Source organism: Paenibacillus rhizolycopersici, assembly GCF_014947195.2.
GTDB lineage: Bacteria > Bacillota > Bacilli > Paenibacillales > Paenibacillaceae > Fontibacillus > Fontibacillus rhizolycopersici.
Map to the genome: position 1 here is coordinate 57672 of NZ_JADCNN020000009.1, position 55719 is coordinate 113390.

At 49.1% G+C, this 55719-nt stretch carries 62 protein-coding genes, 2 pseudogenes and 1 other annotated feature (1 of these 65 cut by a window edge); of the genes and pseudogenes, 17 read left to right on the plus strand and 47 right to left on the minus strand.

What is annotated here, in order from left to right:
* The first annotated feature begins 500 nt into the window (after positions 1-500).
* Both IM700_RS11670 and IM700_RS11675 read left to right on the plus strand, forming a co-directional pair.
* Positions 501-1064 carry a TetR/AcrR family transcriptional regulator gene (locus tag IM700_RS11670; RefSeq protein WP_193416249.1) on the plus strand — a complete coding sequence of 188 codons (564 nt, stop codon included), beginning with the start codon at positions 501-503 and terminating at the stop codon, positions 1062-1064.
* 140 nt (positions 1065-1204) lie between these two features.
* A complete protein-coding gene (locus tag IM700_RS11675; protein ID WP_204801148.1) occupies positions 1205-1534 on the plus strand; it encodes an antibiotic biosynthesis monooxygenase family protein in 330 nt (109 codons plus the stop codon).
* Between the two features lie 607 nt (positions 1535-2141).
* Here the strand turns inward: IM700_RS11675 and xerS (IM700_RS11680) are convergent.
* From xerS (IM700_RS11680) to IM700_RS11755, 16 genes and pseudogenes are all read right to left on the minus strand, one after another.
* Entirely contained in the window at positions 2142-3212 is a 1071-nt protein-coding gene (gene xerS, locus IM700_RS11680; protein ID WP_193416248.1) for a tyrosine recombinase XerS, read from the minus strand.
* Positions 3213-3418: 206 nt separating this feature from the next.
* Positions 3419-3553 (minus strand): annotated as a pseudogene (locus IM700_RS23180) (four-helix bundle copper-binding protein); the annotation flags it as partial.
* A 283-nt stretch (positions 3554-3836) separates the two neighbouring features.
* Positions 3837-4121, minus strand: coding sequence for an FAD/FMN-containing dehydrogenase (locus tag IM700_RS11690; RefSeq protein WP_193416247.1), 285 nt, complete (start codon positions 4119-4121; stop codon positions 3837-3839).
* Between the two features lie 82 nt (positions 4122-4203).
* Positions 4204-4401: a hypothetical protein gene (locus IM700_RS11695; RefSeq protein WP_193416246.1), complete on the minus strand. Its 198-nt coding sequence runs from the start codon at positions 4399-4401 to the stop codon at positions 4204-4206.
* Between the two features lies 1 nt (position 4402).
* Complete coding sequence (locus IM700_RS11700) at positions 4403-5806, minus strand: sensor histidine kinase (RefSeq protein WP_193416245.1); 1404 nt, start codon at positions 5804-5806, stop codon at positions 4403-4405.
* The gene (locus tag IM700_RS11705) at positions 5793-6509 is read right to left on the minus strand and encodes a response regulator transcription factor (protein ID WP_193416244.1); all 717 of its coding nucleotides are present in this window, start codon (positions 6507-6509) and stop codon (positions 5793-5795) included. The genes IM700_RS11700 and IM700_RS11705 overlap by 14 nt, the downstream gene beginning before the upstream one ends.
* 30 nt (positions 6510-6539) lie before the next feature.
* Positions 6540-6728, minus strand: a pseudogene (locus IM700_RS11710) (prolipoprotein diacylglyceryl transferase family protein); the annotation flags it as partial.
* Between the two features lie 15 nt (positions 6729-6743).
* Positions 6744-6869 carry a hypothetical protein gene (locus IM700_RS23380; RefSeq protein WP_272491446.1) on the minus strand — a complete coding sequence of 42 codons (126 nt, stop codon included), beginning with the start codon at positions 6867-6869 and terminating at the stop codon, positions 6744-6746.
* A gap of 48 nt (positions 6870-6917) precedes the next feature.
* Positions 6918-7100, minus strand: coding sequence for a DUF2933 domain-containing protein (locus IM700_RS11720; RefSeq protein WP_193416241.1), 183 nt, complete (start codon positions 7098-7100; stop codon positions 6918-6920).
* Between the two features lie 160 nt (positions 7101-7260).
* Positions 7261-8478, minus strand: a complete 1218-nt coding sequence (locus IM700_RS11725) for a cell wall-binding repeat-containing protein (protein ID WP_193416240.1) — start codon at positions 8476-8478, stop codon at positions 7261-7263.
* Positions 8479-8648: 170 nt separating this feature from the next.
* On the minus strand, positions 8649-8969 hold the full coding sequence (locus IM700_RS11730; RefSeq protein ID WP_336244897.1) for a DUF302 domain-containing protein: 321 nt from the start codon (positions 8967-8969) through the stop codon (positions 8649-8651).
* 473 nt (positions 8970-9442) lie between these two features.
* Positions 9443-9997 carry a TlpA family protein disulfide reductase gene (locus IM700_RS11735; protein ID WP_193416239.1) on the minus strand — a complete coding sequence of 185 codons (555 nt, stop codon included), beginning with the start codon at positions 9995-9997 and terminating at the stop codon, positions 9443-9445.
* A 15-nt stretch (positions 9998-10012) separates the two neighbouring features.
* On the minus strand, positions 10013-10738 hold the full coding sequence (locus IM700_RS11740; RefSeq protein ID WP_193416238.1) for a cytochrome c biogenesis protein CcdA: 726 nt from the start codon (positions 10736-10738) through the stop codon (positions 10013-10015).
* Positions 10739-11404 (minus strand): hypothetical protein, encoded by a 666-nt coding sequence (locus IM700_RS11745; RefSeq protein WP_193416237.1) that lies wholly within the window; start codon positions 11402-11404, stop codon positions 10739-10741.
* 135 nt (positions 11405-11539) lie between these two features.
* Positions 11540-11911: a rhodanese-like domain-containing protein gene (locus IM700_RS11750; protein WP_336244898.1), complete on the minus strand. Its 372-nt coding sequence runs from the start codon at positions 11909-11911 to the stop codon at positions 11540-11542.
* Positions 11912-11932: 21 nt separating this feature from the next.
* Positions 11933-12241 (minus strand): rhodanese-like domain-containing protein, encoded by a 309-nt coding sequence (locus IM700_RS11755; protein WP_193416236.1) that lies wholly within the window; start codon positions 12239-12241, stop codon positions 11933-11935.
* Between the two features lie 397 nt (positions 12242-12638).
* On the opposite strand from IM700_RS11755, the gene IM700_RS11760 reads away from it, so the two are divergent.
* The gene (locus tag IM700_RS11760) at positions 12639-13010 is read left to right on the plus strand and encodes an ArsR/SmtB family transcription factor (RefSeq protein ID WP_193416235.1); all 372 of its coding nucleotides are present in this window, start codon (positions 12639-12641) and stop codon (positions 13008-13010) included.
* Positions 13011-13069: 59 nt separating this feature from the next.
* Here IM700_RS11760 and IM700_RS11765 read toward each other — a convergent pair whose 3' ends face one another.
* Both IM700_RS11765 and IM700_RS11770 read right to left on the minus strand, forming a co-directional pair.
* Positions 13070-15265, minus strand: coding sequence for a heavy metal translocating P-type ATPase (locus IM700_RS11765; protein WP_193416234.1), 2196 nt, complete (start codon positions 15263-15265; stop codon positions 13070-13072).
* Positions 15266-15449: 184 nt separating this feature from the next.
* On the minus strand, positions 15450-16103 hold the full coding sequence (locus IM700_RS11770) for a hypothetical protein (protein ID WP_193416233.1): 654 nt from the start codon (positions 16101-16103) through the stop codon (positions 15450-15452).
* 179 nt (positions 16104-16282) lie between these two features.
* Between IM700_RS11770 and IM700_RS23185 the strand changes: the two genes are divergently transcribed.
* The gene (locus tag IM700_RS23185) at positions 16283-16420 is read left to right on the plus strand and encodes a DUF6254 family protein (RefSeq protein WP_239483829.1); all 138 of its coding nucleotides are present in this window, start codon (positions 16283-16285) and stop codon (positions 16418-16420) included.
* A 120-nt stretch (positions 16421-16540) separates the two neighbouring features.
* On the opposite strand, the gene IM700_RS11775 is transcribed toward IM700_RS23185, so the two are convergent.
* Entirely contained in the window at positions 16541-18715 is a 2175-nt protein-coding gene (locus tag IM700_RS11775) for a 5'-nucleotidase C-terminal domain-containing protein (RefSeq protein ID WP_193416232.1), read from the minus strand.
* A 202-nt stretch (positions 18716-18917) separates the two neighbouring features.
* On the opposite strand from IM700_RS11775, the gene IM700_RS11780 reads away from it, so the two are divergent.
* Positions 18918-19097, plus strand: a complete 180-nt coding sequence (locus IM700_RS11780; RefSeq protein WP_068785695.1) for a small acid-soluble spore protein H — start codon at positions 18918-18920, stop codon at positions 19095-19097.
* A gap of 65 nt (positions 19098-19162) precedes the next feature.
* On the opposite strand, the gene IM700_RS11785 is transcribed toward IM700_RS11780, so the two are convergent.
* The 5 genes from IM700_RS11785 to IM700_RS11805 form a co-directional block, all read right to left on the minus strand.
* Positions 19163-20722 carry a 2-isopropylmalate synthase gene (locus IM700_RS11785; RefSeq protein ID WP_193416231.1) on the minus strand — a complete coding sequence of 520 codons (1560 nt, stop codon included), beginning with the start codon at positions 20720-20722 and terminating at the stop codon, positions 19163-19165.
* Between the two features lie 114 nt (positions 20723-20836).
* Positions 20837-21068 (minus strand) — a binding site (T-box leader).
* Positions 21069-21141: 73 nt separating this feature from the next.
* Positions 21142-23103 (minus strand): elongation factor G, encoded by a 1962-nt coding sequence (locus tag IM700_RS11790; RefSeq protein WP_193416230.1) that lies wholly within the window; start codon positions 23101-23103, stop codon positions 21142-21144.
* A gap of 18 nt (positions 23104-23121) precedes the next feature.
* Positions 23122-24480 (minus strand): PFL family protein, encoded by a 1359-nt coding sequence (locus IM700_RS11795; protein WP_193416229.1) that lies wholly within the window; start codon positions 24478-24480, stop codon positions 23122-23124.
* Positions 24481-24499: 19 nt separating this feature from the next.
* Positions 24500-24769 carry an ACT domain-containing protein gene (locus IM700_RS11800; protein ID WP_155605949.1) on the minus strand — a complete coding sequence of 90 codons (270 nt, stop codon included), beginning with the start codon at positions 24767-24769 and terminating at the stop codon, positions 24500-24502.
* An 88-nt stretch (positions 24770-24857) separates the two neighbouring features.
* On the minus strand, positions 24858-25367 hold the full coding sequence (locus IM700_RS11805) for a MerR family transcriptional regulator (RefSeq protein ID WP_155605948.1): 510 nt from the start codon (positions 25365-25367) through the stop codon (positions 24858-24860).
* Between the two features lie 177 nt (positions 25368-25544).
* Here IM700_RS11805 and IM700_RS11810 point away from each other — a divergent pair, with 177 nt between their 5' ends.
* Positions 25545-26396 carry an SDR family NAD(P)-dependent oxidoreductase gene (locus IM700_RS11810; RefSeq protein WP_193416228.1) on the plus strand — a complete coding sequence of 284 codons (852 nt, stop codon included), beginning with the start codon at positions 25545-25547 and terminating at the stop codon, positions 26394-26396.
* Between the two features lie 58 nt (positions 26397-26454).
* Here IM700_RS11810 and IM700_RS11815 read toward each other — a convergent pair whose 3' ends face one another.
* From IM700_RS11815 to IM700_RS11835, 5 genes are all read right to left on the minus strand, one after another.
* Positions 26455-27024, minus strand: a complete 570-nt coding sequence (locus IM700_RS11815) for a GNAT family N-acetyltransferase (protein ID WP_155605946.1) — start codon at positions 27022-27024, stop codon at positions 26455-26457.
* A 98-nt stretch (positions 27025-27122) separates the two neighbouring features.
* The gene (locus IM700_RS11820) at positions 27123-27989 is read right to left on the minus strand and encodes a VOC family protein (RefSeq protein WP_193416227.1); all 867 of its coding nucleotides are present in this window, start codon (positions 27987-27989) and stop codon (positions 27123-27125) included.
* A 181-nt stretch (positions 27990-28170) separates the two neighbouring features.
* A complete protein-coding gene (locus tag IM700_RS11825; RefSeq protein ID WP_193416226.1) occupies positions 28171-28605 on the minus strand; it encodes an Rrf2 family transcriptional regulator in 435 nt (144 codons plus the stop codon).
* Positions 28606-28712: 107 nt separating this feature from the next.
* Complete coding sequence (locus tag IM700_RS11830) at positions 28713-29498, minus strand: TIGR00266 family protein (protein WP_193416225.1); 786 nt, start codon at positions 29496-29498, stop codon at positions 28713-28715.
* 49 nt (positions 29499-29547) lie between these two features.
* Positions 29548-30036, minus strand: coding sequence for a cysteine hydrolase family protein (locus IM700_RS11835; protein WP_193416224.1), 489 nt, complete (start codon positions 30034-30036; stop codon positions 29548-29550).
* Between the two features lie 179 nt (positions 30037-30215).
* Here IM700_RS11835 and IM700_RS11840 point away from each other — a divergent pair, with 179 nt between their 5' ends.
* A complete protein-coding gene (locus IM700_RS11840; RefSeq protein WP_155605941.1) occupies positions 30216-30605 on the plus strand; it encodes a MerR family transcriptional regulator in 390 nt (129 codons plus the stop codon).
* The gene (locus IM700_RS11845; RefSeq protein WP_155605940.1) at positions 30586-30924 is read left to right on the plus strand and encodes a thioredoxin family protein; all 339 of its coding nucleotides are present in this window, start codon (positions 30586-30588) and stop codon (positions 30922-30924) included. Before IM700_RS11840 ends, IM700_RS11845 begins: the two co-directional genes overlap by 20 nt.
* A 77-nt stretch (positions 30925-31001) precedes the next feature.
* Here IM700_RS11845 and IM700_RS11850 read toward each other — a convergent pair whose 3' ends face one another.
* Entirely contained in the window at positions 31002-31385 is a 384-nt protein-coding gene (locus IM700_RS11850) for a MerR family transcriptional regulator (protein ID WP_155605939.1), read from the minus strand.
* Between the two features lie 223 nt (positions 31386-31608).
* Here IM700_RS11850 and IM700_RS11855 point away from each other — a divergent pair, with 223 nt between their 5' ends.
* Complete coding sequence (locus IM700_RS11855) at positions 31609-32547, plus strand: aldo/keto reductase (protein ID WP_193416223.1); 939 nt, start codon at positions 31609-31611, stop codon at positions 32545-32547.
* A gap of 74 nt (positions 32548-32621) precedes the next feature.
* Here the strand turns inward: IM700_RS11855 and IM700_RS11860 are convergent, their stop codons facing one another.
* The 3 genes from IM700_RS11860 to IM700_RS11870 all read right to left on the minus strand — a co-directional run bounded on the left by IM700_RS11860 (position 32622) and on the right by IM700_RS11870 (position 34664).
* Entirely contained in the window at positions 32622-33089 is a 468-nt protein-coding gene (locus tag IM700_RS11860; protein ID WP_193416222.1) for a hypothetical protein, read from the minus strand.
* Positions 33090-33256: 167 nt separating this feature from the next.
* Positions 33257-34342, minus strand: coding sequence for an AI-2E family transporter (locus IM700_RS11865; RefSeq protein ID WP_193416221.1), 1086 nt, complete (start codon positions 34340-34342; stop codon positions 33257-33259).
* 49 nt (positions 34343-34391) lie between these two features.
* Positions 34392-34664, minus strand: coding sequence for a hypothetical protein (locus IM700_RS11870; RefSeq protein WP_193416220.1), 273 nt, complete (start codon positions 34662-34664; stop codon positions 34392-34394).
* Positions 34665-34842: 178 nt separating this feature from the next.
* Between IM700_RS11870 and IM700_RS11875 the strand changes: the two genes are divergently transcribed.
* Both IM700_RS11875 and IM700_RS11880 read left to right on the plus strand, forming a co-directional pair.
* Positions 34843-36132, plus strand: coding sequence for a TrkH family potassium uptake protein (locus IM700_RS11875; protein WP_193416312.1), 1290 nt, complete (start codon positions 34843-34845; stop codon positions 36130-36132).
* 85 nt (positions 36133-36217) lie between these two features.
* The gene (locus IM700_RS11880) at positions 36218-37450 is read left to right on the plus strand and encodes an aminopeptidase (RefSeq protein ID WP_193416219.1); all 1233 of its coding nucleotides are present in this window, start codon (positions 36218-36220) and stop codon (positions 37448-37450) included.
* A 72-nt stretch (positions 37451-37522) separates the two neighbouring features.
* Here IM700_RS11880 and IM700_RS11885 read toward each other — a convergent pair whose 3' ends face one another.
* On the minus strand, positions 37523-38731 hold the full coding sequence (locus IM700_RS11885; protein ID WP_193416218.1) for an MFS transporter: 1209 nt from the start codon (positions 38729-38731) through the stop codon (positions 37523-37525).
* A 214-nt stretch (positions 38732-38945) separates the two neighbouring features.
* Between IM700_RS11885 and IM700_RS11890 the strand changes: the two genes are divergently transcribed.
* Positions 38946-39533, plus strand: coding sequence for an RNA polymerase sigma factor (locus tag IM700_RS11890; protein WP_193416217.1), 588 nt, complete (start codon positions 38946-38948; stop codon positions 39531-39533).
* Between the two features lie 25 nt (positions 39534-39558).
* Here IM700_RS11890 and IM700_RS11895 read toward each other — a convergent pair whose 3' ends face one another.
* The 3 genes from IM700_RS11895 to IM700_RS11905 form a co-directional block, all read right to left on the minus strand.
* Positions 39559-40839, minus strand: coding sequence for a hemolysin family protein (locus IM700_RS11895; RefSeq protein WP_193416216.1), 1281 nt, complete (start codon positions 40837-40839; stop codon positions 39559-39561).
* A gap of 313 nt (positions 40840-41152) precedes the next feature.
* Positions 41153-41599: a spore coat protein GerQ gene (gene gerQ, locus IM700_RS11900; RefSeq protein ID WP_155605932.1), complete on the minus strand. Its 447-nt coding sequence runs from the start codon at positions 41597-41599 to the stop codon at positions 41153-41155.
* Positions 41600-41642: 43 nt separating this feature from the next.
* Positions 41643-42065 carry a cell wall hydrolase gene (locus IM700_RS11905; RefSeq protein ID WP_155605931.1) on the minus strand — a complete coding sequence of 141 codons (423 nt, stop codon included), beginning with the start codon at positions 42063-42065 and terminating at the stop codon, positions 41643-41645.
* Positions 42066-42331: 266 nt separating this feature from the next.
* Here IM700_RS11905 and IM700_RS11910 point away from each other — a divergent pair, with 266 nt between their 5' ends.
* Positions 42332-43651: an FAD-dependent oxidoreductase gene (locus IM700_RS11910; protein ID WP_193416215.1), complete on the plus strand. Its 1320-nt coding sequence runs from the start codon at positions 42332-42334 to the stop codon at positions 43649-43651.
* Between the two features lie 151 nt (positions 43652-43802).
* Here IM700_RS11910 and IM700_RS11915 read toward each other — a convergent pair whose 3' ends face one another.
* From IM700_RS11915 to IM700_RS11930, 4 genes are all read right to left on the minus strand, one after another.
* Entirely contained in the window at positions 43803-44222 is a 420-nt protein-coding gene (locus IM700_RS11915; protein WP_193416214.1) for a DUF2500 domain-containing protein, read from the minus strand.
* Positions 44223-44429: 207 nt separating this feature from the next.
* Positions 44430-44627, minus strand: coding sequence for a hypothetical protein (locus tag IM700_RS11920; RefSeq protein WP_193416213.1), 198 nt, complete (start codon positions 44625-44627; stop codon positions 44430-44432).
* A gap of 206 nt (positions 44628-44833) precedes the next feature.
* Positions 44834-46120 carry a WD40/YVTN/BNR-like repeat-containing protein gene (locus IM700_RS11925; RefSeq protein ID WP_239483831.1) on the minus strand — a complete coding sequence of 429 codons (1287 nt, stop codon included), beginning with the start codon at positions 46118-46120 and terminating at the stop codon, positions 44834-44836.
* 66 nt (positions 46121-46186) lie between these two features.
* Positions 46187-47101 carry a polysaccharide deacetylase family protein gene (locus IM700_RS11930; RefSeq protein ID WP_239483832.1) on the minus strand — a complete coding sequence of 305 codons (915 nt, stop codon included), beginning with the start codon at positions 47099-47101 and terminating at the stop codon, positions 46187-46189.
* A 430-nt stretch (positions 47102-47531) separates the two neighbouring features.
* Between IM700_RS11930 and IM700_RS11935 the strand changes: the two genes are divergently transcribed.
* The gene (locus IM700_RS11935) at positions 47532-48458 is read left to right on the plus strand and encodes an L-lactate dehydrogenase (protein WP_155605926.1); all 927 of its coding nucleotides are present in this window, start codon (positions 47532-47534) and stop codon (positions 48456-48458) included.
* 152 nt (positions 48459-48610) lie between these two features.
* Here the strand turns inward: IM700_RS11935 and IM700_RS11940 are convergent, their stop codons facing one another.
* Both IM700_RS11940 and IM700_RS11945 read right to left on the minus strand, forming a co-directional pair.
* Entirely contained in the window at positions 48611-49855 is a 1245-nt protein-coding gene (locus IM700_RS11940) for an MFS transporter (protein ID WP_193416212.1), read from the minus strand.
* Positions 49856-49873: 18 nt separating this feature from the next.
* Positions 49874-50329 carry a CBS domain-containing protein gene (locus IM700_RS11945; protein ID WP_155605924.1) on the minus strand — a complete coding sequence of 152 codons (456 nt, stop codon included), beginning with the start codon at positions 50327-50329 and terminating at the stop codon, positions 49874-49876.
* 164 nt (positions 50330-50493) lie between these two features.
* On the opposite strand from IM700_RS11945, the gene IM700_RS11950 reads away from it, so the two are divergent.
* The 3 genes from IM700_RS11950 to xerS (IM700_RS11960) are packed head-to-tail and all read left to right on the plus strand — an operon-like array spanning position 50494 to position 52758.
* Positions 50494-50931, plus strand: coding sequence for a MarR family winged helix-turn-helix transcriptional regulator (locus IM700_RS11950; protein ID WP_155605923.1), 438 nt, complete (start codon positions 50494-50496; stop codon positions 50929-50931).
* 57 nt (positions 50932-50988) lie between these two features.
* The gene (locus tag IM700_RS11955) at positions 50989-51645 is read left to right on the plus strand and encodes a spermidine synthase (RefSeq protein ID WP_193416211.1); all 657 of its coding nucleotides are present in this window, start codon (positions 50989-50991) and stop codon (positions 51643-51645) included.
* 30 nt (positions 51646-51675) lie between these two features.
* Positions 51676-52758, plus strand: coding sequence for a tyrosine recombinase XerS (gene xerS, locus IM700_RS11960; RefSeq protein ID WP_193416210.1), 1083 nt, complete (start codon positions 51676-51678; stop codon positions 52756-52758).
* Positions 52759-52840: 82 nt separating this feature from the next.
* Here xerS (IM700_RS11960) and mobB read toward each other — a convergent pair whose 3' ends face one another.
* The 4 genes in view from mobB to IM700_RS11980 are tightly spaced (at most 44 nt apart) and all read right to left on the minus strand, a layout consistent with a single transcriptional unit that may run on beyond the window.
* Positions 52841-53329 (minus strand): molybdopterin-guanine dinucleotide biosynthesis protein B, encoded by a 489-nt coding sequence (mobB, locus tag IM700_RS11965; RefSeq protein ID WP_193416209.1) that lies wholly within the window; start codon positions 53327-53329, stop codon positions 52841-52843.
* A gap of 44 nt (positions 53330-53373) precedes the next feature.
* Positions 53374-54642 (minus strand): molybdopterin molybdotransferase MoeA, encoded by a 1269-nt coding sequence (locus tag IM700_RS11970; RefSeq protein WP_193416208.1) that lies wholly within the window; start codon positions 54640-54642, stop codon positions 53374-53376.
* Positions 54639-54983: a prenylated flavin chaperone LpdD gene (lpdD, locus tag IM700_RS11975; protein WP_155605919.1), complete on the minus strand. Its 345-nt coding sequence runs from the start codon at positions 54981-54983 to the stop codon at positions 54639-54641. The genes IM700_RS11970 and lpdD overlap by 4 nt, the downstream gene beginning before the upstream one ends.
* Positions 54984-55020: 37 nt before the next feature.
* Positions 55021-55719 carry the 3' portion of a dihydroorotate dehydrogenase gene (locus IM700_RS11980; protein WP_193416207.1) on the minus strand. The gene runs 234 nt beyond the window's last position, so 699 of the gene's 933 nt are visible here — the last part of the coding sequence; its start codon lies beyond the right edge, outside the window; the stop codon is at positions 55021-55023.

The following is a 55719-nucleotide window of genomic DNA, read 5'->3' on the forward strand; positions in this document are numbered from 1 at the left end:
GCAAAACGGAACGCATGTTGACCAATCAAACGTCCATTGTTAAGAGGCTATCAATGATTTGGAAGCAGGTACTGTCACTTTTCGCGATGGGTTTACGAGCCAAGCAGCCTTCGGACTTCATTAATATCAGCGAAAATCCCGAGATATGGGGTCTGAAAATTCAATGTTCCCAAGCAGTTGTCAGCGAGCTTTCAGTGCAGTGTAAGCGAAAAAGCGATGACGCGACAGAAACCGTATTGGATTATTATAGGACTCTTTTAGAAGAGTTACGCAAATTTGCCATAGGTGCACAACGAAAAGACAAAAATTATGTTCAACACAGAAGGGAGCTTCACTGGATTGCCGTGCAAGCCGAACGTGATGCAGTACAGAAGTTATTTGAAAATGGGGATATTAACCGCGAATTTGCTTCTTATTTACGAAAAATGATCCGAAATCGCGAATCGACACTGTACGAAATCGAGGAAATGAGTTTACAATAAAGTTTAAGAGGTGGGGATATGAGCAAAAAGCAAGATATTATGACGGCCACACTCGACTTGATTCACGAAGAGGGGCTGCAGTCTGTAACTTTTTCTAAATTATTCAAACGTGCGAACGTCGGATCGGGCACGATCTATAACTATTTCACAAACAAAGAAGACTTAGTAAATGAGGTATACAGAGATTCACGTTTAAAAATGGGTGAATTTCTTATTCAAGGTTATGATCCTAATGCAAGCCTTTACGAACGATTTAAGTGTCTTCAAATGAATCGATTGAAATTCGGTATGCATTTTCCAAAGAATTTTTTATTTATCGACAGTTATTCCTTTTCTCCTTATATATCACCTGAACTGCGCAATCAGGATGATGATTATCATTCCAGTAAAATCATTCAGGATTTGATCGTCGATGGTCAAAGACAGGGCATAATCAAAGAAATGGATTCACATCTTTGCCATCAGCTGATCCACGGTATCATTTCTTCGATTTTGAAAGGATACTTTGTAAATAAATACCCATTAAACGAACTGCAAATTCAACAAATAATCGAGGCATCATGGAAAGCAATCCTCATTTAAAAGAGACCACTGTACATAAATATGTACAGTGGTCTCTTTTGTTAGTTGGCCACAGACTCTTGGACGAATGTTGTTCATGCATATTTCAATCCTTAAAGGATCAACCTATATTATCTTTGTAATGTAGGAGGGAAATAAACATGACACAAATTAATGCAAATGAATCAATTCTGACTTTCATTAATGTATTCAAAGTAGAGCCAGAAAACCAACAGCGTGTTATCGAGCTGTTGACTGCGGCAACAGAAGGTTCCGTTAACTCTGCGCCTGGATTTATTTCTTGTGCATTACACAAAAGCATTGACGGCACGAAAGTCACGATGTACGCGCAATGGAAAAGCTTGGAGCATTACGAAGCGATGCGTAACGATCCAAGACCGTTGCCATTTTTTAAAGAAGCTTTGACAATCGCAACATTTGACCCAGGCATGTACGAAGTAGTAAAAACGTTCGATTTTACAGAAGCTTAATTCAGTAAGGACATTGAGGCCGGTTATGGGTCAAGTATGAGCAAATTTACTAATACTTGACCGTGACCATAAACATATTTGGAGAGGATTTAAAGATATTATGCGTAATAGAAGGATACTGAGGGTTGTGTGGGCAGTGCGAAACGCAGATTAATTGCTTTTTTACTGCAAGAAAGGGAACAGAAAGGGAACTTATAAAAAACTAAGCAAAAATTGAGCTATATGGTGTTTGACACTAAACTTGTCGGATGGCAAGAATATTATCTCTTAACAGGCCGCGAATCAATGGAGTAATGGAATGGGATAAATCCATGCCCAACGTGGGTAGAGTTACTGCTTCTCAACATGGTCGGCAAGTTCCTCGATATGAAACGCTTATTTGTTCTTTAATTAGCAGCGGAGCAAGCAGAGGGTTATGGGGAGAATGTCCCGACAATTGTGTCATTTATGTCTGGACATTTGTGTCGTTAGACAAGTAATTCAAGAACAACTAGGGCTGAAAATCGGTTTGATTACATATGTACAAAATACGGGTTTTGTGAAAAAGTCGATGCTGAAAGACCGCTGGAACCACTTCGGTTGTTTCCGGCGGTCTGTTGCTTCTGTTCTACTTGTCCATATTATTAACTGCTTTGCGCATTTCCTCATCGGTTAAGTGCGTGTAGATCATCGTCGTCTGAATGGACGAATGGCCCAATTGATTCCTCAGACGCGGCACGTCATTGTTCTCCTGATGATAACGCGTTGCGAAGGAATGCCGTAGCGAGTGAACCGTTAAGGCCGGTTTACCGTAAGCCGTTGCGTATTTCTCGATTAGTTTCTCGATTGATCTAGGCGTTAACCGCCGGTTTTTGCCTTTGCGTCCGATTGGCGCTGCCAAAAATAAGTACGTTTCTGACTTCTCTGGTTTATACCGAGCTTCGCGAACTTTGATATAATTATCCAAATCCGCTTTTGCTTGTTCGCTGAAATACACGTATTGTTCTTTGTTGCCTTTGCGGATGACCCGTACCAAACCTTTGTTCATGTCGAGATCTTCCAGGTTGATGCCGGCGACTTCCGATAAACGTAATCCGGATCCAAGAATCAATGAAACTATCGCCGTATCACGCTCGCGATTAAATTCGTGAAACTGATATAGCCGCTTGTTGTCGCGGTTTTGCGCCCCGAAATCGTAAGCCACAAACTGCCGGAATAGTTCAAAATCATCCGCTCGTAGGATTTTGCCTTCAATCCGATTAGCGATCGTTTCCTGGGTTTCTTTCATGGCATTAAATTCTATCTTGGCCATCACATTACGTTCGAGATAAGGCTTGAGCTCAACGGTTTCGGCTTTGTTTTGCAAATAATCGAATAACGACTTAAGCGCAGACAGCTTCCGGTTGATCGTCAACTTCGAGTTGCTTAGTTGATATTCCAGGAACGTCAAAAAACTTTCGATTTCACGAACAGTCAGTTTCTCAAGGACAGACAATTCAACTTCTTTGCGGCTGGAAGCGGCAAAACGTTCAGCCACGAGCCAATCAAAAAAGATAATATAATCGTGGCAGTAATTTAATAGTGTAGTGTGCGAGAGCTTGCGTTTGCGTGTGTCTATGTATTCAGCAACATACCAGGGTAAATCTGTTAATTTCTCATCGATGCGGCTCATATAATGCGATTTCGTAATTTTATCCATTTGAACACGCACCTCCTGATTCTAGAATAATCCATATATATAATTTCGTCAAATTATTATTTTACGTAATAATGAAATCGAGTATGAATTGCATCCAATCATAACTATAATAATTTGTACTTCTATCCACCCACGTTTGGATGGTTTCGCATTAAAACCAGACGAAAACCCTAAAACCCGTTTCTGTTGGGCTTTAGGGTTCTTAATTATGCAGCCATCTTACGGCAGGCTTCGGCACATCTAAAACATGCTTCCGCACATTGTTGGCAATGCTCAGGTTCATGCTTTTTACATTCGTTTCCGCACGCTTCACAAACCTCCACACAGACTTTACAGATCTCATCTGTTTACCATTAAGAATGTTTATTCAAGTCAATGGATCCGATAACAGTAATCCGGACAGTGAGATCGATGCTTATGTAACATAAGTCAGAAAAAAGATGAGCCCCCTGCCCTGCTTCTGTTTCATAAACCAGGTAATCCTGTTTCTCCAGATGGGCCTTAATTACGTGAAGAAGGTTTAGTTCATCATCGACAATTCATGTTTTGGTTTGTCCCATACGAATCCTTTCAAAAAAAAGACAAGACCTCACGCAACTCGCGAGGCCTGTCAGGATTTTAGCATTAGAAGTTCATCATACTGTTGCCCCATTGTGTGTTGTTCATCATACCCGTCGAGGTGTTGCCGCCATTACTACCATGGCAGCTATTATACATCCCTCGGATTTGTTCCTCAGAGAGATCCGGGTGCATTTGTTTCGCATACGGCAACATTTGTTCAAAGGTGCTTGGGTTCCTTGCTTTACCGCTATCGTCGGTACCGTTATCGGTAGTAGCCGCATATGCACCTGCTGTTCCAATTCCCATCACCAAAGCCATCGTTGCAATCCCAATCCATAGTTTTTTCATTAGTATCTCCTCCTTATGATAACTCATTTGTACATTGTGAAGAAGTTATAAGGATCAATTCCTTAGTTATTCAGGGTCAGCATCAAGGTTTCTTCTTTTGCGTCAACCAATAGATGATACCCATAATCGCAGCTACTCCCATCATGGCTAAGCAAGCCTTACCAATGGAAAACCCCATTTGAAAAAAGGATATACCGCGGAAAGAGGAAGCCGAAATGACTAAGCATGACAGTCCCATAGCCACGAACAGAATTACGATAAACCAATCCGTCTTCTTCATATTAGTCCCCCGGGTAACCTGGTACGAATCGGAGTTCAAATCTAGTTCCTTGGCCCAATTTGCTCGAAACTAGGAGTTCTCCTCCTTGCAATTCCACTAACTTTTTAGCGATGGGCAAACCGAGTCCTGTCCCCCCGTGCTGTCGCGATCTGGATTTCTCGACTCGATAAAAGCGCTCAAAAATGTAAGGAATCTCGTCTTCGGGAATTCCAATCCCCGTATCTTCTACTGCTAAATAAACATAGGTGTTGTTTTGATCCAGCTCTAGAGTGATACTGCCTTTCTCCGTGTAACGCACGGCATTTTCCAACAGGTTCAGAAGAACTTGCTCCATCCTCAGACCATCTCCGTAAATGAGAGCAACATGAGTGTTAATTTTAGTACGAAGAGTTAAACTCTTTTTACAGGCTCTAAGCATAATCTTTTGAACAACGTTGTCCGCGATTTCCGTTAAGTCAATCCATTCCAGGGATAAGCTGACTTTACCTTCTTCCATCTTAGCCAAATCAAATAGATCATCAACAAGGTGCTGCAAACGAACCGCCTCTTCATGAATAATACCTAGATATTGGTCCTTCTCTTCCTCAGATTCATAGAGACCCTTCTTGAGAACTTGCGCATATCCTTCCAGGTAGGTGATCGGAGTTCGAAGGTCATGGGATATGTTCGCGAAAAATTCCTGCCGCGTATCTCTATACCGCTGAAGTTCGGTTGCCAAATGATTGATCGAATCCGCCAATATACCAATCTCATCATCACGTCGAATCGTTAATCGCGTTTCTAGATGACCTGCGGCAATGTTCCGAGTGGCCACTTGCATTTGTAGCAGCGGGCGGGATAGGATTTTGGCGATGATCCATGTGATTCCAAGTGCCAACAGAAAGGCACCCAGGCCAGAGAGGACCAATACGCCGCGAACGGCCGAAATGGATTCATCCATATGCCGGGTCGAAGAAAGGACATACACCGCAGCCTTAATATTAACGCCTGTGGTATCCAATACGGGTCTGGCAGCCACGAAGTAACGTTCTCCATTAACATCGGTATGTTCACGTTTTACGGATTTTCCGGTAAATAATAGTTTCAGGTCCTTGGATTTAATGAAAGTTCGGTCCGATTTTTCATAGGGCCCGGAATTTGCCAATACCTCTCCTTGTTCAGAAACAAACAAAATACTAACGTTTGAAAAATCGGCAAACTTGAGCAGAGTCTCTTCAGACAACATCTCAGGCGATTGGCTCATCGCTGTGAAGTGAGTCGTGAGTTCATCTACCTCTGTTCTCATTTCAGAGTTATAGAAATTTGTGAACATTCGATCAATCGTGAATCCTAAAGAGAGAATCACGACAACAAAAGCGGCGAGAATCATGAAACCAAGCCTGAAGCCGATTTTATTCCTTTTCATTTGACATACTCGCTCCGTTGAACTTATATCCTACGCCCCACACGGTCTGAATCGGATTGTAACCGAGTCCCGCCTTTTGTGTCTTCTCCCGGATATTCTTGATGTGCGTATCTACGACGCGAATTTCCCCCTCGTATTCGGTCCCCCAGATCAGATTTACCAACTCTTCGCGGCTGAACGCACGTTGTACGCTTCTCGCGAGCGAGATGAATAAATCAAACTCTTTCTGTGTGAATTCAACAGGATGATCATGAATGAATACTTCTCTACCCTCTGGTAATATTCTCAAATGGCGGAACTCGATAACAGGCTCTGGCTGCTTAATGGATTGCGTAATCGTCGAACGGCGGATTAAAGAATAGACACGGGCAAGTAACTCCTCCGGTTCAAATGGCTTCGTCAAATAATCATCCGCACCAATGCCTAGCCCATAAACTTTGTCTTTTGTCTCCGAACGCGCGGTGAGCATCAGAATGGCTACATGATCTCTCTCCCGGATTTTTTTGCAGACTTGCCACCCGTCCATATCCGGCAGCATCAAATCCAGCAGAATAATGTCGAAATGATGGTTGGCCGCTATCTCCAAGGCTTCATTCCCGTTAGTAGCTTCTTTGACCTCAAACCCTTCTCGCGTTAAATAGATCCGCAATAGATTGCGCATATTCCATTCATCGTCTACAACAAGAACCTGTAGTTTGGGCATGCTGTCACCGCCTTTACCGGTTGATTCAATTTACATAGGCATTGCTTTAGCCTCATGATTTCGTGTAAAGAAGAAATAGATCATTAAAGTTGCAGAGATCAGGAAGATACCTGCACTGGTCCACTGTCCAGCCATCCATTCCAAGGCATAGCGTGATGAGTCTCCGCGCAGAAATTCGAGTGAAAACCGGACCAGCGCATACATCATAGTATAACTTAAAAATAGTGTCGTTTCTTACTCATCATCGGCATCAGCAGGAAATGCGACAATGGGCATATGAGCAGCAATAGCAAGAATGGGATGATATTTCCCGTTTGCATGATGATTTCCGTCATGGTTATGATTACCGCAGCAACTCATGTTAGTTCCTCCTTAATCAAATTTGAAGCCCGGATTGGTTTACCGGGTTCATTTTTGAATTTCATGCTTCATTTGCTCAATTTGCACTTTTAGTTCGTCAAGCTGAGCTTGCATCGCTTGGCTATTTGGTGAATGGTCCGAATGAGAACCATGACCATGACCCTTCATTCCAAACATCATAAATACCATCATTAACGGACAAGCCAACAACAGCAGCCAGGACAAATCCATTTGTATTCCTCCCTTATAAATAATTCATTTGATACATCCAATTGTATAGAGCGATTGTGTGGAAAGCGTGTAGAAAGCATGCGAAATATATGGACTTTTAAAATAAAGAAAAACACGGCTCATAGAACCGCGTTTTTCCATGTAAAAAGATATAAATCGGTTAGTGACCGCCATGTCCTCCCCCTGAAGTCTTGGCCACGATTTCCAGCATCGAGTCGATTTCCCCCTGGGCAGCTTCACTAATCGTGGACACCGTCCCAGTAAGCCATGCGTGGTTATAGGGACCTTCCGTCGGGGACTTCTCGAACTTCGGTTGCACAGACATGACATAGGACATTACAATTTCAGGCATTGAATTTTTGTAGGTCCATAGTAATGGAGCATGTTTGCCTAAATGGGAAAATGGAGCTGCAGCTATGGCCCAATTCGGTGAATCACTGTTTACAAATGATAAGTTATGTCCCGGTGTTGTGATTCCCCATCCAAAGCCGGATTTTGGATCTTTATACTTGGCATAAGCAACCGCATTTGTATATGGATCTTCGCCCGAAATGCGTTGGGTAGCGCCGAATTGTTTTAATTCATTTTCAACTTGGGATGAAATCACGGATTCAGGTCCCAAAATATAAATATTGGCCTTCCCTTCCCGGAGCTGCAGCGCTTCTTTCGTCTCCAAGGGCACTTCATCTTTCTTGACATACAGCAATGGCTCTGGCATATGCGCAATCCAATTTATGGCAGGCATCGTATACTCTTGCCGATCCATGGACCCTATAATGACGGAGGCTGGAGTTTCACCTGCGATCTTTGCGTAATAAGCATCAATGGCTTTACCCAAAGCCGCAGGGTTATCAGCAGTAACCAAATCCGTTTTAAACCCGAGCTCATTTACCTGTTTCGCAACTTTATCATCGAGATCGCCCACCAAGATCGCTTGAACTCCCCTGTTACTTTCCACGCCTTTTGGCTTTAGCCTTTTCATCTCATTTGCGGTAACTTCCGGAATACCGTCCTGATTAACGAACAAGATGGGCCCATTACTAGGGTGATGGATCAAATCAGCGCTAAGGACCGCATTTTGCCAGTTATCTAAGGAAGTCAGAATGACACTTCCTGGCCGATTATCTTCGCTTGTTGCCATCCAAAGTGTCTGTGAAATCAATACTGCAGCCTGAATGGGATCATCCGTATTGATCCGAGTCGTATTTTTAGAAGCAATCCATGGAATTTGGGGTAGTCCCTCAGAAACTGTTGTAATGCCACTAGTTTGGACGGAGTTCTCATCTTTGGCAGCCTTGTTGTTTCCAGAGTTCGTACAAGCCGTAAACACGATTGCCAAAGCTAAAAAGGCGACTCCAGATTGAATTGATTTTTTCATAAGTCCTCCTGCGAATTCTCATTATTTTCTAAATATCGTTTTTAAGTGATACCTATTTTAAATAGAAATCGTGTAGAAAGTATGTAGTTTTTGTGTGGAGATCCGTTTACTTACTCTTTTCCACACATGCAATAAGTTTATTCTCAATGTCTGAAGCGATCTTCATCATTTCACTGTTTTTCAATAAGTCCGATGAGTGCCGATGGTCTTGGCATCCCGATCTTGGTTGTTTCATTTTCCTGATAGACAACGAGTTTACAAGGAAGGAAATAACCCACTAATGTATTTTCAGTCAGCACTCGTTTCGCCTCTACGGGATTACAAACTTCTAGGATATGATAGTTGATGTCCAACTCGACGCCCTTTTCATGAAGCTTGTCCTTCATGTTGAATTGCCAAAGGATGCCAAATTGATCTTCTTTCAGTTGATTTGTAAGTTCCGCTATCGCTTGTTCAGGCGTTTTTATCGTTTCGACTGTATAATGGAACATTTCGAAGGTCCCTTCTTTCACGAAGTTAAGTATTCTGTCTTATCCTAACCTTGCGAAGCTTAGATTAAACGATGGTATTTCCTAAATCCCGGAAGTATTTTAAGTACTGATAAGCTAACTCGATTGCGCTTGGTAAGACGTTTAAATCCCGCCCAATGAGCAAATTTATAGGTAAAAAAGAACGGTTATGACGGGAAATGCAGTGGATTGTATAAAGAAAAGGCCAATCAGTTCTAAACTGATTGGCCTTTAGTTGATCTTGTTTAGTTCGCAGCATATTTCGTAATAGCTGCCGTAAAGCGTTCCAGCGGTTGTACCCCAACGAAGGTTTCAACTTCTTTTCCATTATGGAACAGCTTTTTTAAACCCATACCCCTATAGGTATATATTAAGATCATCGGAGCTCTTTGTCAATTGCCAACTTATATAAGTCATTTACGAACGGATGGTCCTATCCTGATTGCCCCATTCCTCTAAAAGGCATCGACCGTCTTTTGCATGATTTCGTAGTTGATGGCTCCGCGGAATATTTCACGGATTACTCCTTGTTCATCGAGGACAAAGGTGGTGGGATAGGCAATCACCGTATAGTCCGCCATGAGGGCCCCTTCTTCATCCATAACAATGGGGAACGTTAAACCGAATTCCTCGATGAACGGCCTAACGTCTTTGGGGCTATCCTCGGTTGATGTCAAATTGACCCCTAAAATGACGGTGTCCTTCTGGTAGTCTTCGTAAAACTGTTGCATATGCGGCATCTCAGCACGACACGGCGGACACCATGAAGCCCAGAAGTTAATCAGGACCTTCTTCCCGCGGTAATCTGCCAACTGAATCGGGTTCCCGTTTAAGTCGTTTAACGTGAAATTCGGTGCCCTTTGTCCCTTCTCAATTCCTATCGGCAGATTTTCGTTCGTTGCCGACGATTGATGCCTTATTGTTTCCTTCGTCGCTCCAGTTACGTAGTCATATGCTCCATAACCAATCAGTCCAATTAGAACAAGGATGGCCAACCCGTTTTTCTTCATCCGCTTATCCCCTCTTTATAGTGTAATATCGAATAGTGTGTATTTGGCGAGCCATGCGCTGATCTTCTGAAGTTGGCCCGTAAATAGCAGCAAGCCAAGCGCCAGGAAAATAAAACCGTTGATTTTGGAAAGTATCGGAACGTACTTATTCATTTTCTTCATCATGCCGGTTGAATAAGTCAGCACCCATGAGAGGATGAGGAACGGGATGCCAAGTCCTAAAGAATAAACAGCCAGCATCGCTATCCCGATCCCGAGGGTTTCCGACGAACCGGCCATCAGAAGAATCGAAGACAAAGCGAGTCCAACACAGGGGGTCCAGCCGGAACCAAAGGCTAGTCCCGTTAGAAAGGATCGCACGATGCCGCCCGTCGTTCGAATCTTCCCTGTATCCCAGGACTTATTCGACATGAACCAACGAAGCTGCAACCACCCGATCATTTGCATCCCGAACATGATGATGAGAAGCCCGCTCACCTTTTGTACCAGTTCCCTCTGTTCTGCAAAAATTCGACCAACCATGCTCGCCGACGCTCCCATCGCGATAAAGACAACACTGAAGCCAAGGATGAAGCTGATGGAGCGTTCCAACAAAAGTTTTCGGTTCACCTCCATTTTGTTATTCTGAATCGATGACCCGGTGATATGGGAGATATAAGCTGGAATGAGTGGAAACACGCAGGGCGAGAGAAAGGAAAGAGCGCCTGCTGCGAGAGCGATCAGCATCGTCAATAGATCCACCTAGGGGGCCCTCCTTTTCATTACCGATAAAATAAAATATAGCCCTCCTGCAGCCGCAATCCCAACGATTTGGAGGAAGTTGAAGGACAGAAAAACGGTTACTCTGTTAGAATTCAGAAATCCAATCGCTATGAAACCGATACATAGCCATAACCCTCTCTCTACTAATCCCGTCCAAAGGATCTGTCCTTTAGTGAATTGGAAGGAGAGCACAATCAAGAGGGACAAGGCGGAAGTGGCCAGAAATGTCAGTTTTTGCTCTGGTATAAACCATGCCAATCCAAGATCGTAAACCGTTAACCCGGCCATTAGATAAATCGTTGCTGCTTCAGCGACCTTAAGAAAAGACATTTTCCTCTTGATCAGGTGATAAAGAAGATATCCTATAACGGCGAATGTCGCAGCCCACCGTCCTTTGACTCCACCATCAAAATAAACGATCGATAAGGGCTGCCGAATCACCGACGCGGGCTCCCATAACAAAAGACTTCCTTTCCAAACCAACAACCAGATCAGGAACGCTTGAATTGAAACGTCCGCCAGCTCATGATCCCATTTCATTCTTCGCTCATAACTCCAGAGAGCAGTCCATCCTGCCGCACCGAACGCGAAAAGCAACAATATTTGCCCATTCAATACGAATGAACCGACCTGAATCGTATACAAAGTGTCCACTCCTCGCTTTCATGGTCATCTTCTCGTTCCTAGGTTAAGAAATGATAAAAAAACAGAACGAAAGGACTCCCTTTCGTTCTCTCTTATCTACCTTAGTTCTGGTTGACTAACTACTCTGTTGAATCATTATTTTTGGGTGGGTCCGCTCCATGACATGATTCCGCCGCGAAGATCCGCGACTTCCTTGATTCCATGACGTCCGAGCAACTTGGCGGCTTGTTTGCTCCGCATTCCGCTCTGACAATAAACATAAACCGCTTGATCTTTAGTAATCTCACCCATTCGCTGCTGGAGCTGACTTAAAGGAATATTGATTGCTCCTTTAATATGCCCGCGCTTATATTCATGAATCTCCCGAACGTCTATCACTTTCTTGCCTTTGGATTCGCTTTGGAACTGCTCGGCAGATAAAGTTCGCAATCCCTTTACGGGGGCAAACTGTCTATAGAGCATCCAGAGAACGAATAGGAATAGGATTGCATAAAATAGATAATTCACTTGTTCTTCACCTGCCTGCCATTAATCTCGAACCAGATTGCTGGTCCACGCGTTTAACCCACCCGTCATGTTAACAACATGAAATCCTCTTTCACTTAGAAACTCACACGCCATTCTGCTGCGATTTCCGCTGCGGCAAATGACGATCATTTCATGGTTCGGGTCGAATTCGTTGAGTCTTAAATCCAGTTCACCCAGAGGAATGTGTTTAGCTACGGCTACATGACCTTCCATCCATTCGTCCTGTTCACGGACATCGAGTAAAGACAAGGTTTCCCCTTTGTTAAGACGCGCCGCCACTTCGTGAGGAGTTGTTGTTTTAAATGCCATTTTATCTTCCAACCTCCTGATATCTTCTTATGTTTCAATTTATCTACTATCTACTTTTAACAAGCAGTTCCACGGCCTCTCTACTAGGGTCATGACTGCCATTAGCCTGGAATGCATCTTCTTCGGAAAGGTCACCTGCAATGAACTTCGTCACTTACCCATACCCCTATAGGTATAATATAGACTTAGGAGTCCCTTGTCAATATCAGATCAATTGAATTGATTTCCATTCAGATCAGTTCCGGAATGTCACACATGTGGCATCCTGATTTGCTGTCTTGTTCGTTATATCCTTATATGTTATTGTGATGACAATAGCCGCTTAATTGTAATAATTTCGTTTAGCCCATCCTTTTTGATATAATGATGCAAACGCCTAATAGAAGGGTGATCATGAATGACACAGCCTATAAATACGGTGGAAGAGTGCGAAACGAACTGCGTGGGCACAACTGCGGATTTGGACGTAATCAAGGAAGAGCTGATCGATGACCAAGCAGCCGTTCAATTTGCGGACTGGTTTAAGGCCTTCAGTGATCCGACGCGTGTCAAAATCATCAGCGCCCTGTTAAAACATGAGCTCTGCGTACACGACCTGACAGTACTCCTCAAAATGGGTCAATCCGCCGTTTCTCACCAACTGCGATATTTGCGTAATCTCCGAATCGTTAAACGGCGTAAGGTTGGGAAAACCGTCTATTATTCACTCGACGACGGGCATATCGAGCAGATTTTTCTACAAACCCTCCAGCACACGAACCATGGATAAAGTGTGCCGCAAATAACAAGGACTGCCCCGTGTGGGACAGTCCTTGTGTTCATTTCCATTCAATTCGGTTTGATCTTCAATACGCGCATCGCGTTCAATACAGCGAGCAGCGTCACGCCCACATCCGAGAATACCGCTTCCCACATCGTGGCAACTCCGAACGCGCCCAGAAGCAGGAAAACCGCTTTAACCAGCATGGCAAAAATGATGTTTTGCCATACAATCCGCCGGGTCCTCTTTGCAATCTTGATCGCGGAAGCCAGCTTGGAAGGTTCGTCGGTCATGATGACGATATCCGCGGCTTCAATGGCTGCATCGGACCCGAGACCGCCCATGGCCACGCCAACATCGGCTCTGGCTAACACCGGGGTGTCGTTGATCCCGTCGCCGACGAATGCGATTTTCTCTTTGCTCGACTTTTGACGGTCGATCTTCTCCAGTTCTTCGACCTTATGCTGCGGCAGCAGTTCGGACCGGACCTCGTCCACGCCCAACTTTTTACCGACTGCCTCGCCCACTGCCTTGATATCGCCCGTCAGCATGACGATCTTCTTTATGCCGAGATTTTTCAGTAAACGAATCGCTTGCGCGGAGTCCGCTTTCACCTCGTCGGCAATCACCAGGTAACCGGCATATTGTTTGTCGATCGCCACATGCACGATGGTTCCCAGCTCGGAAGGTGCGGTGAACTTAATATTTTCCTGATTCATAAGCTTTGCGTTCCCGGCCAGTACCTCCCTGCCTTCGAACCTAACCTGAATGCCGTGTCCTGATATTTCGTTATAACTCGCTACCCATTCTTCATTCAATTCCTGACCGTAAGCTTCCCTGATGGACTGGGCAATCGGGTGGGTGGAGTGCATTTCGGCAAAAGCAGCATGGCGCAAGAGCTCTTGCTCGGTCCAACCGTTCTGCGGATAGATCCCGTTCACTTTAAATGCGCCTTTGGTCAGTGTTCCCGTTTTATCAAACACGACGTATTTGACGTCATTTAACGCTTCCAGGTAATTGCTACCTTTGACCAGCACGCCGTTTTTGGAGGAAGCGCCGATGCCCCCGAAGAAGCCCAGCGGGATGGAAACCACCAAGGCGCAAGGACAGGAAATGACCAGGAACACCAGTGCCCGGTACACCCAATCCGCGAAAGTTTCGCCGCTGAAGAGCAGCGGCGGCAGAATGGCCAGCAATACGGCAACAATGACGACAAACGGGGTATAATAACGTGCAAACTTTGTAATGAAGTTTTCCGTCGGGGCTTTTTTGCTGCTTGCGTTCTCTACAAGATCGAGGATTTTGGCAACTGTCGACTCCCCAAATTCCTTCGTGACTTCAATCGTCAGAACTCCGTTCTTATTCATAAATCCGCTCAGCACGTCATCGCCGGCTGCTACCTCGCGCGGTAAGGACTCACCGGTTAACGCTGAAGTATCCATGGCCGAAAGCCCCTCAATGACTTTACCGTCTAGAGGCACCTTTTCACCGGGCCGCACGACGATGAAGTCGCCGATCCGCACTTCCTCCGGACTCACCCGTCGAATCTCGTCATCTGACTTCAAGTTGGCAAAATCCGGTCTAATGTCCATCAACGCACCGATCGATTTCCGCGACCGGTTAACGGCAATGCTTTGGAACAGTTCGCCAACCTGGTAAAAAAGCATGACAGCTACGCCCTCGGGGTACTCTCCGATCATAAAAGCGCCAACCGTCGCGATCGACATAAGGAAGTATTCGTCGAACACTTGACCTCTTACGATATTCTTCAGCGCCTTGAAAACGATATCCCCGCCCACGATCAGATAGGCGGCCAGAAACAGGATCCATTCAAGCTCCTCGCTCAGAGATAAGGCGAACGCCGCCGCGCCAATGGCAAGACCCGCAATCAGTCGGGCAACCATGACTTTGATACTCTCCGCGGCATGGTCATGGGTATGTCCATGTCCGTCTTCTGCCGCTTCGGTACTGTGATCATGGCTGTGATCCTGATGATGAGCGTGATTAGGTTTGGAGGCTGCTCCGTAATCCAACACTTTTATTCCAGGTTCGAGTGTACGAATCTTCTTCTTCGTCTGCTCGAGAATGTCATCCGAACGGTCCGACGACATCTCCAGGGTCAACGTTTGGTTTGCAAAATTCACCGAACAAGCCGAAACCCCGTCAATCTTCTGGACGCCGTTCTCGATTTTTAAAGCACAATTCGCACAATCCAGGCCTTCTAGCACCAATTTTCGCTTAACCGCAGGACTACCGGTTTCCATATTCTAGTCCCATCCCCTCATCCAAAACCATATATGAGCACTTGTTCATATGTAGTATATTCCTCGGATCTCACGGTTGTCAATAAAATGGAGAACAGAGTAACAGAAACGGGAGAAGCCATCCAATGGTTTCTCCCGTTTCTGTTTGTACTATTCGCCAATCCTGTAGTGGAGCACGAATGATTTACGAATCGCTTAGAACCGTAGATAACGACACTAGAACCGGCCCGGCAAAATCTGACGCCTCTTCGCCTTTTGGATTGTGAAGGCGGAACAGAAAACCGTCACCGGTATCTGATTTCCACACGATATAATCGCTAATGCCGTCTTCGCCTGAGGCTTGAAGATAAATTTCGGCTGAACCCAAAGGATGTTCGACCAGTTCGCCGCTAAAATCGGATACCTTCCCGAGTGCCTCCAATTCCTTTCTCCCCTCAGCTCGAAGCTGCTCTAGATCATAATTGGCGGATAGGGGTTCGATTTTCACCTCGTATTTGGGATTGCTATTTAGGTACAGCCGTCCTTCGTCAGCGTCAAAGGCGAATTTATCAAATACATATAAGCTAAAACCTTCGCCTTGGTGCAATTTCGCCTCCAGCGTCTGATTTCCCTCCCCTGTCAACAATTCGAAACTTTCGACCTCGGGGCGTGTCAAATGAGGTTCCTCAGGATGGTTATCCGTTTCGTTCCCCGGTGTAGGAGCCGGGACCTCTTCTTTCACTGGAGGTGAATGATCAGAGTCATCAGAAGGTTCAGTTGCCCCTCCCGAACATGCCGTGAGCGACAGAATAATGACGAACAACGCGAATTTCATCAGTATAGTATACTTTTGCAGCACAGGTGATCACTCCTTCCTATTCTTAGTCCATATGCGCAACTTCACTTCCCCATTACCTTATTCGAACTAGCATGCCATTGATCATCCAACTTTGTATATTTGCCCCTCGCACGAAACAACCTATCGAAATGGAGGGCAAATGCTTCCCATCTTTGACGAAAGGAGTGAGTTATCCCACAATGACCCGATCCACAAAAAGCAAAGAAAATGCAATGAAGAGCCGAAAACAAGCTCAACATCCGCATGGTCCCATCAAGTCCCTAGAAGAATTGTCAAATGAATACGATCAGGGATCTAACGGATCCAAGTCTAAGTAACTGACCCTCTTGACCCATACAAGAAGGCACTGGCTATTCTCCATCGGGTTCATGTCGTTTCCCGACAATCGAAAACACACCGCCCCTCTAAGAAATAGACGAAGCGGTGTGTTATTCAACTTATTTTTGAGCGGTCGTTATCAGCAATACCAGATCGCTGCGCGTAACTTTGGATTCGTCGGATAAGTCCGCCAGGTTGACTTCTTTGCCCGACGCTTTAGCGATGACCGTGGCAGCCTCTCTAACCGTTAGCGAACTTTTCGGAAGGAACGTTTTACCGCCGAGCCCCTCTAGAGCCCCTGCTCCCTTCAGTGCTTTTACTGCCGGTAAAGCCCAAGTTGGAACATCGGCTTCATCGGTAAAACCGGTTGCTGTAGAAGCTGCAGGCACCTTGAAGGCCCGGCTAACCATGACCACAAATTCAGCGCGAGTCACTTCGGCAGCGGGACGGAACGTTCCGTCGCCATACCCCTGGACGATTCCAGCTGCAGCCGCTTCTTCGATCAATGCAGCATGAAGGTCAGAGGAAATATCCTTGAATCCGGACGCCCCCTTCTCCGGAGTCGATCCTTGGTCCACCGGTGTTGCTCCACCGGCTTCCGCCGGAAGCGCGGCCCCATTCAGGTCTGTAATCCGACCTTGAAGGGTGGCCTTCACGGTACCTACTTTATCGAGGTGTTCACGGAACACTTCATAGTCCACCAGATTCAGTTCGTAGAATCGACCGTCGTCTTTCGCTTGCTTCATGGAAGCGTAGAAATCTCCGCCCCCCGCCATAAACGAATTCGTTGCCACAATGTAATACGCTTTAGGATCGATATCGGTATAAGTGCCATCTTCATTCTGGATTTGAACTTGAACGATGCGTTGACCGGTTTGCGTTTTCTTGCCGGTAACGTCGTCGATCACTTCGCCTGGTTTTGTCGAATCGTAATAGAAGCGCAGGCCCGAAACTTGCGGGAAACGTCCTTCGCCATTTTCGACGCCGCTGACGCCGTTTTCCAGCGCAGCGCGAATTTCTGCCCCGGTCATCTTCAGTGCCGTCAAATTGTTGCCAAACGGCATCGTTGTCAGCAAATCGCCCAAAGTGATAACTCCGGACTTCAACGAGGCGCGGATACCGCCGCCATTTTGAATCGTAACGTAACCTTTAACTCCGGTTTCCTTTACGATGCTCATGACCTTCGAACGCATGCCATCGGCGATCAGGTTCCCCAGATTAGTTTCTTGTTTGCGAACGCTGCCGCGCTCGCCGTCCAGGTTCACGTCTGATTCTCCAATGACGCTCTTCTTCAGTTCTTCCAGGGGAGCGGCATATTCTTTTAGCTTAGCTTCCGCGGCGGTATCGCCTTTGATCAAGAAATTACCTGCATCGTCTTTCGCGTCCAGCGCGATCAACTCGCCTTTCCAAGCGGTCAGCTTTCCGGTTGCATCAAAAGTGGCATCCAACTGGCCTAAATTTTGATTATATTCGCCCGTTTGCACGATCAGTGTCGGCTCTTGGTCCGCATGGTGCACCTCTGGCGCCGTCAGTTTGGTATGAGAGTGTCCGCCTACAATGATATCGATACCGTCGACGGCCTCGGCCAGATCCTGGTCAACGGTATAACCGAGATGAGACAACACAATGATCTTGTTGACGCCTTCCGCTTCCAAGGCATCGACTTGCTTCTGTGCGCTTTGGACTTCGTCGGCGAACTTAATGCCAGGACCCGGAGAAGACAACACGGAGGTCTCAGGTGTGGTTAAGCCGATGATCCCTACTTTCTCGCCGGCGATTTCTTTAATCACAGCCGGGTAGATCTGTCCTTGCTCTCCGAGTTTCCCTACCCCCGTATGACTCAATCCTTTGAGGTTAGCATCCGCGCTAAAGTCCAGGTTGGCGCTGACGAACGGGAATTTAGCTTGCTTGATGAACTCGGTCAAGGTGCCAGGACCTTTATCGAATTCATGGTTGCCAAACGTCATGGCATCATACTTCATCTCGTTCATGAAGAATAAATCGGCTAAACCGCTGAACTGATTGAAATACAACGTACCGGAAAAAACATCCCCCGCATCAAGCAGCAAAGTGTGATCGTTCCTGGCTGCGTTTACAGCCGTCACCCTGCGGGCGATATTATCCAGGTGCGCATGCGTGTCATTCGTATGTAAGACGCGCAACGGATAATCCTTCGCCCCCGAACCCACAGCATCAGCAGCGTTCACAGGGAATTCAACGGCTCCGGAAGCAAGTCCGGCAACAAGGGTACTCATGACCAGCAGTTTACCGAAAGCTTTATTTCCCCAAATCATCAATCCATTCCTCCTCTACCACATTTTGATATACTACTCTATTAAATATAAGTAGTAGAGATTTGAATGTAAATCGCTCCAACACAAAAAGCGATTAAAATTTACATTTCCTTGCGTTTGAGCCGTCTAAAGAATAAGAACCGTGGAGCCCGGGTACTTTATGATCAGCAGGATGACATCGAATGAATTCAGGAGGTTAACTATGAACAGCCAACGGGCCAAAGAGATCGTCGCTTCTCCTTCCATGGTAGACGTGACTTGTGACGGTGTACCGATTTACATTCAACATGTCGACGAGAAGAACGAAACCGCGCGGATCTTTCCGCTCGGACAACCGGAGAATGAGAAAGAAGTTGCTTTATCTCAGCTTAATGAGCAATAAAGGACAGGCAGGAGAGATGATTTCGATCATCCCGCCTGCCTTTTTAATTTCCGAACCTCTCTAGTTTACATAATATTTGTTATGTCAATATCATGGGTGCCAGCCAAGATCATCGCGTTGATCCCTGCCAGGAACGCCTGACCGCTCGCTTTGATGATATCGGTATCCATGGCACGTCCCGTGTAGGTTCTTCCTCCCGCTTCAAGCTGAATATTCACGCGGCCGATGGCTTCTTTGCCGTGAGAGATGCTGTTAATCTTATAGGAAGTCAACTTGGCGTCGATGCCGGTTAACGACTTGATCACGCTGTATAACGCATCGATCGGACCGTCCCCGATGGCGCTGCCCTTTCGTTCTTGCCCGTTGATCTTCAAGACGGCGGTGGCGGTCGGGCATATCTCATTGGTAATGACCTGGAATGAAACCAGTTCGAACAGCGAATGGCCGGATTCGTTCTGCACTAGCTGTTCGCTCAGCAGATAGTAGAGATCGTGGTCGTAGACTTCTTTTTTCGCATCAGCCAATGTCAAGAATTGCTGGAACAGCCGTTCGAACCCCACGGCATCGGAGGAATCGAAGCCCAGCTTCTCCACCGCATGCTTGACGGCATGGCGACCGGAGCGGGCCGTCAAAATTAACTCCATGCTTTCAGCCCCCACATCCTCGGGGGACATGATTTCGTATACCTGTTTATCCTTCAGCAAACCGTCTTGATGGATGCCGGAGGAATGGGCAAACGCGTTGTCACCGGTAATTGCTTTATTCACCTGCACGTCAAGTCCCGTCAAATGGGTGAGCAGCCGCGACGTGCGAGTCAGCTCCTTCGCATCGATATTCGTGCGGCAGCCATACAGCGCCTCGCGTACCTTTAACGCCATCACCGCCTCCTCAAGCGAAGCATTGCCTGCGCGTTCGCCAAGTCCATTGATGGTACACTCGATTTTCTCTGCTCCATTCTTGATGGCGCTTAACGTATTCGCAGTAGCCAATCCCAGATCGTTGTGGCAATGCACGCTAAGAATGACCCGATCGTCTAAGTTCTTCAACCGCTCATGGATGCGTCGGATAAGGTGGCCGAATTCCTCCGGCTCTGCGTAGCCAACGGTGTCGGGGACGTTAATCATCGTCGCTCCGGCCTTGACGACAGCCTCAATCGTCTTCCATAAGTATTCGAAGTCCGCACGAGATGCGTCTTCCGTGGAGTATTGAACATCGGGCAGCAGCGTCTTTGCATATTTCACGGCATCGACGCCCATCTGCAGAACGGCATCCTGCGAGCGGTTGAATTTCTTCTCCACATGTACGTTGGAAGCGCCGAGAACGATATGGATCAGCGGGTGCTGCGCCTCACGGATGCTCTCGTATACCGCGTCGATGTCGGCTTTCACGGCTCGAGCCAAAGCCGTAATTCCCACGCTATCCCCTACGCTTCGGGCGATTTGCTGCACCGACTCAAAGTCTCCTTGCGAGGAGGCAGGAAAGCCCGCTTCGATGATATCTACACGGAGGCGCTTCAACTGCTGGGCAAACTCCAGCTTTTGCCGTACATTCAATTTGGCGCCGGGAACTTGCTCCCCATCGCGTAACGTTGTATCCAATACGATAATGTTGCGGTAACGGTCCATCTGTGCGTTCCTCCTTGATTTGTGATTGTGGTTTAAAGTCACCTTTCTTTGCTTCTATGTCAAGCGAGGTTGATTAAACCCGGAATTTAATCAACACAAAAACCCCGTCTCTGCTATAGAGACGAGGTTTAACTCGCGGTACCACTCTAATTCATTTCATGTGATGAAATGATCTCCTTCGATGGCTAACACCATCTATCCTTGTAACGGCGGAATCCCGGCTAGCCCTACATTTCAGGCAGCTGTTCATAGACGAGTTCAACATGACGGACACTGCCGCTTCGCACCAACCAACGGCTCTCTGAAAGGTCAAGTCATCTTTACTATTTCTAATCAACACATTTGGCATATGGAATTATTGGTTATTATATGCACGTGGCGGTGGATTGTCAACATTTTGCTTCGGAGGCTGATGCATTTTAACGTTCCACTGAGGCATGCATTTTATTCGGAGCCTCTTCCCAGGATACGGAATAAGCTTGTCCTTTCGCGCAAAAAATCGAAGACGAGGTGTACGCCGGATCAGCGTCCTTGTTGTAATTCTTTCGGGCGATCACTTTATCCGTCTGATGACATGGCTCATATCCGCCAGATTTCAGCATGATGGATCCTTTCCCGTGCGACATGGATGCAAGCTCTACCCCATAATCCATAAAAGTGGCTACCGGAACAACGCCAGTAATGATCGCCGTCTCGGCACCCGTCTCTGGCGGATCGAATCGGCCGTGAGCCTGCTGGATATCGGTCAATACCTTGCCGAGTTGATCCAATCCTACCTTGATTTTAAACTGATATACCGGTTCCAGAAGCGCATTCTCTGCCTGCTCCAGCGCTTGTCGCAGTGCACGGTAGGTGGCCTCGCGGAAATCCCCGCCGCTGGTGTGTTTGTTATGCGACCGTCCGGTTCGTAACGTCACGCGCACATCCGTCAGAGGAGAACCGGTTAACAAGCCGCGATGCTCCTGCTCCAGCACATGCTGGCCGATCAGGTTCTGATAACCAACGGTTAAATCATCTGCATGACAGGCGTTAACGAAGGTTACGCCACTTCCCCGTTCTCCCGGTTCCAGCCGCAAATGAACCTCCGCATAATGCCCTAAAGGCTCGAAATGTCCGCAGCCCACAACCGGAGCGGTTATCGTTTCCTTGTACAAAATCTCCGGCGGCCCAAACGCGATTTTCATCCGAAAACGCTCCAGCAGCACCTGCTCCAAAATTTCTAGCTGAATCTTACCCATGACATGGATATGTAACTCCTGCAACGCTTCATCCCATCGGGTCCCCAAGGTAGGATCCTCCGCATCCAACAGATGGAAAACGCGAAGAACTTCCTTTAAGTGCAAAGGCGGTTCAAAAAGCACCTTGGATTGTAGCGTAGGCACAAGTTCACGTCGGATCGGATCATGCAAAACGCCTACGGCTTCACCGGAATGAGCTTCGGTTAATCCTGTTACCGCGAACAATTCACCGGCAGTTACGGAATCCGCCTGAACGAAGCGCTGCCCGTTGTATTTGCGGATGCCGGTGATTTTTTCCGTTCGCCGGTCTCCTTCTAGACCAAGAGCAAGTTCATCACGGACCTTCAATGTTCCTTGCAGAGCTTTGAGAAACGTAATTCGAGTTCCTTGCTCATCATGCCGTATTTTGTAGACTCGACCAGCAAACGGAAGCTGCGGATCATACGCGGTTCGGGTTAACCGTTCCAACGCGCCGAGAAAAGCGTCGATACCGATATCAAGCAGCGCCGAACCTCGCAAGCAAGGATAGACTTGCCCGCTCTGAAAGAGCCGAGCCAGGTGCACGTTCCACGTCTCCGCGGTACCGGAGCCTTCCAAAAACGCCTCCAGCAGTGCTTCTTCCCGCTCAGCTAGCCAAGCCTTTTGCGTATCGTCCATACGCCCGCTTTCTGCCCAACTGGATACGTCCAGCACATCACCACTCAACTCGCGGCCTATGTCCTGCAAGACCTGATCCGGATCAGCGCCGGTGCGATCGATTTTGTTGATAAAGAAAAACGTCGGAATCCCGTAGGTTCGAAGCAACTCCCATACCGTCTCCGTATGTCCTTCGACACCTTCCACCGCGCTGACGATGATGATCGCGTAATCGAGCACCTGCAGCGCTCTTTCCATCTCTGCGGAGAAATCGACGTGACCGGGCGTGTCCAACAGAAAATACGTCGATTCGCCGTATTTCATTTCGGCCTGATCAGCGAAAACGGTGATCCCACGCGCTTTCTCAATTTCGTGACTGTCGAGAAAAGCGTCGCGGTGGTCGACCCTGCCTCGATTGCGGATCGTTTGCGTATGGAACAGCAAAGCCTCGGCAAAGGTCGTTTTGCCGGCGTCGACATGCGCCAGCAATCCTATCGTTTTATACATGGCTGCGTCCCCCGCCGCCTAGTTCTTAAAGCTATGAATCGGCGCCGGAATCCGTCCGCCCCGCTCGATGAACGGCGCGCAGTTAAAGGCGTTGACCGGCATAATCGGCGCGTAGCCCAACAGGCCGCCGAATTCCACGATTTCGCCGACGTCCTTACCGATGACCGGGATAATCCGGACGGCGGTCGTCTTGTTGTTGACCATGCCGATCGCCGCTTCGTCGGCGATGATGCCGGATATTGTCGCGGCACGGGTGCTGCCGGGAATCGCGATCATGTCGAGCCCGACGGAGCAGACGCACGTCATCGCTTCCAGCTTCTCGAGCGTCAGCGCGCCGCGCTGCACCGCTTCGATCATCCCGTGGTCTTCGCTGACCGGGATGAAGGCGCCGCTCAGGCCGCCGACGTAGGAGGAGGCCATGACGCCGCCTTTTTTCACGTTGTCGTTCAAGATCGCCAGAGCGGCCGTGGTTCCCGGTGCACCCGCTTCCTCTAAGCCCATCACCTGGAAGATCTCCGCGATCGAATCGCCGATCTCCGGCGTTGGGGCAAGCGACAAGTCGATAATGCCAAACGGCACACCCAGCCGCTTCGAGGCTTCTTGCGCAACCAACTGACCTACCCGGGTCACTTTAAACGCCGTCCGCTTGATGGTTTCGCATAATGTCTCGAAATCCTTGCCCTTCACTTCCTCCAGCGCACGCTTCACTACGCCAGGTCCGCTGACACCCACGTTGATGACGCATTCCTGCTCCCCAACCCCGTGGAACGCCCCGGCCATAAACGGGTTGTCCTCCACCGCGTTGCAGAATACAACCAGCTTGGCGCAGCCGATCGAACCCCGATCCGCCGTCCGCTCGGCCGTACGGATAATGATATCGCCCATCTGTTTGACGGCATCCATATTGATCCCGCTGCGCGAGGAGCCGACGTTCACCGAGGAGCAGACCCGGTCCGTGACAGCCAGTGCTTCAGGGATGCTGCTGATCAGTACGCGATCGCCGTTCGTAAAGCCTTTCTGCACAAGGGCTGAGAACCCCCCGATAAAATTGACGCCCACTTCCTTGGCGGCTCGGTCAAGTGCCTCGGCCACTGGCACAAACGTATCGGTTTTCAGCCCCCCGGCAGCTATCGAAATGGGAGTTACCGAAATCCGTTTGTTGACGATCGGTACGCCAAATTGCTTCTCTAAATCCTCCCCCGTCTTGACCAGATGCTCTGCCGACCGAGTGATTTTATCATAGATGTTACGGTTAAATACGTTCATGTCCTCATGAGCGCAGTCCATCAGGCTGATCCCCATCGTAATCGTACGTACGTCGAGGTTCATTTCACGGATCATCGAGTTGGTTTCTTGTACTTCTACGCGTGAAATCATGCGATTCCCTCCCTTCTTCTTAGATCCGATGCATCGTATTAAAAATATCCTCATGCTGCAGCTTGATTTCCACGCCAATGGTGCGGCCCAGCTCCTGCAGCTCTTCGACCAGCTTCTCGAATTCTTTGGCCGGCGCGGAAATATCGACAATCATCATCATGTTGAAATAGCCTTGAATGATCGTTTGCGAAATATCGAGAATGTTAACGTTATTATCGGCCAGATAGGTGCACACCTTGGCGATAATGCCCACTTTGTCCTTGCCCAGTACGGTGATAATCCCCTTCAAACGAAGTTCCCCCTTTAATTTAAAGACTCCCCCAAGACTTCGGACGAGTCATCTGCTCCGCTTATTATGGCAAAAGAAAACCAAATCATCAATGACCACTTTCACTCGGTGCTGCGGAAAAATAACGCAGTTCGGCTGTCGACAACGGTTTCGATTGCGTTGCGCCTTTCTTGCCATCCGCGCGATTGCCATTGCCGCTCTCGACCTCGCAGTCCGAAGAACGGTACTTGCCCTGCGCAAGTTTCAAATCGATAAAATCGACAACCTGCTGCAGCGAAGCGATTTGCTCAACGATGTTGGCCCGGTGTTGAACCATCTGCTCGACCAGCTCCGGATATTCTCCGGGATCAGCATCGATGGACACCTTCAGGAAGGGCCGCATTTCGTCCAGCGGCATCCCGGTTTTCTTGAGGCAATTCACCAATCGGATCGTATCCAGGTCCTCCTTGCGATAAACGCGGTGTCCATTCTCTTTTCGCTCGGCTCGAGGCAGGAGCGATATTTTCTCATAATATCGAATCGTATCCTCGGTTATCCCGGTTAGCTCCGCGACTTGCTTAATGGTAAAGGTGAGTTTATCTAGCGATTCGATCGCCATGGTTCATCCTCCTGTTCCTAACAAAGTGTCTAATCTGAATTATACAACTTGGAGTCAGCTCCAAGTCAAATTTCATTTTCGTTCATAAAAACAGCTTGACTTGGAGTCGACTCCAAGATCTAGAATCGGCCAGAAGACATCAATAGGGTCTGCAAAACGATTTCAGGAGGAATGATCATGGTGCATACTAATAACGAAAATGTCGCTTTCATAACAGGGGCTAGCTCCGGGATCGGACTCGAGTTAACCCGCAAGCTGCTGAACGAAGGATGGCAAGTCGTCGGATTAAACCGTTCCGATTGGCCAGCGGAAGATCAGGGACTCCAGTCCGCCGCTCGCCAAGGGCAACTAAGAACCTACAAGACGTCGGATTTGTCCGACTTTAACAGCCTACGGCAAGCGCTGGAGCTGATTAAAGCCAACGAAGCGCGAATTGACGTGCTGTTTAACAATGCCGGCCGCAGTTTTCCGGAATTGGAGTATTCGAAGCAAGGACGAGAGCTTCACTACGAGTTAATGACGGTCGTCCCATATATCGTCACGATGGAATTGATGGATTTGCTAAAAAGCGGGCGGTTAAAAACCGTAATCAATACCTCTTCCGCTGTGGTAAGCAGGGTCAAGTCCTTTGATCCGGACCAACTAGCGCGACCGACAACATTCCGCAAGCTATTAGGTCCTTACGCCACATCCAAGCTGGCGCTCTCCTTATGGACGAAATCCATCGCCCCCAAGCTTGTGGCTGAGGGCATCGAAATTCGCAGCGTCGATCCGGGAGGTAACAATACCCTGCGGAAGGGAAAACGCTCGGGACTCCCCATCTGGTTAAAGCCGATCATGAAATTCTTCTTCTCCCCGCCGACCCATGGGGCTGGCTTGCTGTATGCCGGCGCACGTGGTAAGCACCAAGGCCATACCGGCGTCTTTCTGATGAAGGATCAGCCTGTAGAGCTGAAGTTCCGGGAGCATGCCCAACATGTGCTGGACCAGGTATGCACAATCTATGAAACCGAGTTTCTCGGTCGATAACGGCAGAAACAAAAGAGATTTGCTCCGCCGTTCGATCAGCAGGAACAAATCTCTTTTTTTACCGAAATATCCGGTTCCGTTTGGCCTCGTATTGCTTCTTCAGTAGCGCAAATAGAATGGCGTCAACGAACTGGTTCTTCTCAAAAAACGTTTCCTTCAGATAACCTTCCTCGTGGAAGCCGGTCTTCTCCAGCAAGTACCTGGACCGAATATTGTCCGGGTCGATAAAGGCTTCAATCCGGTTGAGCCCCAAATCCTCGAACCCGAAACGCAGAATTTCCTGCAGTACTTCGGTCATAACGCCTTGGCGCCAATAATCCGGGTTGAGCTCATAGCCGACCTCGGCTTTATAATGATTCTTCGACCAGTTATGAAATCCGCAGGTGCCGATCACCCGGTCGCTTTCAGCTTTGACCGTGATTGCCCAACGGAAGCCCTGCTTCTCCAAATAACGGCTGTTCCACATTTGGATCAACTCTTCGGCTTCCCGGAGCTCCACGAAACGATCCAGATCGTAATATTTGGTCACTTCGTCGTTGGAGAGATAATGGAACAAATCGGCGGCATCTTTCGAAGTTAGCCTTCGCAGTACAAAACGCTCCGTTTCCAGTTGAGGGAACAATTTCATAACGACCGGTCCTTTCCTAGAGTTTACGTAAATCTATTATAGGTGAAGGACTACGCCGAAAGGAAGAGTCAAAAACGCGTGAGTTGATCCTCTACGACTCAGGCAACAACGGTAAGTCTAATTCCGATGCCAAACGGATCGCTTAAACGGAGTTCATTCCCCTCCCGCTTATAGGCCACCTTCGCTTCAGCCAACCGGCTCTCAACGGCTTCCAGTGCCGGAATATCCGGCAGCTCCGTTGTGAAGTAGCGGATGCCGACCGCATCCTCGGGTGCTGGAGGCGCACCTTTGCCGGCCCATAAGTTCAGGCCGATATGGTGATGGTAGCCGCCAGCGGAGACGAATAACGCCGCCGCGCCATAATGGGCGGTGACCTCGAATCCGAGGATGCCACAGTAGAACTGTTCGGCTTGAGTTAAATCGCCGACGTGGAAATGCACGTGTCCCATACGGGTGCCTTCCGGCAATCCATTCCATTCGGCTTGCTCGGACAGATTCAACAAGTTTTCCACGTCCACAGGATCCGTGGTCATCTTCACTTCGCCACTAGCGTTTTTTTGCCAGGTATCACGAGGACGGTCAGCGTAAATCTCAATGCCGTTTTGATCCGGATCGTTTAAATATAACGCCTCGCTGACCAGATGATCGCCCTGTCCAACCGGGATTTGATGACGGATGAGATTTCGCAAGGCAAGTCCTAGCGTCACTTGGTCCGGAACTAAAATGGCAAAATGATATAAACCGGATACGGACCGCTCGGGCAACACCCGATAGCGTTGATCTGCTTCCAGAATGAGCAAAGGGGTTTTGCCATCTGCGGTTAATTCGGCGATCGTGCCGTTCTGGTGCAGCACCTGAAAGCCGATGACCTCCTGGTAAAATGCGACAGACCGATCGAGATCGCGGACTTTTAGTTGAACAACGCCGATTTGTGCGGCGGGATGAATAGGCAAGGGATAAGCCATGAACAATTTCCTCCTTCGGATCGTAACGTTTCAATAATCCACTTAAATGTAACTGCGGTTGTTACAAAAGAGTCGTTGTAATCAGTATAGTTACAGGATGTGATCTTGTCAATTTTGCATCAAAAAAAGCCCCCTGCTCTAGGGGGCTCTACACTTTCCGCATGTTTGCAGCCTCCTGCGATTAAACCGAAGGGGCTTTCGCCGAGATATCGTTTACCACATCCTGCAACGTCACGGCCGCCAAGGTGTTCTCCATCGCTTTTTGGGCCAGGGAGAAAATCGGCTCGATGGTCGATTGAATATTCTTGCCGACCGGACAATCCGGGTTGGGATGATCATGTACGGCAAACAATCCATCTTCCTCCACGACATGCACCGCGCGGTAAACGTCAAGCAGTGTGATCTGATCTAGCGGCCGCGACAGCTTCGACCCGGCAACCCCCGTGCGCACTTCAACCAAGCCCGCTTTATTTAGCATGCCCATAATTCGGCGGATCACAACGGGGTTCGTATTTACGCTGCCGGAGATATACTCCGAAGTGCTAATCCCGTCCTTGTTAATTTCAAGTAGGGATAAAATATGAATGGCCACGGAAAATCTGGAACTGATTGTCATGATAAGCCTATCCCCCATTCCCATCTTCTTGTAACCATATTAGTTACTTGAGGAGTGGAATGTCAACCGCCTTTCTCACCGCGGAAGAGGGAATCCTACCTCGCCTTCTATCTTCCGTCCAGCAAGTTGCCTAAACCGCCTAACAGGCTGCCTTCATCTTTGCGGCCCGAATAACGGGATGCGGACAACACGCGGTCCGCCAAACGGCTAAACGGCAGCGATTGGACCCATACTTTGCCAGGGCCGCGCAGTGTCGCGAAGAAGAGCCCTTCCCCGCCGAACAGAGCCGTCTTTACGCCTTTCACGAATTCGATGTCATAGTTGACCGAAGACGTCATAGCCACTAAACAGCCGGTGTCCAGACGCAGCACTTCGCCGGGAGCCAAGTCTCTTTCAATCACCAAGCCACCGGAATGCACGAAAGCCAGACCGTCCCCTTCGATTTTCTGCATGATGAAGCCTTCTCCGCCGAAGAAGCCGGTACCGAGTTTGCGTTGGAACTCGATCCCCACCGACACCCCTTTAGCGGCACACAGGAAAGCGTCTTTTTGGCAGATGATTTTGCCGCCAAGCATTTGCAGGTCGAGCGGCACGATTTTGCCGGGATACGGGGAAGCGAAGGTGACGGCCTGACGATTGTAGCCGGCATTGGTGAATACGGTCATAAACAAACCCTCACCCGTGAGCATCCGTTTGCCCGCCCCCATCAGTTTGCCCATGAGTCCGCCGCCTTGATTGCTGCCATCGCCAAAGATCGTCTCCATTCGGATATCCGGGTCCATCATCATAAAGCTCCCGGCTTCAGCGATCACGCTTTCTCCTTGATCCAAGTGAACCTCCACGCACTGCATTTCATTGCCGATAATCCGATAATCGATTTCATGTGCATTCATGAAATAAACGCCTCCAAATGAATGAATTTTAATTATGTAATGTCATGAATTAGGAGTGCTTCAAAATAGCTCGAATCACGGAGTAGCTGATCAAGCTGCGATCCCGATAGACCGCCGCAACCGAATCGGGATGCTCACCGAGGATGCCTTTTTGCAAAATGGCTGCGCCAAATCCGCGTTCCACCGCCCCATTAAACGTAAAGGTGACGCAGTGTTCGGCGGCAAAACCGCATACCACCACGAAATCGATGCCCTGTTCGCGGAGGAGTTGCTCGAGATCGGTTTTCCAAAACGAGTTGTTCCATGCTTTAGAAATCCGCAGGTCGGATTCAGCCAGCTTCACCTCAGGAATCACCTCGTACCCTGGAGTCCCTTCGCCCCCATCCTTATCCTGGACGACAACGACCGGCCGCCCCGCCTCCCTGAACATGTCGGCGACCGCATTAATGTACTCGCATGCTCCCGCAATTTCGCTTTGGATTCGCGGATGGTTCAAAAAGGCTTGCTGCATATCGATGATCAATAAAGCCGGTTTCATGCGTGATCCTCCTTTATCGCCCGCTTATAGGCGCCTAATTTCTTACATTATACACGATCCGCGAACCCGCCGTCGTACTCAATGCTGAAGTTTTTTAGTTGCATTCTACAAAAGCAGTTGACCCTCACATTAATGTTAGGGTTTATAATGAATCCAAGAAGGCAGGTGATTCGTAGGCGATGAGAATCGGTGAATTGTCCAAGGCAACCGGCGTCAGCATCCGCTCGCTTCGTTATTACGAAGAGCAAGGTTTGATCTCCTCGCAACGGCTGGCAAACGGATACCGTGATTACCATAGCTTTTCCGCCGAACAGGTGAAGACAATTCAGTTCTATTTAAGCCTGGGGCTTACGACGGAGCAAATCGCTGGCTTCCTGCATTGCGTCATGACCAGCAAAGAGGCGTTCTGCCGCCAGATTATGCCCGTTTACCGCAGTAAGCTGAAGGAAGTCAGTGAACAGATTGAGCTGCTGCAGGCAATCAAGGTGAATCTGGAGGAGCGGATCCGCCATATTTTAAGCGAAAATCCCGAAATGGAGATGAATGAGAATGGCAACGAAACGGATTGAACATGAAAATGAGTTTGTACAGGCGTTACAAGCGCCGGGTCTGACCCTCGTCGACTTTGACGCACCCTGGTGCCCACCATGTAAGGTGTTATCCCCTATATTGGATGAGCTGCACGAAAGCTATGACGGCGCCATTAACCTACTGAAGGTCAATTGCGATGAGCTGCCGGCTTTGGCCGCACAATTTAGCGTGATGTCCATGCCGACCGTGATTTTCTTCCATCAGGGCCAGCCTGTAGAGAAGCTGATTGGTCTGCGCCCGAAGGAAGCCTATACGAGTTTGATCGCGAAGTATCTATTACCGTCCCAAACGGCTTAAAGTAAAGGATAACGGGGAACAACCTCCAGGAAATGCTGCCCTATTCAGTGGAATGGGAGCAAACTTGGAGGTTTTATTTATATTTTTATATCGGTGTTGTTGATTTGAGCTTCAAGAACATCGTATAGGGCTAACTTATAATTGATCTTGTCAAGGTTTCGATAAAGTTCGCTTATTTTCTTCTCGATCTCCCCTTTATGTTCAAGCATCATTTTCTTACGCTCCGCAATGGTCTCATCACCTTCGTGAAACAATCGTACATACTTCTGGATTTGAACAATGGGCATACCGGTTAATCGAAGCGCGGTGACAAAATGAACCCACTCTAAATCTTCCTGATCATACAGACGCTTTCCGTTATCGTCTCGTTTAACAAAGGGAAGCAATCCCTCAGTTTCATAGTACCGTAGTGTGGAAGCGGTAATTCCTGTCATGAGTGTCACTTCTTTAATGTTCATCATCTGGATACTCCCCTCCGATTCGTTAAAGTTAACTTTAATTTATATTCAAATCATTTTTAACCCGATCATAGCAAAAAACTTCTTTAAACGCTATATATTCAAAATAATTAAATGAATTTAGCAGCTTAGTGCAGTAAATAAATCACGCTTGACTTCAAGTTCACTTTAACATGTAAGCTATACAGGTAAAACTTTAATCTAAATCATGAAAGGATGGAGAGTCATGAAAACGAGAAGTTTAGGCCATGGTGAGTTAGAGGTTTCTGCTATTGGTTTAGGGTTAATGGGGATGTCGGAGCTGTATGGGAAAGCCGATGATCAAGCCTCAATCCGCACCATTCATCGTGCTCTGGAACTAGGCGTTACTTTGCTGGATACAGCCGATTGCTACGGTAACGGACATAACGAGGAATTGCTCGGCAGAGCCTTGAAAGGACGTCGGGATCAGGCCATTATTGCGTCAAAGTTTGGTGTGGGGCCTAATTTTGAAGGCGTCTTTGGTCATCCCGAATATGTAAAAGGAGCGATCGATCGAAGTCTTATGCGTTTAGGTGTGGATCATATCGACTTGTATTACTATCATCGCATCGATCCTACTGTACCCATTGAGGAAACTATAGGAGCGATGTCTGATTTGGTGAAAGACGGGAAAGTCCGCTATGTAGGATTGTCGGAAGCCTCCAGTGACACAATACGTCGGGCCCACGCTATTCATCCCATTTCGGCTTTACAGACGGAATACTCCCTCTGGAGCCGTGAAGTCGAAGCAGACATTCTTCCTACCGTCAACGAACTCGGGATCACGTTTGTGGCTTATAGTCCTTTGAGCCGAGGCTTTCTCTCCGGTGCTGTAAGTAAATTTGAGGATTTTGCCCCCTCGGATTACCGAAGACAACTTCCTCGATTTCAGGGCGAGAATTTCCAACTTAATCGGGCTTTGGTGGACAAAGTGAAGGAACTCGCTGAAGAGAAGAACTGTACCCCAGCGCAATTGGCTATTGCTTGGACAATGGCCAAAGGAGCTTTGCCGATTCCTGGAACGAAACGGATATCTTATTTGGAGGAAAATATAGGTTCGCTGGATGTGGAACTCTCTTCCGAAGATTTACGCCAGATCGATGAGATGATGCCACCTACTTCCGTAAGCGGAGATCGTTACTAAGGCCTTAACAAAAATAAACCAGCCAGCTGCCGATTTGTGGATCGGCGACTGGCTGGTTCTCTGTTCGCTTCGTTTCATTCGTAGACATGAATATCGCGGAGTTGTTTGGCTTGCTCGATATACGGCCCCTCCGACAAGTTGTTAAATGCCAGATGGGTAGCCCGTAAACTCAGCAGTTGATCACCGGGCTTGAGTCCAAATTCTTGCCACGTTGTTAGCGGCAGCGTAAAATACCCTTTGCTGTTTAAATAAACCCAGCAGAACGAGCGTTCTTTGAAGGTAATGGCCTGCCCTTCCGGGATGGCGAATTGCTGAATCTGAGGAATGCTGGCGAAAATCGTGGCAAGCGGTGAGTTTGCAATCAGTTCTTTGCAAACGACGCTAAAGCCTTTGGCCGTATTCCGACCTGTCATCAGTATAATGTTGGAATCCGGGCGAATCTGGTACTCATGCAGGGCTTGATCCGGAAGGTAAAATGATCCGTCGGGAAGAATTTTGCTCCACGCGTAAAAGTACTTCCCGCCTTTGGCATTCACTGCCATGTCTATCATCCCCCGAGCGTAATGATTATCTATCTAGAGGTAATTCAACAAGTCATCAATCTGACTTATGAATGTCTACCTATTAGAATAATCATCGCCCAATCACGGGGGCGTGAGATATGATTTTGATCACCTTGGATGTCTTGTTGAAATAAGATTGGCAAAACCTATTCGGTCAGTTCTTCGATTTTCTCGGCAAAATACAGCTTATGCGCCTTGAGTACGATGATCTTCAGCATCATATAGATAGGAATGGCCAAGATCATGCCCAGGATGCCGCCAAAGTCACTGGCCACGAGCAACAAGACGATCGTTGTTAAAGGGTGGATATTGATCGTTTTGCCGTAGATGTACGGGGAGATTAAATTGCCTTCGATTTGCTGCGCCACCACCACGATAAGGATGACCCATACCACCATGGATGGGGAGACGGTAAACGCCACAATGACACAAGGAATCGCTCCGAGCAATGCCCCAAAATACGGGATGAAGTTAAATAGCGCACCAACGACTGCCAGAAGTAACGGGTACGGTAAGCCGATCAGCCAAAACCCAATGAAGCTCATAAAGGCGAGCAGCACGGCGCTAATCATCCGTCCGGCGATAAATCCCTTCAGCATATTGTCAATCTCATGAATGACGCCTGCCCCGTCCCGGCGATATCGAACCGGAAGCATCCGTACCAGTGACGGCGTGACCCGCTCGTCTTCTTTCAACATGTAATAAAGCAGGAGGGGCACCGTACCAACCACAATGACGAAATCATTTAGAAAAGTCACCACGTGCGATAAATAACCGGAGATGGCTTCCATGGCTGAGTTCAGATATTCCGTCACTTTGTTCATCAGCTCCGGACTCGTTTCGTCCGTCACCATTGAGAGATAACGGTTATTGCGGAAGTCGTTCATCTGCGATTGTACGCCGTCGATCAACTTTGGTACGTTGTTCATGAATTCGATGATCTGCTTCTGCAGCGGCGGCCAAACAACGATCAGGAAAATCGTGATCACTCCCGCGAACATCAGATAAATCAGCAGAATCGAAAGCATCCGGTTCAGCTTCTTGCGCTCTAGAAACTGAACGATCGGTCGAAGCAGGTAATAGAGAAATCCGGAAATCGTCAGCGGGACAATCAAAATAGACACAAGCGTTACCAGCGGGTTAAAGATAAAGCTGACCTTGGACAACAAATAGATGATCGTCAATACCAAAATGATCCCCAGCGATGTTCGGTAAAACGGGTGTTGCCACACGGTTTGTTCCTCCTCTCCCTCTCTCCCGGTACGCCGGAAGAGTTACGGATTAAACCTCTGGAAGTGTATCCAGCGCGGCGTCCAATAAGATATCAAACCAATCGTCGTCCTCCTCGAGCCGCGCATCAACCGCAAGGAATTGTTCTTCCACTCCGGGCTCATTCGCATAGTGAAGGCTGTAATCCCAATCCTTCCCCTTTTGGCTAAAAAACGTAATTTCGTAGCTTGCTTTGTGCGAACTGACATCAAAGACGGTTTTGCCTATGTAAGACCCGTCCTCCTCTCGCTTCATTTCTGCGTGAACAATACTCAACTCGGTCATGCATCACAACTCCTTTATCCGGCAATTACTTATATTCATATTGGACAGTCTTCTTGCAATATCGTACCATGTTTTAAGTCAATAGCAATATGCAGAACATGTACGGAGGTGACTTCCCTTGCCGAAACGAAAAAAAACGGCGCTTTCGCCCGCAAAAATATTAACCTTCGGCTTTGCGATGGTAATCACGCTGGGTGCATTTTTGCTATCGCTTGCTCCCGCAACGGCGGAGGGCCATCGGCTTGATCTCATTGATGCGTTTTTTACCGCTACTTCGGCCGCTTGCGTAACCGGACTGGCTGTCGTGGATACCGGCACGCATTTCACCGTGTTCGGACAGATCGTCGTCCTGCTGCTAGTACAGATCGGGGGGCTCGGTTTTACGACGGTAGGCACCTTGATCTCGCTGGCGTTCAACCGCCGGATTTCGCTGCGTGAACGGCTGGTACTGCAGGAATCGCTGAACCATCATCAGATCGGCGGCTTGATGCCGTTGATCCTGCGTGTCATGGCGTATTCCTTAACGATCGAAGCGGCCGGCGCACTGCTGTTGTTCGCCCGGTTCGCCCGCGACATGCCGCTGGGACAAGCGTTGTATTTTGGCGTCTTTCACAGCATTTCGATTTTCAATAACGGCGGCTTCGATTTATTCGGCCGAATTCATGGGCCTTTTAGCGGGTTGGCCGAGTACGCTGGCGACCCGTTCGTCAACCTTGTCGTCATGCTTTTGATTTTCCTTGGCGGGATCGGCTTCATCGTTATTGCCGACCTGCTTGGTTATAAGCAAAACCGGCGATTGTCCCTACATACCAAGGTTGTCCTGACGATGTCCGGCATTCTGACGGTCGTCGGCGCAGTGATCTTATTGTTGATCGAAGCGAATAATCCGCATACCCTGGGTCCAATGAATTGGATGGACCGCATCTTCGCCAGTTTGTTTCATTCCGTCAGCTCCCGGTCCGGCGGAGTCAGCACCGTATCGGTAGTGGATATGGAGCAATCGAGCCAGTTTTTATTGATTTTGCTCATGTTCATCGGTGCGGCCCCCGGATCGACCGGCGGCGGGATCAAAGTCACGGTGTTCGCCATTTTGCTCGGGGCGATCTATGCGATGATGCGCGGTAAGCAGGATATTGTCTTCTTCCGCCAACGTCTACCCAAGGCTTCGATCATAAAGGCAATTACGCAAACATGGCTGGCGATGTTCTTGGTCATTTCCGTCGCCATGGCATTATCCGCGCTCGAGGACGTTACGTTTCTGAACCTGCTCTTTGAGACGACCTCCGCGTTTGCCACCGCCGGTTTGAGCCTCGATGTGACGCCAAAGCTGACTGAGATCAGTAAGGTGCTGCTCTGCGCGGTCATGTTCCTCGGACGGATCGGACCGTTGACGTTGGCTTATGCATTTACCTCGAGGTCCAAGAAGGAATTGCTGAAGTACCCGGAAGGCAAAATTATTATTGGCTGACCCCTTCGACCCGCATTACAAATTCGTTTTGAGATGGTGTATGATAAGACAATAACCTATTTCCAAAGTATGGAGGAGACCGTAAATGTCCGATTTTCAAACGAAACTGGAAAAATATGCAGAACTGGCCGTCAAAATAGGCGTGAACGTACAGCCCGGCCAAAACCTGATCATCAACGCGACCATTGATTGCGCGGAACTCGTCCGTCTCATCGTCAAGCAAGCTTATGAAGCCGGTGCTAGATTCGTCAAAGTCAACTGGAGCGACGATGTGGTTACTCGTCTTCGCTATGATATGGCTGCGGAGGATTCCTTCCTGGATGAACCCAAATGGTATGCCGGCGAAATGCTGGAATTCGTGGAGAGCGGTGCGGCTGTGCTGCACGTGATTTCATCCGATCCCGACTTGTTGAAAGGCGTTTCCACCGAACGTCTCACCAACCATCAGAAAACTTACGGTAAAGCAATGAGCAAATACCGTGAGATGCAAATGTCCGATAAATTCAGCTGGTCGATCGTTGCGGTTCCATCCAAGGTATGGGCGGATAAAGTGTTCCCTAACCTTCCGGAAGAACAACGTGTTCAGGCCTTGTGGGAAGCCATTTTCCGCACGGTTCGCCTGGACCAGCCGGATCCGATCGCCGCTTGGCAGCAGCACATCGACAATTTAACGCAGAAATCCGACTACTTGAACGCAAAGCGCTATAAGAAGCTGCATTATAAAGCTCCAGGAACTGACCTCACGATCGAGTTGCCGGAAGGCCACCTGTGGGTTGCAGCCGAAAGCCTCAACGCGCAGGGAAATACGTTCCTGGCAAATCTGCCGACAGAGGAAGTCTTTACCGCTCCGCACAAAACGGGGGTTAACGGTACAGTAGCTGCTACGAAGCCACTTAGCTACCGGGGCACCATTATTGACCGCTTCTCGTTGACTTTCGAAAACGGGCGTATCGTCGACTATCAAGCTGAAGTTGGCGCCGACGTTCTGAAGCAGCTTGTCGAGTTGGACGAAGGCTCGCATTACCTGGGCGAAGTGGCGCTTGTACCGCACAACTCCCCGATCTCGCAATCAGGCATTCTGTTCTACAATACGTTATTTGACGAGAATGCATCCAACCACCTGGCGATCGGCAATGCCTACGCCTTTAACCTAGACGGCGGGAAATCGATGTCCCAGGACGAACTGTCGCAGCGTGGATTAAATTCCAGCCTGGCGCACGAAGACTTTATGGTCGGATCCGCCGAGATGGATATTTATGGCGTTACCGCGGACGGTACAGAGGAACAGATCTTCGCGAAAGGAAACTGGGCATTCTAACCTGAGAAATTCAAAAAGCGCCCCTGGCAGATCCGTTCTGCCAAGGGGCGCTTTTTAGGATGTAATCCTAATTTAGGATTCGACATTCGCTGATATCATGGATGACGCATGGGCCCGGCTGCGCTGGATCATCACAGCGGCCACACTTAAGAGAACCAGCAACGCTAGGAACCCGGCCAATACCCATGCCGTCGTGTCCGCGCCGCCAATGTCCATCGTCTCTCCCACCAACAGAGGCAACAATGCGCCCCCCACGCCGCCTGAAGCGATCAATAAGCTGGGGGTCGTTTCCTCAGAGCCCGGCAACAGCTTGTTGGCAAAGACGAGCGCGATGGAGAAAAGTCCCGACATAAATAAACCAAACAGAACGATGAAGGTGAACAGCAAAGCCATCCCTCCGCTCCAAGCAAACAGAGCAATGACGATGAAACTGATCAGGCAGCCCAAGGTCACGTAACGGCTATAGGAAATACGTTCCGCGATGACACCGGCAAATAAACGACCGATCGTCATGGCCACCCAGAAAAGAGTCACACTGAACGCAGCGGTTGGCTTAGTGATTCCGAGCTTCTCGATCAATAGAGACGGCAAGAAATTAACGAAGCTCATTTCCGTGCCGACGTATACAAAGAAGAAAACAATAAAGACAACGAGCAGCAGCCCTCGGGTTCCCTGGTACGGTTTCAGCCAATCCCCCTTCTCTGCCGTCTTCACACCTCTAGCTTGAAGGGTCTCTTTAAAATCACCGAAGCGGCCTTTTCCCCAGGCGAACAAGAGGACGAATGCCAGAACCGAGACTAACAGGAAGGTATACCGCCAAGACTCCAATCGAATAAAGGCACCTGCAGCCAGCGGCATCAGGAGTGCCCCGAGTCCGAAGAAGACTTCTAACCTGCTCATCGCCACGGCAGTTCTCTCCGTGAAGGAAGCAATAATGATGGTTCCGATCACCGCTTCTATCATCCCAAATCCAAAGCCGGCTACGGCTCCAACAGCATACATCCATTCCCAAGGCGGAAGCAGCGTATAAACGAACTCCCCCGCACACAACATTCCGGTAGCGATAAGCAAACCATTCAACTTCCCGAGTCTTGCTATCAACAAGGGGGATACCAATACTCCCACAAGGAAGCCGGAAAACTGGGCGAAGATCAACATCCCCCCGTCACCGTAGGTTCTACCGTAATGTTCCAGCAAACTAGGCATCAACGAACCGACCACAACATGCGCCAATCCGATCAGTAGATAAGACCAACATCCCATCCAAAACAAACGCTTCACGAATTCTCTCCTCTCGCCTTACACAGCTGCAGAACACACACTTCCTTTATTGTAATAGATCACTACAGTTACGTCATCTGTAGAAACCTGGCGAAATAGATCGGCATTTTGTAATATTCATGGTAAAACATTCCTTTTATTGTGAATGTAGAGTAAAATTGGGATAGTGGATTGCTAGAATGGGATTAAGGATACGAGATAGAGAGGTAACTTTATGTCCAGTCAGTTACAGTGCTTACTTACCGCTAATTATTTGGAGCTCCCCGAACATGTCCAGGAAGAAGTCTACTACGCCTATTTCGATTTGGTATACGGTACTGTTTATTATAGGGTCAAGGATCATCAAGCAACCGAGGATATTATCCAGGAAGCGTTCCTGATGGTTGTCCTCAAGAAACCGACTTTCGATAATGAAATCAGCTTACGCGCATGGTTAAGGACGGTCTCACGGAATATGGCCATCACCTACTTGCGTAAAAATCGGAAACACGACAATTCCGTTGACACAGATTGTGCACTACAGGAGATCGCCGCCACGGCATGGCCGGAGGACTCTGTCGAGGGGTGCGTGGAAACCAAGCTGCTGGAAGAAGCCATCAGTTCGTATTTACATCATATTAAACCAGAATACCGCATGCTGCTCGAATATCGCTGGAAGCAAGGCCTTAGTTATAAAGAAATAGCCGATCGAATGGGGTTATGCGAGAATCTCGTCCGTCAACGGTTATTTCGTACCCGGGAAGGGATTAGAAAAATGCTGAATACGGAATGGGAAGAACAAAAACCGGATGCCTCGATCTAATAGAGACATCCGGTTCTATTTGCTTTTATGCGCCGGCTTCTTCCAACGGCAACAGCTGTTGGCGTATGAGCTTCACGCGAGAGATTCGCTTGTTGTCGGTTTCCTCCACCACGTACGTATATTCGCCGTATTCCACCGTTTGCCCCACCTGCGGTGGCAGGATATCGATCCGTGAATACAGCCAGCCGCCTATGGTATCATAATCGTCGGAATCCAGCTCCAGACCGAATCGGTCATTAATCGACTCAATCAACATCAACCCATCGATCGAATACTCATGGGTATCCGACTGTTCGATGCCAGGACGTTCCTCGTCGAACTCATCCTGAATTTCGCCGACGATTTCCTCGACGATGTCCTCCAACGTGACCATACCGGAGGTTCCGCCGTATTCGTCGATTAAAATGGCGATTTGCGTTCTCCCCCGCTGCATCCGTTTCATCAAATCGCTGATCGGGATGGATTCCGGCACAGCCATGATCGGACGAATCAAATCGCGAAGATTGCGGGTTTGAGAGCGTATCAAATCCTTAATATGAATAAATCCGATGATATGGTCTTTGTCCTGATTGCATACGGGATAACGGGTTCTTGTGCCTTCCAGGGCGATTTCCAGGTTTTCTTCCAGCGAATGCTGAGTATACAAACAAATCATTTCGGTCCGGGGAATCATGATTTCCCGGGCGGTGGTATCCGCAAACTCAAAAATGTTATCCACTAACGACATTTCCGTGCTGTCGATCAATCCGCTTTCGCTGCTCTCTTTCATCATCACTCGAATTTCTTCCTCTGTATGCAACGAGTCCTGCTCCGACACCGGCGCGATGCCGAACAATCGCAAGAGACCGGCGGACAATCCGTTTAACAGCCAGATGAACGGGTACATCAGACGGTAAAATATTCGCATCGGCCAGGCGAACCATAACGTAATGGCCTCAGCCTTGCGGACGGCGATCGTTTTCGGGGCTAGCTCCCCCAACACGATATGAAGAATAGCGATAAGAATAAACGAAACCGCTAACGAAACGATAAACCCTGGCCTATCACCCAAACCCATCATTTCAAACAGCGGCCCAAGCATGCGGGATACCACCGGTTCTCCTAGCCAGCCGAGCCCAAGCGAACTGAGGGTAATCCCTACCTGGCAAGCCGACAAATACCCCTCTAATCGGCCTAACTGTTCTTTAGCGATCCTTGCATTCCTTCGCCCCTCATCGGCTAAAGCCTCGATCCGGGAGCTCTTCACTTTCACGATGGCAAATTCGGCCGATACGAAAAAACCGTTTAGCAACACCAATAACACCATGAATCCTACAGAATAAAGACTCGGTAAAGGGTCACCCAATACGTTTCCTATTCCCGCCGGTTTGGCGACGAATAGGTGCACCTCCTTCGTGGATTAAAATCATCGAACTTCCATTGCTTTTCATATGAGAACTGCAGCGTTAATTTCCCAAGGGATCCATCTCCTTTTGCCATGCAATTGCATCCTGTATGATGAATTCTTCTTAATTATATTATTATACACTACACAGTCAAACGCTGCGGTATTCCTGACGAACAGGCGTGGCAGGCTTGAAAAATAAAAAAAGGCCCCTCTTGGAAGGGGCTTAAGAATTTTATCGTCTGGTCGGCGGCGGCGAACCGATTACGCCGGGATATTGATAGACGAGCGGCTCGTCGAACGTCGCATAGTCAAAATTAACCATCAGCATGACCGTCCGCACGCCGGTAACCGGATCACTGATGATGATATGATCGCGACCGGCGGCTTCCAGCACGCCTTTGAAAACCTTCGCGTTCCACTCGCTGTTGTTCTCGTATGTCATGTAGAATGTGCCGATTTTGCCTAAATTCAGACGGAAAATGTTCTCGATGTACGATTGCTCATAGTTCTGAATCGGCATGGGCATGACAGTGCCCCCGGGCGTCATCGGGCTTCCGCTAGGCACTTGCGGCGGCATTGCCCCTCCCGTTTGCTGCGGATATCCGCCTAATCCAGGCATTGTCGGATAAGTACCATGGCCTGCGGGATAAGCTGCCGGCCGAAATTGCTGAGTAAACATGCAATTCATTCCTCCTCATGATTGGTCAAACGAAAGGTTGAATTTAATAAACGGAAGGGCAGTCTTCCACGGATGGAGAAAAGAAACAGTGCGCTTTAAACCGGCCGGTGTTCTGCTGATTATACCAGGTTGCCGGGCAATCTCCCGCAGGCCGGAAAAACCACAAGGCGTTGGATGCTGGCCAAATCCGTTCACCATTGATGACGCGCTGTGCCAATCGAATATCGCGGTCGCGAGCCCTTTGGTAGAAATAGCCCTTCACCGTAGCTTCGAATCCGCCAGGATTTTGAAACACCATTCGGTTCATGTCACGGATATCCTGAAAATCAAGGCAGTTGCCCAAGATCCGGTTCACGCCGACATTGCCGACCATCAGCATGCCCTGCTCGCCTTCCCCTTCCGCTTCCGCGCGCATCAGGCGCGCCAGCAGTCTAACATCTTCGGAGTTTGCTTTAATGACGGCCAATTTGGCTCCCCCTCCCTCTCTGCTGAACGATATATCCTATGTGCATCCGCCTATCTTGGTGCTTAGCACTGGAAAAAATTCGGTGTCAAGTACCCGACTAACCACCTGCATGTGAATACGGTTACAATATTGAACATTTCGTGACTATTTCTATGGACGCGCTTACACGAATAGCATATACTGTAGATGAATAACGTTTATTTATACGTTTTTGCTGGTTTCGTTATAAAACGGTTGCTTCATTTTACCTTTTAGGAGGTTACCTCATGAGAATCGCGATTATTGGCGGCGGTCTGGCCGGGCTTACGGCTGCTGCATACCTGTCGGACAGTGACACGTCCGGAACAGTGTTTGAACGGAGCCCGCAGCTCGGCGGACGGGCCTTCACTTATGAAAAATCGGGATTTACTCTGAACTACGGAGCACACGCAGTATACGGCATCGACAGACATACGCTCCATTCCATGGAAGAAGAGCTGCATTTGAAATTCCAGAGCAAACAGGTGGATAAGCGTAAAGTGGTGTACGCCAAACACGGGCATTTAACCCCTGCCCCGCTCGATTTCGTCAACATTATGAAAACGGATGTACTAACGCCAAGGGAGAAAGTCCGCTTCGTCGCCGAAATCGCCGCTGTGATCGGTAACATCCATCATTTGAAACAGCATCGGACTCTCGGCGATTACTTGGACCACTCGCACGCTTCGGCGGACGTCAAAGAATTGTGGGAACATCTCGTATGTTCCAACTTCTTCATTACCCCGGAGGAAGCGCGCAAAGTGTCCGGCGAGGTTATCGCCGAATACTATCACAACCTATTCCTCTCCGGCCGACCGGTTAGCTACATTCTTGGCAGTTGGGCGACGATTACCGATCAACTGATCGATAAAATTGGCGCCAACGACGCTTGGGACATCGCCGTCAAGGAACCGGTCGAATCGATTACGATGGAAGACGGTAAATTCGTGTTAAATACGAAGACCCGGCAACAACTCGTATACGATCAAGTGATCTTCGCAATGCCGGTCCAACAAGTGACCAAACTGCTGGAAGACACACCTTGGGCAAGTACTCTGGATCCCTACAAGAATAACACTTCGACCGAAGTGCTCGTTTACGATGTTGGATTTACCAAAGTTGTAGCCCGTCCATTCCACTATATCAGCGATATGGATCATAAAATATTCATCAGCGATGTCTCTGCCACCGACTATACCGTGGCCCCCGTGCATGGACAGTTACTGCAGGGGATTGCTTACTTGAACGATGACTTCACGGACGAGGAGCAGAAGAAGCAATACCTGGAGCAGAAGACCCAGCAAATGGAAGCGTTGTTTGATACGTACTATCCAAACTGGCGCGAGTTTGTGGAAGTGAAGCGGGTGTCCAAGAAAGCGATGGTCGCCAGCGTCAAGAATATTCACACCAACAAGCTGCTGCCGAATCGTTTAGCTGGCGTACCTCTCTTCTTCTGTGGAGACGGCTGCGAAGGCAAAGGCGAGTTAGCCGAGCGTGCCTTCTCCAGTGGCCGCGCTGTCGCTCAATCGATTCTGGAGCAAGCGCAAACCAAGGCCTTATCCTATTAAAGAGGTTATACAAACAAAAACAGAAGCGTATTCGCAAGAGTCGACGAAGAGGTCTGACTATCCGTTACGCTTCTGTTTTTTGTAGTTCGATCGGTTTCAACCTTACCCTGCCTGCCTTTCTTGTCATTTTGACGGATCTTCGATCCTTGACTTACCCGGAGCTATGCGACTTCCGGTATTCTTGCATCTCGGTCCGGTAGGTTCGACCAACCCGCTCGAAGCCGTGGTAACGGCGGCCCTGAAACGTCAGCTTTCCTTCGTCTCCTTCCGCACATTGCCCGTATTCCGTCCCGGATACGGCAAACTCCAAGCGGTCGCCGCTTTCGACCTCGAAGGTCACATAATACTTCGTGTCGGACCGATTCACCGAGGTGTCGGTGTCATGGCGATGGCTAACCTCGGTCCGCTTGCTGACGATGACGGACTGGACGCTAAGCACCGGTTGCCGGTTGTTTCCAATGGTGCGAAGAAGCCCTCTAGCTGCCATAGCTGCCAGAATCCCGATGATCACCACAAACAGGATCGGCAACGCCGTTTCCACTACGCCAAACATTTCCGTCCAAGACTGCATCACGTTTTCCCTCCTTCAAGAGGTTGCTCCGTACCCGCTGTTCTCCCCTTTCCCCCTAAGTATATGCCGATGCGAAATAAAACTTGTTATTCAACGTGTCCAGAAAATATGCCACTCTTGTCCAAGATATCCCTAGAAAAACCAAAAACCCCCGATTCGCACTTGCGAACCGGAGGTTAATTGGGTACCAAATCGGATGGATCAGAATTATGCATAGTACTCGAACAACAGTTGACGGGTTTCTTCGGCGCCATCAGCTTCCATTTCGAACGCCTCGTCAAGCCCTTTCTCTGCCCAGCAAGCTTTACACTGTTCTTCGGTCGTGCACAGGTGAGCGTCGTCGCAGTTGTAGCAAAACTGAAGGTAGTTGCGAGTTACTGTTTCCTTTTGAGCTATCGTTTTCATTAGGGTTCCACTCCTATCGTATTGGGGAGCTTTGGCTCCGTTTTGTTTCCCTTTTGTTGTTGATCTTTCTTACAAGTTAAATATATCACAAAGTCTAAGGAGCGCACGTGATAAATTTCACAATATGATGAACGTCACTATATTTCTTTGTTTCTGCGCGTAAAAAAGCACGACACCTCGTGCCGTGCTTGATATTATCGTTGAACCTACAACACCTGCCAGCTCCGTCCCCCGTCTTTCGTTTGCATAAGCAGTGAGCGTTGTTGATCCTCTTTGGCAACCAGCAGCCATCCCACGCGGGAGGTAAAGAACTGAAGCTTCACGATTACGGGGTAACCTTTTAGCGTCTCGATCAGTTTCTCATTATCCGGCAGCGGCTCCCAGCTCGTCCCTTGATCCGACGTATAATAGACCGTTGAATCGAGTATCGTCCAGCCTTCGTTTCGGGTCAAGAAGGTTGGGGTCAGCTTCTCGTTTAATCCAGTCTGCCAAGACAATTTGAACTGCGCTAACTTCCATGTGTCACCGGCATCTTCGGTGAAATAACCATTGAATTTCGTAGAATTTCCACGGCTGCAGCCAACGGGAATCCACCCCTCTTTGGTACTGCCCGAGAAGAAGGATACATTTCCGATCGTAAAGCTGTCGCAGGTTTTATACTTGTCCAAGCTGAAGAACTGTTTGTTTTGCGTCCAAGTCAATCCGCCGTTTTGTGTCATGTACAGCGTCGGAAGCCCATCCATCTTCTCACTAACAAACCCCCGGAGTGGACTCGTAAAAGCCATGGATGGATCCGTGCCTAAGGTTCCTGCAGGGTGATCTGAGGACAGAAGGCTCACAGGGTCGGTTCCCCCGAGCAAAGCTTCAAAGGATTGGGCTCCATCATCTGTGGCATAGAGTGACTTTTGGCCTCCCTCCCTAGGGGACCCTTCGGATAAGATCCATCCATTGGCCGAGTCAGCGAATACCATCGCCTTCACCTCCCCGGTTCCGGGGAACGAAGTGACCTTCCAGGTCACTCCGCCGTCCGTCGTACGCAGGACAATCGTATCTCCGGAACCCGCAGGATTACGAACGATAAAACCATGATCCGGATCAAGAAAAAAGATATCTTTACCATACTCGGGCGTGGTTGAAAACGGCACGGATGCGGCGGGAGAAATATTGGTCCACGTTTTGCCGTTGTCTTCCGTAATGTAGAGCCGAAGCTCGTTTCGCGTGTTCCCCCAGGCTAACCCCGTCGTAGCGCTGAGCAACTGAAAGTCGGTTAGACGGGTCTGAATTTGGTAGCGGTTGTTTTTGTTCTCCGCCGAAGTGGCGGCGGGATTTCCCTGGTTTTCGGAAGATTCCGGATTGATCACCGTAATTGTCTGCCCTTCCTCGGAAGGATCGTCTTGAACAGGAGCGGCAGCCGGAGGCATCTCAGACGTGCAAGCCGTCAGAAGCAGGACCAACACCAGGGCGGTTCCGGTCAACTTGTGCCACAAGCTCAACCCGAACCACCTCGCTTTCTGCATAATCTAGTTCGTCTCTCATTATACCATAGGCGCTTTCCGCCGTTATAGACGCGGATCGTTCCCGAAGTTGACCGTGACATGCTGATCAGGTTTGTACACGGCAAAGGCATAGCCCTTGCTTTGCAGGTATTCGATAATTTGCGGTAGAACCTTTACGGTTTGCGCTTTCTCATGCAGGAGAATCACTTCTGTGTTGCGGTGCGTTTGACGCTTCACTTCTTTGAGGATCGAACTGGGGCTATCCGGATATTTCCAATCCTTAGAATCAACCGTCCAATCCCACATTTTAAACCCGGCTTTAGCGATGTCGCCGCGGAATTTCTCACCGATTTCCGGCTTGCTGCCATAGGGAGCGCGAATCAGCTTCGGCGTAGTTCCGGTCAGCTTCTCAAACAACTGCTGTTCTTTCGTAAATTCCTCCACGAAATGAGCAGATCCATTCCCGTCGTACAATTTCTTCTTGTTGTGCGTCATGCTATGTAGACCAATATAATGACCAGCCTCCAGCGTCTGATTAACGGCCTCTTTATGGCTGCTGAGTTGATTTCCGATCATGAAGAACGTACCGTGGATCTGATAACGCTCCAAAATATCAAGCAGCGGCTCCGTGTATTTGCTAGGTCCGTCATCAAAGGTCAGATAGATGACTTTCTGCTTCTCTGTGGTTTTAGGTTTTTTGTCGGGTACCGCCGGAGGTTTCGTCTCGACCGTTGGCTGAACGGGAGGCGTTGGCTTGTCTTCTACCGGTGTTACAACGGGTTCTACAGCAGGCTGAGAAGGCTCCGATCCAGACGGCGCTATGCTCTGCTCTTTCTCCCCCTCTTCTGCAGCCGCCAATTTCGCCGGTATAACCACGCGGGTAGGCTTCTGAAACGGGAGCGATTCATGTAACAGCGGGGCGACCGCCATCGCAGTCAGTGCCAAAGATGACGCTGCCAGGACGATCGCTGCTGTCATCACGAGCTTCACCGGTCGTGTTGAACCAGAACGTGCGGTGCGCTCTCCATGTTTTTCACTTCGTCTTCCGTAAGGCGACATATCGTTCACCGGTTTCCTCTCTCTTTTTCTAATTACTAGAATAATATAAAGCGAGAGTTTCGTCCTTACAGAATCGTTAATCGTTGGTTACAAAGTGATAACATGTTTTGGATAATGATATTTAGTTTACATAATATTTATTATGTTGTTTTTCTATTAAAACTGAATATTCCACATTTTACTTTAAATTTTGAGCTTATTTCAGGTACAATGGAATTTGGGCGAACTACATATCGCGCTTTCTCCTTGAAAGCGACGAAGCGACCTGAACACATGCAAAACAACAGGTTAAGAATGCAAGCCTTGGCGCAAGCTAAGGTTTGGAGAATACGACGAGGAGATGAAAAAAATGAAAAACAAATTGCGTTCCAGCCGGGTTGTTATCATCGGCACGGGGGCGGTTGGCGCAACAACCGCTTATACGCTGCTCTTAAGAGAACGGATTTCCGAGTTGGTGCTGATCGATGCCAATAAAGAAAAGGCACTTGGCGAAGCGCTCGACATGAATCACGGTCTTCCCTTTACCGGCGGGGTAAAGCTTTGGGCCGGTGATTACAGCGATTGCGCCGATGCCGACGTTATCGTGATCGCTGCAGGTGCTTCCCAACGTCCTGGGGAGACCCGAATCGATTTGCTGAAGCGGAATGCCGGCATTTTCGATAACATTATTCAGAATATCGTTAAATATAATGACCACGGGATAATCCTTGTGGCCACGAACCCGGTTGACATTTTATCTTATGTCACCTTGAAGAAGAGCGGATTCCCGTCCAATCGCGTGATCGGTTCCGGGACCCTGCTTGACAGCGCACGTTTCCGTTATTTGATCGGTCAAAATAAGAAGATTAACCCGCGCAGCATCCATGCGCATATTATCGGCGAACACGGGGACTCGGAGCTTCCGCTTTGGAGCTTGGCCAACGTTGCGGGGATTGGTTTGGAATTCTCCGAAGAAGATCGTAAGGAGATTTTCAACAGCACGAAAAATGCCGCATACGAGATCATTAACGCCAAAGGCGCCACGTCGTACGCGATTGCGCTTGCGCTGGACCGGATCATCGTCTCCATCCTGCAGAACGAAGCGTCCGTGCTGAACGTTTCGACGCTGCTGACCGATTACAACGGGGTATCCGACGTTTACCTCGGAGTGCCGAGTATTGTGGACCGCTCCGGCGTTCGCGAAGTGCTGGACTTGAAGCTGAGCAATGAAGAGTTGACCCAATTCCACGCCTCTGCGAATAAACTCAAATCGGAGATCGCTAACCTGGATTTGTAATAACAACATCCCTTATATTCATCGAAAGCGTAAAATAAAAAAGCGTCCGGTCTGCTGCGGGTATGCGGCACCGGACGTTTTTTTGCCCAATCAATTCACGTGATGAACTAACGTTAATTTATGCTATTAATTACATCTGCTATCGTCCTCAATTAATGCCCCGAGCGAACCTCATCAACATGTTTGACATGCTTATGATTGATGGCAATGAACAGCACGGCAAGCAGTACGAAACCGGCGCCTACGAGAAACGGGACATGTGGGTTAAACCACTCGGCTAGTTTACCGGCCAAAAACGGAGCCACCGCCCCGCCCAAAAACCGCAGGAAGCTGTAGGCGGCCGAAGCCGTGGAGCGCTCGACTGGCGCGGCGTTCATCACCGCCGTAGTAATCAGCGTATTGTTGTTTCCAAGCAGTGCCCCTGCGGCAATGACGGCGGCGATAATCACCCATTGGGTATCTGTCCAAATTCCCATGGCCAGCAGCATGATAGCAAACAGAAACAGCATGGCCCCCATCGATTTTACTGTACCGAATTTTTCTTGCAGCTTAGGCGCTGTCACTACAGAGGTAATTGCCAACAAAATGCCCCACGCTAGGAACACGTAACCCAAACCATGTTCATCCAGTCCCATCACAAACGGAGCATAAGCCATTAGTGTAAAGAAACCGATGTTATAGAAGCAGGCGGTTAATCCCAACACAACCAGGGAACGGTAGCGCATGGCCCGGAATGGAGCCATTATGGAAGTGCGCGTTGCTTTTGAGTCGGCCTTTTCGGATGATTTAGGCATGAGGATGCTGAGACCAACGAATGCGATAACCATAAGCGAGGCTACACCAAGAAACGGCCCGCGCCAGGAGATAGCTCCCAGCCAGCCGCCGACGAGCGGGCCGACCGAGATGCCGAGGCCAACCGCGGCTTCGTAGAGAATAACCGCTTTGGCGGTCCCGCTGCCGGATAACGTAACGATGGCCGACAAGGCCGTAGCGACGAACAAAGCGTTGCCGAGGCCCCAACCTCCGCGCAGACCGATAATCGTCCACACGTCGTCGGCCATTCCGCCCAGCGCGGAGAACACCGCGATCACAACGATGCCGGCAAGCAACGTCCACTTGATGCCGATCCGGGAGGAGATCGCCCCGGTAATCAACATGGCAACCGCCATCACCGCATTATAGCTGGTGAACAGCAAGGTTACTTCGCTGGGCGAAGCGTTCAGACTGGCCGCGATGGCCGGCAGGATCGGGTCTACCAACCCCAAGCCCATAAAGGCGATAATCGAGGCAAAAAAAACAGCCCAAACGGCTTTGGGTTGTTTTAATAGACTCTTATTTTCGAGTTCTAAACGTTCGGTAGTTTCAGATAACACTGCTGTTTTTGACGATGATGACATAAAGACTCCTTCCCCGGGTTATAAGAAAGATTTAAAGGAATGCCTGATCACATCTCCCCGGCTGATAATTCCGACAAGCACCCCGTTGCGTTCGACTGGGAGCTTCTTAATCTGCTTCTTCCCTAGAATCGCCGCAATGTTCTCAATTTCTTCATCCCATGAAACGGTATATACTTTCTTCTTGCCGATTTCTTTGACGTTGAGGTCAAGCAACCGCTGTGCGCGCTGTTCAAAATCCTCCTGGTCGCCTTTAAATACAGCGACATAATAAATCGAATCCACCACGACGTCGCGGTGTTTGCCGATGTACCGCATAATATCGCCGTCACTGATGTAGGAGACGATCTCATTCCGTTCGTTGACCACCGGAAGCCCGCTGATGCGATATTCCATGAATCTTTCGATGACGGAGCGAACCGTATCGGTCTCCTTGACTTTGTAAACTTGCTTAATCATGATCTCATGCGCTTGCATGGAATATCCCCCTCATATAATTGTATTATACAACTACACAAATTGTTGTCAATTGCTCGACCTTCGTAAAAGCGCTTCCCTCTACTCGAGGCCTGCATTCATTTAATTTCATGTCCATTCTATGATACGATAAACTTATCCTATTTGCCTGTGAGGTATTTGAAATGATCGATGAAAAATCGCTTGAAACCATCGAATTAGAGATGGCTGTATTATACCGACGGATAACTACAGCAACGGCTTCCGGAAAATACGGTAATTTAGACCGTTCCGCCTACCTGCTGCTGCATCGCATTGGCGCTCACGGCGCGGTGGGTGTCAAATCATTGGCCGACGAGTATCAGCTGGACATTTCAACCGTCAGCCGTCAAACGGCTGCGCTCGAGCAAAAAGGTTATGTGCGGCGAATTCCGGATCCGGCGGATCGACGCGCTTTTTTCTTGGAGATTACAGAGCTGGGCGCTGAAGAGTATGCCGTTTATAAAGAAGGTCGGTTAACGCGTATTCGCGAGCTTCTCTCGGATTGGGCGGAGGAAGAAACGGAAATCTTTGCCGCTTTGCTGCAAAAATTCAATCATGCTCTGCTGAATTCAAAATCCTGATATGGTCCAATTAGTTTACATAATATATATTATGGTAATCAAATGGAGGTAATCCTGATGAATGATATCGATATGCCGCTTGAAATCATTGAAAATGCCGTAACGCCTAGAGGCGAAATCCAGTTGCAACGGCGCGGCGAGGCGTTCGAAATCATCAGCAACGGCACCTTTCTGATGGCTACGTATAACGGCGAGTCGGAGCGCCTGCTAGTCCGCCGTGCGCTGGAGTTGGTCCCTTCGCCCGATAAGGTGCTGATCGGCGGCTTAGGCGTCGGTTTTTCGCTGCAGGAAGCGCTTCTCGACCCCCGCGTGAAGGAAGCGACCGTTGTGGAGATCGAAGCCAAAGTGATCGATTGGAACCGCTCTGTCTTGGCTCATGTCAATGGTCATGCTCTCGAGCAAACGAGAACACGGTTGATCCATGCGGATTTGGTTGCCTGGATTCGCGAAACGGCGGAATCGTTCGATTTGATCTGCCTTGACATCGACAACGGACCGGATTGGAAAGTGTTTGACGGCAACGCCTCCCTGTACGATGCGGCCGGTCTTGCGGCCCTACGAAACCGGCTGCGGCCTGACGGGTGCTTGTCGTTTTGGAGTGCGACCCCCTCGCCTGATTTCGTCCTGCGGTTGAGGGAAGTATTCGGGAACGTGGAGATCCGCGAAGTCCCGCAAACCCACGGCGAGCCGGATTACATTTTTTACGTACGATAACGGAAACTAGAAATCTCAGGAGGGACCAACATGAATATTCAGAAAATCATCGATCGCCGAAGGTTGGACGAGAAGGTCGTTCAGATGCCCTGGTTCGTGCAGAAGTTTATCGACTATAAGCTGCCGGACCTCTCCCCCTCCACCTTGCTCGAATATGTGCGCGACTATGAGCAGTTTTTCGGATGGCTGCGTGCGGAGGGATTATCGGCGGCGGCGGCGAACGGCCAAATCACGCTCCTGGATCTAGAGACGCTGCACATGGAGAGCATCGTCGGTTACCGGTTGCACTTGACTACGCGAACGGAGAGCACGAACTCCAAAATTACCGTTTCGCGAAAAATGTCGTCCTTGCGCTCGCTTTTTCATTATCTAAGCCAAATCGCCGAGGATGAAAACTTTTATCCGCTGTTGAAACGAAATATCATGGCCAAGGTGGAAATTAAACGCATTCATAAACCGAAGGATACGGCAGCCAAGCTCAAGGGCAAAATTCTGGAAGAAGACGAACTGACCGAATTCATCGCCTACATTGCCGAGGGATACGGCCACGATGTTGCGGATAACAAGCAGGCGTTGTATGCCTATGGGCTGAATAAAGAACGGGACGCCTGTATCGCGAGCCTGATTCTCAACTCCGGATTACGCGTCTCCGAGGTCGTAAACCTGAACGTGGATGACTTGGATCTTACGAATAAGCTCATTTACGTCTATCGAAAAGGCAATAACGACGAGTCATTCAAAACGCCCGTTTATTTTCGGGAACAATCCAAGGATGATTTGGCCGGCTATATGATGCTTCGCCAGACACGGTATCAAACCCCTAAACGGGAAAAGGCGTTATTCGTGGCCATTCCGAACGGTCATAAAGAAGGGAAACGAATGACCAAGCGCGCCATTCAAGCGATGATCATCAAGTACGCTAAACGGTTCGGCAAGCCGTATTTGACGGTCCATAAGCTGCGGCATTCCTTCGCCACCGACTATTATTTACAGAACGATATTTACAAGACCAAAGAGCAGCTCGGCCACGCTTCAACGGAGACGACAGAGGTATATGCTCACCTCACTGACAAAACGATGTCCGAGGCGATTGAGCGTCGCGCCAGCAATTAATTGTCCATGGACACACTTCGCTTTTATGAAAAGAGGACTTCCCTGCAGTTTATGCGGGAAAGTCCTCTTTGCGTCCAAACATCTACAACCAGTTTTGCCGGATATATTCGGCGATTTGCGCGATCTCGTCGCGTTGGAACCGGCGTGGATCCGCCTCGTTGACGGGAAAGTCCGCTTCTTTCTGAACAATGGCGCAAACCTGTTTCAATTCATGGATTAACGGCTCGTCTTCCGTGGAGCGCAGCAGCACCATTTTCGGATACGTTTCCTGCTTGAAGCCTTCCACCAAGATCAGATCATAGCCGGCGAAATGATTGATGAGCTCGGAAAGCGGCGTTTCTCGCTCTTCGAAAATCGCTGTTCGCCAAGGCGAAGTAATCGCTGCTGCTGCAGCACCGGCCTCCCGATGGCGAAATGAATCCGTGCCTTCCCGATCGGCATCAAACCCGTGCAAGTCATGCTTGATCACGGCTACGCGAAGATTCATGCCATTAAATAACTTTGCCAATCGAGTGATTAACGTCGTTTTCCCGCTATTTTTATAACCGACGATTTGTAAAACCGGTGCCACGCCAGCCCCTCCTCCATCCTACGAAACCCATAATTGAATCAAATTCAGAGATTACCTCCCGGCAGCTTCAGTACAGTTACTCGCTCGCCCGCTTCCATCCCCGTACTGGAAGGAGGGATCACGATCAACGCATCGCTGTCCTTGATCGTGATCATTACGCCTGATTCGTCCAGCTCTGCCGGAATGGCGTAAAGCTTGCCTTCGCGGAGCTCCAGCCGGCCGCGCACGAAGCGGGTAAAGTTATTGATTTTGGGATAAGGTCGGGCTAGCTCTGCCGTCAACTCAGGCAGAAACGGCTGAACGATTCCCATCATCTTTCCGATCGCCGGACGGACGAACAGCTCGAAACCAACGAAGCAAGCCCCCGGGTTACCGGATAATGCAAACAGCAGCTTTCCGTCCTTCACTGCGGCTGTCGTTACGCTCCCCGGTCGCATCGTCACTTTGTTGAACAGCATATCCACGCTGCCGCCCGACACCAGATCAGCCATGATATCATAGTCTCCGACAGATACGCCGCCGGTAGTGACGACAACATCGTAGTTGGCGAACGCCGCCTCAACCTGCGCCTTCGCCTTGGTTAAATCATCCTCGATCGCCTCGAACAAGAACGGTTCGCCGCCTGCTTCGGTAATTTGGCTGTACAGCAAATACGTATTACTGTTACGGATTCGCCCGTCTTGCAAAGGTTCATCGATGCGCAACAGTTCCGACCCCGTGGAAAAAACCGCGATTCTCGGGCGTCTCATTACCGGGACGCGGTGGATGCCGAATGTGGCCAACACGGAAATCTCGCCAGCCGACAGCTTGCGGCCAGCCTCCAGAATCACATCTCCCTCGGACAACTCAAGCCCGATCGGCGTAATATTCTTACCCGATTCGATTTCGCGAATCAATCGGATAAAGGTCTGACCTTCCTGGAGCACAGATTCGGTCATTTCGAACATGACAACGGCGTCGGCTTCATCGGGAACCTTGGCCCCGGTCATAATACGGGCCGCTTGTCCCGGCTTTAACTTCACCTTGGGAACCGATCCAGCAGGTATCTCATCCACCACTTCCAGAAGGACAGGATGTCCTGCATGGCAATTTGACGTATCACTGCTCAAAATCGCGAACCCGTCCATGCCCGAGCGGCGAAAATGCGGATACGGGTGCGGTGCGACGACCTGCTTCGCAAGAATTCGACCGTAAGCCTCAGGTAGCGAAATCATCTCGGCTTCCGTTGCCTTCGCATAAGGCATGATTTTCGCCTGTGCTTCGGCTACCGGAAGCGCTTTGCGGCGAAATTTATCCTGATCGGCTTCTCTCATCGCGGATTCGCTCCATTCCCCTGCTGTTCCAGCAAATAATGATCCAGCATCTCTGTCGTTCGTTTTGAAATCTCTTTAATTTCTTCTTTGCTCAAATTGTCGTAATGAATGCCCATAACGACGGTGACGGTTCGGCCTAGCGCCGCAGAGGCGCGGCGGGCATACTCTTCGCTTAAGGTATGCTCCTTGTGCCCTGGCACAGCGGAAGTCAACGCTTCAGTGCCTTCACCCGACGGATAAGCGGTTGACGCCGCGCCAATGTGCGAGACGCCTCCCGTGATTAGCAGCAGCAAATCACGTCCGACCGGGATCGCTTCCAGCTTGATATCCTCGAATGACAATTGCCGCAGCTCCCTTCCAAAACAGTATGCCTTTATTTTATAGGATTCCGCGGATTTCGTCCAAGGCCTGGATGCCTTCCCGGTTCATCCATGCCTCAAGATCGCTGACCAACCGCTCCCCCGCTCGCAGGTTTACGAAATTATGGGTCCCCACCTGAATGACGGTCGCGCCGGCCATGATAAACTCGACAATATCCTCTGCACTGCTGATCCCGCCCATTCCCATCACCGGGATTGTCACGGCATGACTGACTTGATGTACCATTCGCAAAGCGATCGGCTTGATAGCCGGACCGGACAGACCGGCATATAAATTGTCAAAGATGCTCCGCCGCTTGAAGATGTCGATTTTCATCGCCGAGAACGTATTGATCAGCGATACGCCGTCCGCATGTTCTTCCTGGCACATCACGGCCATACCGACGATATCCTCAGCGTTCGGGGACAACTTGACGACCAGCGGCAGCGCCGTTGCCGCCCGGACCTCGCGGACCACCTGACGGGCAATGTCTGTTTTGATCCCGTAGGCCATCCCTCCGGCTTTAACGTTCGGGCAGGAAATGTTCAGCTCAATCATGTCAACGGCGGTTCTGCCTTCCTGCTTCCGCCTAGCCGCATCCTCATTTATCAGCTTGGCGCCTTCCACATACTCTTCAATCGAATTCCCGCCCAAATTTACGATTCGTGCCAAATCAAGCTGCTCCCACCGCGGGCATTCTTCGCGCAGGAAGGCGGC

Excerpts from the sequence above, each read along its gene's own strand:
- IM700_RS11670 (WP_193416249.1), top strand. The coding sequence starts at position 501 with ATGAGCAAAAAGCAAGATATTATGACGGCCACACTCGACTTGATTCAC.
- IM700_RS11675 (WP_204801148.1), top strand. The coding sequence starts at position 1,205 with ATGACACAAATTAATGCAAATGAATCAATTCTGACTTTCATTAATGTA.
- xerS (WP_193416248.1), bottom strand. The coding sequence starts at position 3,212 with ATGGATAAAATTACGAAATCGCATTATATGAGCCGCATCGATGAGAAA.
- IM700_RS11690 (WP_193416247.1), bottom strand. The coding sequence starts at position 4,121 with ATGAAAAAACTATGGATTGGGATTGCAACGATGGCTTTGGTGATGGGA.
- IM700_RS11695 (WP_193416246.1), bottom strand. The coding sequence starts at position 4,401 with ATGAAGAAGACGGATTGGTTTATCGTAATTCTGTTCGTGGCTATGGGA.
- IM700_RS11700 (WP_193416245.1), bottom strand. The coding sequence starts at position 5,806 with ATGAAAAGGAATAAAATCGGCTTCAGGCTTGGTTTCATGATTCTCGCC.
- IM700_RS11705 (WP_193416244.1), bottom strand. The coding sequence starts at position 6,509 with ATGCCCAAACTACAGGTTCTTGTTGTAGACGATGAATGGAATATGCGC.
- IM700_RS23380 (WP_272491446.1), bottom strand. The coding sequence starts at position 6,869 with ATGAGTTGCTGCGGTAATCATAACCATGACGGAAATCATCATGCAAAC.
- IM700_RS11720 (WP_193416241.1), bottom strand. The coding sequence starts at position 7,100 with ATGGATTTGTCCTGGCTGCTGTTGTTGGCTTGTCCGTTAATGATGGTA.
- IM700_RS11725 (WP_193416240.1), bottom strand. The coding sequence starts at position 8,478 with ATGAAAAAATCAATTCAATCTGGAGTCGCCTTTTTAGCTTTGGCAATC.
- IM700_RS11730 (WP_336244897.1), bottom strand. The coding sequence starts at position 8,969 with ATGTTCCATTATACAGTCGAAACGATAAAAACGCCTGAACAAGCGATA.
- IM700_RS11735 (WP_193416239.1), bottom strand. The coding sequence starts at position 9,997 with ATGAAGAAAAACGGGTTGGCCATCCTTGTTCTAATTGGACTGATTGGT.
- IM700_RS11755 (WP_193416236.1), bottom strand. The coding sequence starts at position 12,241 with ATGGCATTTAAAACAACAACTCCTCACGAAGTGGCGGCGCGTCTTAAC.
- IM700_RS11760 (WP_193416235.1), top strand. The coding sequence starts at position 12,639 with ATGACACAGCCTATAAATACGGTGGAAGAGTGCGAAACGAACTGCGTG.
- IM700_RS11765 (WP_193416234.1), bottom strand. The coding sequence starts at position 15,265 with ATGGAAACCGGTAGTCCTGCGGTTAAGCGAAAATTGGTGCTAGAAGGC.
- IM700_RS23185 (WP_239483829.1), top strand. The coding sequence starts at position 16,283 with ATGACCCGATCCACAAAAAGCAAAGAAAATGCAATGAAGAGCCGAAAA.
- IM700_RS11775 (WP_193416232.1), bottom strand. The coding sequence starts at position 18,715 with ATGATTTGGGGAAATAAAGCTTTCGGTAAACTGCTGGTCATGAGTACC.
- IM700_RS11780 (WP_068785695.1), top strand. The coding sequence starts at position 18,918 with ATGAACAGCCAACGGGCCAAAGAGATCGTCGCTTCTCCTTCCATGGTA.
- IM700_RS11785 (WP_193416231.1), bottom strand. The coding sequence starts at position 20,722 with ATGGACCGTTACCGCAACATTATCGTATTGGATACAACGTTACGCGAT.
- IM700_RS11790 (WP_193416230.1), bottom strand. The coding sequence starts at position 23,103 with ATGTATAAAACGATAGGATTGCTGGCGCATGTCGACGCCGGCAAAACG.
- IM700_RS11795 (WP_193416229.1), bottom strand. The coding sequence starts at position 24,480 with ATGATTTCACGCGTAGAAGTACAAGAAACCAACTCGATGATCCGTGAA.
- IM700_RS11805 (WP_155605948.1), bottom strand. The coding sequence starts at position 25,367 with ATGGCGATCGAATCGCTAGATAAACTCACCTTTACCATTAAGCAAGTC.
- IM700_RS11810 (WP_193416228.1), top strand. The coding sequence starts at position 25,545 with ATGGTGCATACTAATAACGAAAATGTCGCTTTCATAACAGGGGCTAGC.
- IM700_RS11815 (WP_155605946.1), bottom strand. The coding sequence starts at position 27,024 with ATGAAATTGTTCCCTCAACTGGAAACGGAGCGTTTTGTACTGCGAAGG.
- IM700_RS11820 (WP_193416227.1), bottom strand. The coding sequence starts at position 27,989 with ATGGCTTATCCCTTGCCTATTCATCCCGCCGCACAAATCGGCGTTGTT.
- IM700_RS11825 (WP_193416226.1), bottom strand. The coding sequence starts at position 28,605 with ATGACAATCAGTTCCAGATTTTCCGTGGCCATTCATATTTTATCCCTA.
- IM700_RS11830 (WP_193416225.1), bottom strand. The coding sequence starts at position 29,498 with ATGAATGCACATGAAATCGATTATCGGATTATCGGCAATGAAATGCAG.
- IM700_RS11835 (WP_193416224.1), bottom strand. The coding sequence starts at position 30,036 with ATGAAACCGGCTTTATTGATCATCGATATGCAGCAAGCCTTTTTGAAC.
- IM700_RS11840 (WP_155605941.1), top strand. The coding sequence starts at position 30,216 with ATGAGAATCGGTGAATTGTCCAAGGCAACCGGCGTCAGCATCCGCTCG.
- IM700_RS11845 (WP_155605940.1), top strand. The coding sequence starts at position 30,586 with ATGGCAACGAAACGGATTGAACATGAAAATGAGTTTGTACAGGCGTTA.
- IM700_RS11850 (WP_155605939.1), bottom strand. The coding sequence starts at position 31,385 with ATGATGAACATTAAAGAAGTGACACTCATGACAGGAATTACCGCTTCC.
- IM700_RS11855 (WP_193416223.1), top strand. The coding sequence starts at position 31,609 with ATGAAAACGAGAAGTTTAGGCCATGGTGAGTTAGAGGTTTCTGCTATT.
- IM700_RS11860 (WP_193416222.1), bottom strand. The coding sequence starts at position 33,089 with ATGGCAGTGAATGCCAAAGGCGGGAAGTACTTTTACGCGTGGAGCAAA.
- IM700_RS11870 (WP_193416220.1), bottom strand. The coding sequence starts at position 34,664 with ATGACCGAGTTGAGTATTGTTCACGCAGAAATGAAGCGAGAGGAGGAC.
- IM700_RS11875 (WP_193416312.1), top strand. The coding sequence starts at position 34,843 with ATGGTAATCACGCTGGGTGCATTTTTGCTATCGCTTGCTCCCGCAACG.
- IM700_RS11880 (WP_193416219.1), top strand. The coding sequence starts at position 36,218 with ATGTCCGATTTTCAAACGAAACTGGAAAAATATGCAGAACTGGCCGTC.
- IM700_RS11890 (WP_193416217.1), top strand. The coding sequence starts at position 38,946 with ATGTCCAGTCAGTTACAGTGCTTACTTACCGCTAATTATTTGGAGCTC.
- IM700_RS11895 (WP_193416216.1), bottom strand. The coding sequence starts at position 40,839 with ATGGTGTTATTGGTGTTGCTAAACGGTTTTTTCGTATCGGCCGAATTT.
- gerQ (WP_155605932.1), bottom strand. The coding sequence starts at position 41,599 with ATGTTTACTCAGCAATTTCGGCCGGCAGCTTATCCCGCAGGCCATGGT.
- IM700_RS11910 (WP_193416215.1), top strand. The coding sequence starts at position 42,332 with ATGAGAATCGCGATTATTGGCGGCGGTCTGGCCGGGCTTACGGCTGCT.
- IM700_RS11915 (WP_193416214.1), bottom strand. The coding sequence starts at position 44,222 with ATGCAGTCTTGGACGGAAATGTTTGGCGTAGTGGAAACGGCGTTGCCG.
- IM700_RS11920 (WP_193416213.1), bottom strand. The coding sequence starts at position 44,627 with ATGAAAACGATAGCTCAAAAGGAAACAGTAACTCGCAACTACCTTCAG.
- IM700_RS11930 (WP_239483832.1), bottom strand. The coding sequence starts at position 47,101 with ATGACAGCAGCGATCGTCCTGGCAGCGTCATCTTTGGCACTGACTGCG.
- IM700_RS11935 (WP_155605926.1), top strand. The coding sequence starts at position 47,532 with ATGAAAAACAAATTGCGTTCCAGCCGGGTTGTTATCATCGGCACGGGG.
- IM700_RS11940 (WP_193416212.1), bottom strand. The coding sequence starts at position 49,855 with ATGTCATCATCGTCAAAAACAGCAGTGTTATCTGAAACTACCGAACGT.
- IM700_RS11945 (WP_155605924.1), bottom strand. The coding sequence starts at position 50,329 with ATGCAAGCGCATGAGATCATGATTAAGCAAGTTTACAAAGTCAAGGAG.
- IM700_RS11950 (WP_155605923.1), top strand. The coding sequence starts at position 50,494 with ATGATCGATGAAAAATCGCTTGAAACCATCGAATTAGAGATGGCTGTA.
- IM700_RS11955 (WP_193416211.1), top strand. The coding sequence starts at position 50,989 with ATGAATGATATCGATATGCCGCTTGAAATCATTGAAAATGCCGTAACG.
- xerS (WP_193416210.1), top strand. The coding sequence starts at position 51,676 with ATGAATATTCAGAAAATCATCGATCGCCGAAGGTTGGACGAGAAGGTC.
- IM700_RS11970 (WP_193416208.1), bottom strand. The coding sequence starts at position 54,642 with ATGAGAGAAGCCGATCAGGATAAATTTCGCCGCAAAGCGCTTCCGGTA.